This is a genomic window from Tenacibaculum profundicola (genome assembly GCF_057220795.1).
The window spans coordinates 4,394,016-4,451,686 of the sequence record NZ_CM170137.1 but is presented as its reverse complement, the minus strand read 5'-3'; the positions used below and the strand labels follow the sequence as shown (position 1 = coordinate 4,451,686).

55 protein-coding genes and 1 pseudogene (2 of these 56 cut by a window edge) are annotated in these 57,671 nt (G+C 32.1%); 25 read left to right on the top strand and 31 right to left on the bottom strand.

Annotated features, from left to right (window positions below; genetic code table 11):
• The 4 genes in view from AC2TDS_RS18250 to AC2TDS_RS18235 are tightly spaced (at most 59 nt apart) and all read left to right on the top strand, a layout consistent with a single transcriptional unit that may run on beyond the window.
• Positions 1–282, top strand: the 3' portion of a protein-coding gene (locus tag AC2TDS_RS18250; protein WP_484737008.1) for a D-alanine--D-alanine ligase. The gene continues 693 nt to the left of window position 1, outside the view; 282 of the gene's 975 nt are visible here — the last part of the coding sequence; its start codon lies off the left edge, out of view; the stop codon is at positions 280–282.
• Between the two features lie 59 nt (positions 283–341).
• Positions 342–794 carry a pantetheine-phosphate adenylyltransferase gene (gene coaD, locus AC2TDS_RS18245; RefSeq protein WP_484737007.1) on the top strand — a complete coding sequence of 151 codons (453 nt, stop codon included), beginning with the start codon at positions 342–344 and terminating at the stop codon, positions 792–794.
• A gap of 17 nt (positions 795–811) precedes the next feature.
• Entirely contained in the window at positions 812–1,789 is a 978-nt protein-coding gene (locus AC2TDS_RS18240) for a TonB family protein (protein ID WP_484737006.1), read from the top strand.
• Positions 1,789–3,534 (top strand): M14 family metallopeptidase, encoded by a 1,746-nt coding sequence (locus AC2TDS_RS18235; RefSeq protein WP_484737005.1) that lies wholly within the window; start codon positions 1,789–1,791, stop codon positions 3,532–3,534. Before AC2TDS_RS18240 ends, AC2TDS_RS18235 begins: the two co-directional genes overlap by 1 nt.
• A 53-nt stretch (positions 3,535–3,587) precedes the next feature.
• Here the strand turns inward: AC2TDS_RS18235 and AC2TDS_RS18230 are convergent, their stop codons facing one another.
• Positions 3,588–3,761 (bottom strand): hypothetical protein, encoded by a 174-nt coding sequence (locus AC2TDS_RS18230; protein ID WP_484737004.1) that lies wholly within the window; start codon positions 3,759–3,761, stop codon positions 3,588–3,590.
• A 146-nt stretch (positions 3,762–3,907) separates the two neighbouring features.
• On the opposite strand from AC2TDS_RS18230, the gene fumC reads away from it, so the two are divergent.
• Positions 3,908–5,305: a class II fumarate hydratase gene (gene fumC / locus AC2TDS_RS18225; RefSeq protein WP_484737003.1), complete on the top strand. Its 1,398-nt coding sequence runs from the start codon at positions 3,908–3,910 to the stop codon at positions 5,303–5,305.
• 69 nt (positions 5,306–5,374) lie between these two features.
• The gene (locus tag AC2TDS_RS18220; RefSeq protein WP_484737002.1) at positions 5,375–5,848 is read left to right on the top strand and encodes a nucleoside deaminase; all 474 of its coding nucleotides are present in this window, start codon (positions 5,375–5,377) and stop codon (positions 5,846–5,848) included.
• Between the two features lie 129 nt (positions 5,849–5,977).
• Here AC2TDS_RS18220 and AC2TDS_RS18215 read toward each other — a convergent pair whose 3' ends face one another.
• The 3 genes from AC2TDS_RS18215 to AC2TDS_RS18205 all read right to left on the bottom strand — a co-directional run bounded on the left by AC2TDS_RS18215 (position 5,978) and on the right by AC2TDS_RS18205 (position 11,340).
• Positions 5,978–8,818 (bottom strand): M16 family metallopeptidase, encoded by a 2,841-nt coding sequence (locus tag AC2TDS_RS18215; protein WP_484737001.1) that lies wholly within the window; start codon positions 8,816–8,818, stop codon positions 5,978–5,980.
• 424 nt (positions 8,819–9,242) lie between these two features.
• Entirely contained in the window at positions 9,243–9,425 is a 183-nt protein-coding gene (locus tag AC2TDS_RS18210) for a hypothetical protein (protein WP_484737000.1), read from the bottom strand.
• 481 nt (positions 9,426–9,906) lie between these two features.
• Complete coding sequence (locus AC2TDS_RS18205) at positions 9,907–11,340, bottom strand: hypothetical protein (protein ID WP_484736999.1); 1,434 nt, start codon at positions 11,338–11,340, stop codon at positions 9,907–9,909.
• A 239-nt stretch (positions 11,341–11,579) separates the two neighbouring features.
• Here AC2TDS_RS18205 and AC2TDS_RS18200 point away from each other — a divergent pair, with 239 nt between their 5' ends.
• On the top strand, positions 11,580–12,455 hold the full coding sequence (locus AC2TDS_RS18200; protein ID WP_484736998.1) for an aldose 1-epimerase family protein: 876 nt from the start codon (positions 11,580–11,582) through the stop codon (positions 12,453–12,455).
• An 89-nt stretch (positions 12,456–12,544) separates the two neighbouring features.
• On the opposite strand, the gene AC2TDS_RS18195 is transcribed toward AC2TDS_RS18200, so the two are convergent.
• From AC2TDS_RS18195 to AC2TDS_RS18125, 15 genes are all read right to left on the bottom strand, one after another.
• A complete protein-coding gene (locus AC2TDS_RS18195) occupies positions 12,545–13,591 on the bottom strand; it encodes an AMP-binding protein (protein ID WP_484736997.1) in 1,047 nt (348 codons plus the stop codon).
• Positions 13,592–13,602: 11 nt separating this feature from the next.
• The gene (locus tag AC2TDS_RS18190; RefSeq protein WP_484736996.1) at positions 13,603–14,547 is read right to left on the bottom strand and encodes a CPBP family intramembrane glutamic endopeptidase; all 945 of its coding nucleotides are present in this window, start codon (positions 14,545–14,547) and stop codon (positions 13,603–13,605) included.
• A gap of 3 nt (positions 14,548–14,550) precedes the next feature.
• Positions 14,551–15,588 carry an o-succinylbenzoate synthase gene (locus tag AC2TDS_RS18185; RefSeq protein ID WP_484736995.1) on the bottom strand — a complete coding sequence of 346 codons (1,038 nt, stop codon included), beginning with the start codon at positions 15,586–15,588 and terminating at the stop codon, positions 14,551–14,553.
• Positions 15,588–16,103 (bottom strand): SRPBCC family protein, encoded by a 516-nt coding sequence (locus AC2TDS_RS18180; RefSeq protein WP_484736994.1) that lies wholly within the window; start codon positions 16,101–16,103, stop codon positions 15,588–15,590. Before AC2TDS_RS18180 ends, AC2TDS_RS18185 begins: the two co-directional genes overlap by 1 nt.
• A gap of 23 nt (positions 16,104–16,126) precedes the next feature.
• Complete coding sequence (locus AC2TDS_RS18175) at positions 16,127–16,804, bottom strand: metal-dependent hydrolase (protein ID WP_484736993.1); 678 nt, start codon at positions 16,802–16,804, stop codon at positions 16,127–16,129.
• A 10-nt stretch (positions 16,805–16,814) separates the two neighbouring features.
• Positions 16,815–17,627 carry a DUF4349 domain-containing protein gene (locus tag AC2TDS_RS18170; RefSeq protein ID WP_484736992.1) on the bottom strand — a complete coding sequence of 271 codons (813 nt, stop codon included), beginning with the start codon at positions 17,625–17,627 and terminating at the stop codon, positions 16,815–16,817.
• A 22-nt stretch (positions 17,628–17,649) separates the two neighbouring features.
• On the bottom strand, positions 17,650–18,576 hold the full coding sequence (gene menA, locus AC2TDS_RS18165; RefSeq protein ID WP_484736991.1) for a 1,4-dihydroxy-2-naphthoate octaprenyltransferase: 927 nt from the start codon (positions 18,574–18,576) through the stop codon (positions 17,650–17,652).
• Between the two features lie 171 nt (positions 18,577–18,747).
• The gene (locus tag AC2TDS_RS18160) at positions 18,748–18,915 is read right to left on the bottom strand and encodes a hypothetical protein (RefSeq protein WP_484736990.1); all 168 of its coding nucleotides are present in this window, start codon (positions 18,913–18,915) and stop codon (positions 18,748–18,750) included.
• A 15-nt stretch (positions 18,916–18,930) separates the two neighbouring features.
• Positions 18,931–21,633 carry a DUF8693 domain-containing protein gene (locus tag AC2TDS_RS18155; RefSeq protein WP_484736989.1) on the bottom strand — a complete coding sequence of 901 codons (2,703 nt, stop codon included), beginning with the start codon at positions 21,631–21,633 and terminating at the stop codon, positions 18,931–18,933.
• A gap of 547 nt (positions 21,634–22,180) precedes the next feature.
• Positions 22,181–22,585 carry a hypothetical protein gene (locus AC2TDS_RS18150; protein ID WP_484736988.1) on the bottom strand — a complete coding sequence of 135 codons (405 nt, stop codon included), beginning with the start codon at positions 22,583–22,585 and terminating at the stop codon, positions 22,181–22,183.
• A gap of 112 nt (positions 22,586–22,697) precedes the next feature.
• Positions 22,698–23,477 carry a (Fe-S)-binding protein gene (locus AC2TDS_RS18145; protein ID WP_484736987.1) on the bottom strand — a complete coding sequence of 260 codons (780 nt, stop codon included), beginning with the start codon at positions 23,475–23,477 and terminating at the stop codon, positions 22,698–22,700.
• Positions 23,478–23,539: 62 nt separating this feature from the next.
• Positions 23,540–24,856, bottom strand: a complete 1,317-nt coding sequence (locus tag AC2TDS_RS18140) for a 4Fe-4S dicluster domain-containing protein (protein WP_484736986.1) — start codon at positions 24,854–24,856, stop codon at positions 23,540–23,542.
• Positions 24,857–24,872: 16 nt separating this feature from the next.
• The gene (locus AC2TDS_RS18135; protein WP_484736985.1) at positions 24,873–25,475 is read right to left on the bottom strand and encodes a carboxymuconolactone decarboxylase family protein; all 603 of its coding nucleotides are present in this window, start codon (positions 25,473–25,475) and stop codon (positions 24,873–24,875) included.
• 7 nt (positions 25,476–25,482) lie between these two features.
• The gene (locus AC2TDS_RS18130) at positions 25,483–26,430 is read right to left on the bottom strand and encodes an MlaD family protein (RefSeq protein WP_484736984.1); all 948 of its coding nucleotides are present in this window, start codon (positions 26,428–26,430) and stop codon (positions 25,483–25,485) included.
• A 69-nt stretch (positions 26,431–26,499) separates the two neighbouring features.
• Positions 26,500–27,723: an N-acetylmuramoyl-L-alanine amidase family protein gene (locus tag AC2TDS_RS18125; RefSeq protein ID WP_484736983.1), complete on the bottom strand. Its 1,224-nt coding sequence runs from the start codon at positions 27,721–27,723 to the stop codon at positions 26,500–26,502.
• Between the two features lie 118 nt (positions 27,724–27,841).
• Here AC2TDS_RS18125 and AC2TDS_RS18120 point away from each other — a divergent pair, with 118 nt between their 5' ends.
• Together AC2TDS_RS18120 and AC2TDS_RS18115 are read left to right on the top strand one after the other, a co-directional pair.
• Positions 27,842–30,511, top strand: a complete 2,670-nt coding sequence (locus AC2TDS_RS18120) for a putative LPS assembly protein LptD (protein ID WP_484736982.1) — start codon at positions 27,842–27,844, stop codon at positions 30,509–30,511.
• Positions 30,512–30,533: 22 nt separating this feature from the next.
• Positions 30,534–30,914 carry a Rid family detoxifying hydrolase gene (locus AC2TDS_RS18115; RefSeq protein WP_484736981.1) on the top strand — a complete coding sequence of 127 codons (381 nt, stop codon included), beginning with the start codon at positions 30,534–30,536 and terminating at the stop codon, positions 30,912–30,914.
• Positions 30,915–30,959: 45 nt separating this feature from the next.
• Here the strand turns inward: AC2TDS_RS18115 and AC2TDS_RS18110 are convergent, their stop codons facing one another.
• The 5 genes from AC2TDS_RS18110 to AC2TDS_RS18090 all read right to left on the bottom strand — a co-directional run bounded on the left by AC2TDS_RS18110 (position 30,960) and on the right by AC2TDS_RS18090 (position 36,678).
• Positions 30,960–31,322: a methylglyoxal synthase gene (locus tag AC2TDS_RS18110; protein WP_484736980.1), complete on the bottom strand. Its 363-nt coding sequence runs from the start codon at positions 31,320–31,322 to the stop codon at positions 30,960–30,962.
• A 63-nt stretch (positions 31,323–31,385) separates the two neighbouring features.
• A complete protein-coding gene (gene gap, locus AC2TDS_RS18105) occupies positions 31,386–32,378 on the bottom strand; it encodes a type I glyceraldehyde-3-phosphate dehydrogenase (RefSeq protein WP_484738976.1) in 993 nt (330 codons plus the stop codon).
• Between the two features lie 147 nt (positions 32,379–32,525).
• Positions 32,526–33,521: a type I glyceraldehyde-3-phosphate dehydrogenase gene (gene gap / locus AC2TDS_RS18100; RefSeq protein WP_484736979.1), complete on the bottom strand. Its 996-nt coding sequence runs from the start codon at positions 33,519–33,521 to the stop codon at positions 32,526–32,528.
• A 14-nt stretch (positions 33,522–33,535) separates the two neighbouring features.
• On the bottom strand, positions 33,536–34,522 hold the full coding sequence (pfkA, locus tag AC2TDS_RS18095; protein ID WP_484736978.1) for a 6-phosphofructokinase: 987 nt from the start codon (positions 34,520–34,522) through the stop codon (positions 33,536–33,538).
• 785 nt (positions 34,523–35,307) lie between these two features.
• Entirely contained in the window at positions 35,308–36,678 is a 1,371-nt protein-coding gene (locus AC2TDS_RS18090; protein WP_484736977.1) for a tetratricopeptide repeat protein, read from the bottom strand.
• A gap of 202 nt (positions 36,679–36,880) precedes the next feature.
• Between AC2TDS_RS18090 and AC2TDS_RS18085 the strand changes: the two genes are divergently transcribed.
• Both AC2TDS_RS18085 and AC2TDS_RS18080 read left to right on the top strand, forming a co-directional pair.
• A complete protein-coding gene (locus AC2TDS_RS18085; protein ID WP_484736976.1) occupies positions 36,881–37,222 on the top strand; it encodes a DUF2853 family protein in 342 nt (113 codons plus the stop codon).
• An 87-nt stretch (positions 37,223–37,309) separates the two neighbouring features.
• The gene (locus AC2TDS_RS18080; RefSeq protein ID WP_484736975.1) at positions 37,310–38,737 is read left to right on the top strand and encodes an L-serine ammonia-lyase; all 1,428 of its coding nucleotides are present in this window, start codon (positions 37,310–37,312) and stop codon (positions 38,735–38,737) included.
• Positions 38,738–38,816: 79 nt separating this feature from the next.
• On the opposite strand, the pseudogene AC2TDS_RS18075 reads toward AC2TDS_RS18080, so the two are convergent.
• Positions 38,817–39,512: pseudogene (locus tag AC2TDS_RS18075) on the bottom strand (bacteriorhodopsin-like).
• A gap of 368 nt (positions 39,513–39,880) precedes the next feature.
• Between AC2TDS_RS18075 and AC2TDS_RS18070 the strand changes: the two are divergent.
• Positions 39,881–40,447, top strand: a complete 567-nt coding sequence (locus tag AC2TDS_RS18070; RefSeq protein ID WP_484736974.1) for a Brp/Blh family beta-carotene 15,15'-dioxygenase — start codon at positions 39,881–39,883, stop codon at positions 40,445–40,447.
• 52 nt (positions 40,448–40,499) lie between these two features.
• On the opposite strand, the gene AC2TDS_RS18065 is transcribed toward AC2TDS_RS18070, so the two are convergent.
• The 3 genes from AC2TDS_RS18065 to AC2TDS_RS18055 form a co-directional block, all read right to left on the bottom strand.
• On the bottom strand, positions 40,500–41,063 hold the full coding sequence (locus tag AC2TDS_RS18065) for a SanA/YdcF family protein (RefSeq protein ID WP_484736973.1): 564 nt from the start codon (positions 41,061–41,063) through the stop codon (positions 40,500–40,502).
• A gap of 81 nt (positions 41,064–41,144) precedes the next feature.
• Positions 41,145–41,903 (bottom strand): peroxide stress protein YaaA, encoded by a 759-nt coding sequence (gene yaaA / locus AC2TDS_RS18060; RefSeq protein ID WP_484736972.1) that lies wholly within the window; start codon positions 41,901–41,903, stop codon positions 41,145–41,147.
• A gap of 108 nt (positions 41,904–42,011) precedes the next feature.
• Entirely contained in the window at positions 42,012–42,794 is a 783-nt protein-coding gene (locus AC2TDS_RS18055) for an MBL fold metallo-hydrolase (protein ID WP_484736971.1), read from the bottom strand.
• A gap of 81 nt (positions 42,795–42,875) precedes the next feature.
• On the opposite strand from AC2TDS_RS18055, the gene AC2TDS_RS18050 reads away from it, so the two are divergent.
• The 4 genes from AC2TDS_RS18050 to AC2TDS_RS18035 are packed head-to-tail and all read left to right on the top strand — an operon-like array spanning position 42,876 to position 45,959.
• The gene (locus AC2TDS_RS18050) at positions 42,876–44,354 is read left to right on the top strand and encodes a TonB-dependent receptor (protein ID WP_484736970.1); all 1,479 of its coding nucleotides are present in this window, start codon (positions 42,876–42,878) and stop codon (positions 44,352–44,354) included.
• Between the two features lie 23 nt (positions 44,355–44,377).
• On the top strand, positions 44,378–44,923 hold the full coding sequence (locus tag AC2TDS_RS18045; protein WP_484736969.1) for an RNA polymerase sigma factor: 546 nt from the start codon (positions 44,378–44,380) through the stop codon (positions 44,921–44,923).
• Positions 44,924–44,953: 30 nt separating this feature from the next.
• Positions 44,954–45,505 (top strand): hypothetical protein, encoded by a 552-nt coding sequence (locus AC2TDS_RS18040; RefSeq protein WP_484736968.1) that lies wholly within the window; start codon positions 44,954–44,956, stop codon positions 45,503–45,505.
• 1 nt (position 45,506) lies between these two features.
• Positions 45,507–45,959: a hypothetical protein gene (locus AC2TDS_RS18035; RefSeq protein ID WP_484736967.1), complete on the top strand. Its 453-nt coding sequence runs from the start codon at positions 45,507–45,509 to the stop codon at positions 45,957–45,959.
• Here the strand turns inward: AC2TDS_RS18035 and AC2TDS_RS18030 are convergent.
• From AC2TDS_RS18030 to idi, 3 genes are read right to left on the bottom strand one after another with little or no spacing between them, the layout of a single operon-like run.
• Positions 45,956–46,948, bottom strand: a complete 993-nt coding sequence (locus tag AC2TDS_RS18030) for a type I phosphomannose isomerase catalytic subunit (protein ID WP_484736966.1) — start codon at positions 46,946–46,948, stop codon at positions 45,956–45,958. The genes AC2TDS_RS18035 and AC2TDS_RS18030 overlap by 4 nt on opposite strands.
• A 37-nt stretch (positions 46,949–46,985) precedes the next feature.
• Positions 46,986–47,399 carry a 6-pyruvoyl trahydropterin synthase family protein gene (locus tag AC2TDS_RS18025; RefSeq protein ID WP_484736965.1) on the bottom strand — a complete coding sequence of 138 codons (414 nt, stop codon included), beginning with the start codon at positions 47,397–47,399 and terminating at the stop codon, positions 46,986–46,988.
• Position 47,400: 1 nt separating this feature from the next.
• Entirely contained in the window at positions 47,401–47,922 is a 522-nt protein-coding gene (gene idi, locus AC2TDS_RS18020; RefSeq protein WP_484736964.1) for an isopentenyl-diphosphate Delta-isomerase, read from the bottom strand.
• Positions 47,923–48,401: 479 nt separating this feature from the next.
• On the opposite strand from idi, the gene AC2TDS_RS18015 reads away from it, so the two are divergent.
• The 9 genes from AC2TDS_RS18015 to AC2TDS_RS17975 all read left to right on the top strand — a co-directional run.
• Positions 48,402–49,991 carry a peptide chain release factor 3 gene (locus AC2TDS_RS18015; RefSeq protein WP_484736963.1) on the top strand — a complete coding sequence of 530 codons (1,590 nt, stop codon included), beginning with the start codon at positions 48,402–48,404 and terminating at the stop codon, positions 49,989–49,991.
• A gap of 27 nt (positions 49,992–50,018) precedes the next feature.
• Positions 50,019–51,647, top strand: a complete 1,629-nt coding sequence (locus AC2TDS_RS18010) for a hypothetical protein (RefSeq protein WP_484736962.1) — start codon at positions 50,019–50,021, stop codon at positions 51,645–51,647.
• Between the two features lie 26 nt (positions 51,648–51,673).
• Positions 51,674–52,603 carry a peptidylprolyl isomerase gene (locus tag AC2TDS_RS18005; protein WP_484736961.1) on the top strand — a complete coding sequence of 310 codons (930 nt, stop codon included), beginning with the start codon at positions 51,674–51,676 and terminating at the stop codon, positions 52,601–52,603.
• Positions 52,604–52,783: 180 nt separating this feature from the next.
• Positions 52,784–53,461 carry an energy transducer TonB gene (locus AC2TDS_RS18000; RefSeq protein ID WP_484736960.1) on the top strand — a complete coding sequence of 226 codons (678 nt, stop codon included), beginning with the start codon at positions 52,784–52,786 and terminating at the stop codon, positions 53,459–53,461.
• Positions 53,462–54,201: 740 nt separating this feature from the next.
• The gene (locus tag AC2TDS_RS17995) at positions 54,202–55,362 is read left to right on the top strand and encodes an energy transducer TonB (protein WP_484736959.1); all 1,161 of its coding nucleotides are present in this window, start codon (positions 54,202–54,204) and stop codon (positions 55,360–55,362) included.
• A 160-nt stretch (positions 55,363–55,522) separates the two neighbouring features.
• On the top strand, positions 55,523–56,254 hold the full coding sequence (gene kdsB / locus AC2TDS_RS17990; protein WP_484736958.1) for a 3-deoxy-manno-octulosonate cytidylyltransferase: 732 nt from the start codon (positions 55,523–55,525) through the stop codon (positions 56,252–56,254).
• A gap of 2 nt (positions 56,255–56,256) precedes the next feature.
• Positions 56,257–56,949: an HAD family hydrolase gene (locus AC2TDS_RS17985; RefSeq protein WP_484736957.1), complete on the top strand. Its 693-nt coding sequence runs from the start codon at positions 56,257–56,259 to the stop codon at positions 56,947–56,949.
• 48 nt (positions 56,950–56,997) lie between these two features.
• Complete coding sequence (locus AC2TDS_RS17980; RefSeq protein ID WP_484736956.1) at positions 56,998–57,264, top strand: hypothetical protein; 267 nt, start codon at positions 56,998–57,000, stop codon at positions 57,262–57,264.
• Positions 57,265–57,555: 291 nt separating this feature from the next.
• Positions 57,556–57,671: the beginning of a hypothetical protein gene (locus AC2TDS_RS17975; protein WP_484736955.1), read on the top strand. 457 nt of this gene lie beyond the right edge of the window; 116 of the gene's 573 nt are visible here — the first part of the coding sequence; its start codon is at positions 57,556–57,558; its stop codon lies beyond the right edge, outside the window.

Genomic DNA, 57,671 nt, shown 5'->3' with positions numbered 1-57,671 from the left:
GCTAAATATTTAGGAAAATCTCAAGAAGTCACACCCGCCAGATTGACCAAAAAGCAAGAGAAAAAGGTGCAAGAAATTGCCCTGAAAGTATATGAAATTCTAAATATGACCGGTTTTTCACGTTCCGAGTATATTTTAGTGAATGATGAACCTCACTTTTTAGAAATGAACACTGTACCTGGCTTAACTGAAGCTAGTATTTTACCGAAACAGGCAACCGAATATGGTATTTCACTCGCTGAATTATTCGAAAATGCTATTGAAGAAGCTATAAAATCTTAATTACCAATAGCGGATTGAATTAAGAGTATAAAAGTCATGAATTAACAAAATTAAACCGTATGAAAAAAGCTATTTTCCCTGGATCTTTTGATCCAATTACCTTAGGTCATGTCGACATCATTGAGCGTGGGGTTACATTATTTGACGAACTCATAATAGCCATTGGGATAAACTCCGACAAAAAATACATGTTCTCTCTAGAAGAACGTAAACATTTTATTGAAAAAACCTTTGCCTACGAACCAAAAATAAAAGTAGTTACTTACAGTGGATTAACTGTTAATTTTTGTAGAGAACAAAATGCTGAATTTATTTTGAGGGGTCTTAGAAACCCTGCCGATTTTGAGTTTGAAAAAGCCATAGCACATACAAATCGAAAACTTTCAGAAATTGAAACTGTGTTTTTATTAACCTCATCTGGAAAAAGCTATATCTCTTCTTCTATCGTTCGTGATGTTATTAGAAATAATGGGGATTTTACAGGACTGGTTCCTAGCGCTGTTACCATTTAAGATACATTGTTCAATACATGACAAAGTTTTACACATCTTTGGTAACCTTGCTTATTACCAGTTCTTGTGTTGCTCAAAATTTTGCGGTAGGCGATACTATTCATTATGAAAAAGGAGTTATTACCAAGCATAAAAATAAGGCTTCATCTTATTCAATCATTACTGATAAAAAAGTTACCAACGGTATCAACTTCTTCAAGGTAAATCATTATAAATGCTCAAAAAAATCTCAAAATTTCCATTTATCCTCTTCTTACGAAACAAGTGCTATAGAAACATTGGGAGGTTCCAACGGGAAGTTTACTACCTTTCATAAAAATGGCAAAAAAGCTTCAAATGGCGTTACTGAAAAAGGAAGAAAAATAGGTATTTGGAAATACTGTTACAAAAATGGTAAAACAAGAGAGGAAAGAATTTACTCCAAAAACGCCTCTCTTTCAAAAAAAACTATAAACTATAAAATAATCAACTTTTGGGATACTAATGGCAAACAAACAATAGTTAACGGGAATGGTGCCTTTATTTTAGTCTTAGATAGTATTTTAAATAAAGGGTTTTACAAAGATGGGGTAAGACATGGAAAATTCGTTGGTTTTATCCATACTTCAAAATACTATGAAGAATATTATAAACATGGAAAACTAATCGCTGGAACAAGTTGGAATGATAAAGGTGAAAAATTCAATTATAAACAAGTTCATCATTACCCAAGATATAAAAGAGGACAAGAAGGTATAAAAAAGCACTTACAAAAGTACTACAATACTCCAAAATATGCCTATGAAAACAATATAAACGGCAGAATTTTAGTAAATTTCCTAATCGACAAAAAAGGAAAAGTTCGCGATGTAAAAATTGCTCGAGGGGTATGCGCTCCCTGTGATGACGAGGCAATAAGAGTTGTCAAACTAATGAAACATTGGAAACCCGGTCAAGATCGAGGTCAGAAGGTTAATTATAAATACACGTTACCAATACGTCTTAATACAAACTAATGAAAAAATGTACACTACTCCTATTGCTAGTATTTACATCTTGTATGCAAATGCAAAATAATGAACAACATGATTTTACTACATTGTTTGAAAAATCAAAAGGAACAGAAACCCCAGAATATAAAGATGTTATTACTTTTTATAGTGATTTAGCCAAACGTTACAACGAAATATCTTTGTTTGAAATTGGTGAAACCGACGCCGGCAAACCGCTGCATTTAACTGTGTTTAATGCTAATGGCAAGATCGACTTGGACGCATTAAAAAAAAGTACTAAAACCAGAGTTCTTATCAATAACGGAATTCACCCTGGTGAATCAGATGGTATTGATGCTTCCATGCTGCTTATAAGAAATATCGTGCAAAATGACTCGATAAAACAACTTTATAAAAATTCACTAATTTGTATCATTCCTGTTTACAATATCGGCGGAGCTTTACATAGAAATTCACATACAAGGGCCAACCAAAATGGTCCAAAAGAATATGGTTTTAGAGGTAATACTAGAAATTACGACCTAAACAGAGACTTTATAAAACAAGACACTAAAAATGCAGCAACCTTTACAACCATATTTCATTTGGTAGACCCTGATATATTTATTGACAATCATGTTAGTAATGGAGCCGACTACCAGTATGCAATCACACATTTATTTACACAACACAATAAACTTGGAGGAAAGTTAGGGTTCTTTCTAGAAACAGAAATGCGCCCATATATTGAGCTGTCTTTATCTAAAAAAAACATCCCTATAACTCCTTATGTAAACGTTTGGGGAACTACTCCAGAAAAAGGTTGGTCTCAATTTTTTGACTCTCCAAGATACTCTACCGGGTATACTACATTGTTCAACACTTTAGGTTTTATGATTGAAACTCATATGCTAAAACCCTATAAACTAAGGGTTGAACAAACATATGAACTTATGTTTTCTACATTGGATTTTGCTTCTGTAAATAGCGAAAAAATAAAAGAAATAAGGAATTCTTCTTTTAATTATTGGATGAATAGACAATTGTATCCTATCCATTTTAAAGTTGACAAAACCGCTCCCTCTAGTTTAGAGTTTAAAGGGTATGAGGCTAGCTACATTGACAGTGAAGTTACCTCTGGTAAACGTTTATTTTACGATAGGTCTAAACCTTACACCAAACAAATTAAGTATTACAACAACTTCTCTACCTCCAAGGAAGTAACAATTCCTAGCGCTTATATCTTACAAAAAGGTTGGCACAAAATTATTGAAAGACTAGAAAATAATCAAATAGCGTTTACCCGTTTTGAAAATGATACTACTTTACTGGTAGAAAATCAGCGCATAAAAAATTTCGAAACAAGAAAAACGCCTTATGAAGGGCATTATTTACATTATAATACCACCGTATATAAAACGATGGAAAATGTTGATTTTAAAAAAGGAGACATTCTAATTCCAACCCGGCAAAAAGGAATTCGATATTTACTAGAAACTTTAGAGGCCGAAGCCACAGATTCTTTTTTTAATTGGAATTTTTTCGATACTATATTGCAACAAAAAGAAGGTTTTTCAGCCTATGTGTTTGAAGACATTGCTTCTCAATTTTTGAAGGACCATCCAGACGTAAAAAAAGCATTTGAAGAAAAATTAACAACCAATGAAGCTTTTGCTAAAAACACCTACGATCAGCTGTACTTTGTATATCAACAAACACCACATTACGAATCAGCACATTTAAGATTACCAGTTTTCAAAAAATACTAACAAAAAAAGCTCGTTCAAAATGAACGAGCTTTTCATATATTTTAGAAAATCACCTACTTCCCTTCGGCAATTTTTTTAGCTTCTCTCTTTAATTTTATGTTTTCCCAGATAGTTCCACCAATCCAATAAGGAACCACAAATGTTAACAAGAAAATTAACAACCAAAATCCAGCTGTAAATATAAACATGAATAAAACTAAACCTGAGAATTCTGAAAAATCTAACATTTGTATTTTATTAATAATTGTTACGGGAACAAAATTATAACTATTTTTTGTTTCATCCAATAAAATCTAATAAAAATCAATGAGTAAAACTATTAGAATTTGTAATTTTGGTCATCATAAATTTATAGTATTTTAAATCATTAGAAATGAAATATAGAATCGAGAAAGATACCATGGGACAGGTAGAGGTACCTGCTGACAAATATTGGGGAGCACAAACAGAACGCTCTCGAAACAATTTTAAAATTGGCCCTACCGCTTCAATGCCCTTAGAGATAGTCTACGGATTTGCATATTTAAAAAAAGCAGCAGCTTACACCAATTGTGAATTAGGTGTTTTAGCTCAAGAAAAACGTGATTTAATAGGCCGAGTATGTGATGAGATATTAGAAGGTAAACATGATGATCAATTTCCATTGGTTATATGGCAAACAGGTTCTGGTACACAATCTAATATGAATGTAAATGAAGTAATTGCCAATAGAGCACATGAAATTGCTGGAAACACCATCGGTGAAGGTGATAAAACTATCCAACCAAATGACGATGTAAATAAATCGCAATCTTCGAATGACACCTTCCCTACCGGAATGCATATCGCTGCCTATAAAAAAATTATAGAAGTAACGATCCCTGGCGTTGAACAGTTACGCGACACCTTACAAGCAAAATCAGAAGCTTTTAAAGATGTTGTAAAAATAGGTCGTACACATTTAATGGATGCAACCCCATTAACCTTAGGTCAAGAATTTTCAGGCTATGTTGCTCAATTAAACTTCGGATTAAAATCTTTAAAAAATTCACTAGCTCATTTAGCTCAGTTAGCCCTGGGCGGAACTGCTGTAGGAACTGGGTTAAATACACCACAAGGGTATGATGTTTTGGTAGCAAAATACATTGCCGAATTTACTGGTCTTCCATTTGTAACAGCTGAAAATAAATTTGAAGCTTTAGCTGCTCATGATGCTTTAGTAGAAACTCACGGAGCTTTAAAACAACTTGCTGTTTCAATCAATAAAATAGCGAACGATATTCGTTTAATGGCTTCAGGACCTCGCTCTGGAATTGGTGAAATTATTATTCCTGCAAATGAGCCTGGCTCATCAATTATGCCAGGAAAAGTAAATCCTACTCAAGCAGAAGCCATAACTATGGTTTGTGCACAAGTAATGGGGAATGATGTTGCCGTTACTATTGGAGGTACGCAAGGTCATTATGAGTTGAATGTATTTAAACCTATGATGGCTGCTAATGTATTAGAATCTGCACAATTGATTGGAGATGCCTGTGTATCATTTGATATAAACTGTGCTGCAGGAATAGTACCAAATCAAACAAGGATCAACGAGCTTTTAAATAATTCATTAATGCTTGTAACCGCTTTAAATACTAAAATAGGGTATTATAAAGCAGCTGAAATTGCCAATACAGCCCATGCTAATGGAACTACTTTAAAAGAAGAGGCTATTAGGCTTGGTTACGTAACTGCCGAGCAGTATGACCAATGGGTTAAACCAGAAGAGATGACAGGAAGTTTGAAATAATTTTGCAATAAAAACAAAACATAAAACTGCAATTAATTTGCAGTTTTTTTTATCTTTAAATGAAAACGAATGAACAAACACAAACAATACATGACAGAGGCTGTTAAAGCAGCTTTAAAAGGAATGAACAACAATGAAGGTGGTCCCTTCGGTTGTATTATTGTTAAAGATGGAGAAATAATTGGTAGAGGTAATAATAAAGTTACTTCTACCAATGACCCTACTGCGCATGCAGAGGTAACCGCAATTAGAGATGCCTGCAGCAGACTGGGGTCATTCCAGTTAGACGGCTGCATTATGTATACTTCTTGCGAGCCTTGCCCTATGTGTTTAGGTGCAATCTATTGGGCTCGACCTGATAAAGTGTACTATGGAAGTACGAAAGTCGATGCTGCCAATATTGGTTTTGACGATGAATTTATTTATAAAGAAATTTCTTTACCATATAATAAAAGAAGTATTCCTTTTGAGCAAATAGGAAGAAATATTGCTTTAGAACCTTTTCAAAAATGGGAAATTAAGAACGATAAAACAAGATATTAAATACCATACATAGACTGTTTAACTTTTAACAAATTGAATAGGCTTTTTTAACATCATAGTAGTGTTCAAATACAGTTTCAGCTATTTACAAAAATTGTGAGAGGTGACTGTTTTTTTAAAAATAGCATATTATTTCTCTGGTTTTAAAACACCTACAATAGGACCATTAGTTAGATACTTTTTAGCTATATTTTGAATATCATGGGTAGTCAATGCATTTACTCTATCTTCAAAAGTAAAAGAGTTAGTTGCATTATTTTTTAGATAATCAATGTTTTTTAGTGTATTTAGCCAATAACGATTTTTTTTTAGGTTTTCTTTATGATCAGCGATCATTGCTTTTTTAACTTTCATCAAATCCTTATCTGTAGGTCCCTTTTTTACCATTAATGCAACTTGATCAATAGAGATCTTTTTTAGCTTTTCAACATTGTCTGGATCACATGGAAAGGAGATGGTAAGGTTAAACCACCCGTAAGGCATTTTTGCTATAGAACCACGTGTTCTTAATGAATATACCCCTCCTTCTTGTTCACGTAATTTTTCTATTAATTTAATACTAACAATATCGCCTAAAGTAGAAAAAGCCAACGCTTCTTTTTGGTTATAGTTAGCTTTTCCTTGATATATAATGCCAACATTACTTTTAGGATCTTTACCTTTAGATACTGTTTTATCAAAGGCACCAGATAACGGTCTAAAATCAAATGTTTTGCATGATTTTTTCGAGTTTTCACTTGGTAAACTCCCGATGTATAATTTCGCAAATTCAGCTAGTTTATTTTCATCAATATTTCCAACAAAATAAAAATTAAAACCTCCAGCATCGGCAAAACGCTCTTGATACTTTTTATATGCTAAATTATAATCGGATTTGTCATATGCTTCAGGAGTAGGAAAACCAATGTAACGTGGGTTTCCTTCATTTAAAAAGTCTTCCATTTCTTTTTGGAAAAAGAAATTCGGGCTGGCTAAAAGGTTTGCTAGAAAACTTTTCTGTTTGCTTATAAACGAATTATAAGCTTTGTCATCTTTATTTAAAGAGGTAAAATACAAATGTACCATTTGAAATAAATCCTCAAGGTATTTTGGAGAAGCAGTACCTGTAAAACCTTCACTAAAACTATCGATAAAAGGAGTAACTTTTGCAATTTTACCAGACATCATTTTAAATAAATCTGTTTTAGAATACCCATTAATTCCAGCTTCAACCAAACCCTCATTGATAAAAGCTGTAGCATTTAAATCTCTATCTGAATATAATGAGGTACCTCCAAAACTGAAAGCATTAAATAAAATTTCATCATTTTTAAAATCAGTTTTTTTATACGTAACTGTAGCTCCATTACTAAGTGTTAGAGTGGTGATGGCTAGTTCATTATTATTGGTGGTATTGATAATTGTACCTGGTACTGGCTTCTTAATCATTAAAGAAGTAGCCACTACTTTATCTTCATATGGTTTTAAATCTTTTGTTTTAACATCTTTTAATGCATCAATTACCTGTTCTTTCGTTACTGTTTTTTTAGGACCAGTAAGTACCACAACTCGGTTATCATCATGCAAATAGTTATTGATAAGTTTGTTTACATCGTTAAGTTTAATCGTTGGTAATAACCTTGCGTGCATCTTATATTTCCAATCAATACTTGGTATAGGATCTTGTTTTAAATAATGTTTTATATAGTCTCCAATAATCGCTCTAGACTCTCTTTTATCTTTATCCTTAAAGACCTTTTCAATGTTGGCAATAATATGATTTTTGGTTCTTTCTAACTCTCCTGGCTTAAACCCATAACGCTTTACTCTTTCATTTTCATCTAATAGAACTTTTAATCCTGTCAATTGCCCTTCAGTACTTGTCACTGCAATCGATTGGTAGGCATTTTTTCCACGAGCCCAAGTACCACCATGATAACTATATCCATATATAAAAGGAGGTATTTCGTTGTTTTGTAGCTCATCAAATCTATTATTAATCATTTCCGTAAATAGTGAATTTACTAGTGACACTCTATAGTCACCTACGGAAACATTAGGTATAGCCTCATTGTGATCTTTGTATATTAATTGTACTCTTGAAAAAGGAGCTTCTTTATCAGCTTCAATAGCTATAAATGTTTCTTGATGATTTTGTAATGGAGAAACACTTCTTATTTTAGGTTTTTTGAAGGGTGTTATTTTTTTAAAATGAGCTTTTATTTTTTCTTCAAGTATAGAAACGTCAACATCACCTACCGCTATTACTGCCATTAAATCAGGACGATACCAATCTTTATAAAAACGACGCAAGCTTTCATATTTAAAGCTTTTTAAACTATTTTCTGTACCAATAGGCAGTCGATCTGCATATTTTGACCCATACATTACAATGGGGAGGTATTTTTCAAGCATTCGGCTGTCGGCATTTCTTAGAGACCTGTATTCTTCTAAAACAACATCACGTTCTTCATCAATATCTTTATCAGTAAGCAATGCACCATTGGCCCAGTCTTCAATGATTTGGAACCCTTTTTCTAACTTCTCTTCATCATCACTTGGTATGGGTAAAATATAAATAGTTTCATCAAATCCAGTATAGGCGTTTAAATGTGTACCAAACTTTACTCCAATAGATTGAAGATAATCAACTATTTCATTTTTTTTAAAGTTCTTAGTTCCATTAAAGTTCATGTGTTCCATAAAGTGGGCTAATCCTAATTGGTCATCATCTTCTAAAATAGAACCAGCATTAACAACTAGACGTAATTCAAGTTTATTGGTTGGTTTAGGGTTTTGTTTAATATAATAAGTGATCCCATTTGAGAATGTACCTATTTTAACAGAAGGATCTACAGGGATTTTCATTGACATCAATCCCTGTTTTTTCTTTGATTCCACTTCTAATTTAAGAATACTCAATAGATTTTCCAGTATATTAATCACAACCATCGATTTATGTTGTTTTTTTATATTAAGTTGTTTAGCCATTTCTGTTATATTTTAATACATATTCCCATATTTCTAAATAACTTCACTGCCATTCTATTTTTCATCTATTCCCATACCTTTTCTACTGAATTCAGTTCAGGTAAATATGGAGATATTCATATGATTTTGATATTATTATAGAATGACGATATGTTGACAAGCTTGGAGCCCTGAATGATCGATAATGATTATTTTAAGTTTCGAGAATTTGTTTACTGATATCTTTAAGATAGACTTGAGAAGGAGTTTACCAATAAAAACTCTCACCAGTAATTGGAGAAAAACATCATTAGTCATTTATAACGACATTGATATGATACTACTGCATAGCGCATTTTTTTACTAACTCTAGCTTTTGTTAGGTGATGAACCAAAAGGAGGATCATCCCGAAAACAAAGATTGGCTAAAATCAAAGGCTTTAGACTATCTATAATGGTACTTAAAAGATTGGATAGTATTTTTAACAGTTCCTATTGCCTTATACCATTTACCGTTTGAATTTACCGCAATAAAACGTCCTTTTTCCCTTTCTATTTCAATATAAAAAGAAATCATAGCTACTACTATTATTGATTTTTCTATCTTACCTAAAGAAAAAAAACTCATTTTCTTTTACAGTAAATTCAAACGGTAAATGGTATAACAAAGCATCTTAAAACCTTGATTTCTATTTATCTTACACTCACCGTTCATTTTGCTTTTCTTAGCAAAGCCCGATAAACAGCAATCTTTACTCGAAAAGGTGTTGAATTAAAGGCTTAACCTGCCTAGTTTTAAATCAAATCTCACTATTTCTAAGTCTTCTTTGGAAGTAAAAATAATACCGAAGTCAGGTTATAAAGTTTAGGGCTTTTTGTTGGGTTTTAAAATAGCTCTAATTTTTTAACAACCTAACGCAAAACAAGACAAAAATAAAATTGCGTGCTCTATTGGCTATTTTACTTTCTATGATACGTATTCTTGAGTGAAGTTACACCTTCATTTTCTTTTTCTCTTACTTGAGCATTACCTGTTAATAGGTATTTATTTTAGCAATTCTTCCCATCAAATTAACATCAGAAATAGTATTATAGATTTCACTCAATATCTACCTTAACATGTTTGTCATAAATTCTTCTACTTCTTGTTTCGTTTTTAAAGCCTCAACCTCATCAAAAGTTTTGCCCTCTGCTCTACTGACGTAAGCATTGAATATATGGCTCAGATATAAGGGCGATTTTTCTTTAGTTCCAAAATTAATCGCATTATGACAACTAAAACAATTAGCTAAATTATCAACGTTTATCTCAGAAACACTACTTTTAAATGTTTGTGTATACGTTTCCATAGTTGTATTAGCACAATTCAATGACCCTCTTGCCAACGAACTAGGTATTGCACTACCAATGTGTTTACCTATTTTATTAATTTCATTGGCTTTATCTTTAAGAGTTAATCCATCCGTATCAATCCAAATGGAACCATTATAAAAATAGTTTTTCCAAACATCCATTAAGCAAGCTTTCACACAACTATTAATTTTCGTTATATTGTTAAAATTCTCGGGCTCCTCCTGACTTGTTTTCATAAATCCATTTGTAGTATCTCTTGGTACTCCATATTGAAAAAGGTCAAAAATCTTGTATTTTTCTTCAGCTTCTTTACCGTTCCATGTTATGCCATCAATATCTGTGCTTGTACCTGTTGCAAACAAAAGTTTATCTGTTGATGAACTAACTTTGTTTTCCTTCCAGTTGTAGTTTGGTGCTATCTGATCATGTTCAAAAGTTGCCCAAATAAATTCTGGATGATTTTCTACAACAGCAACTACGTGCATGCCAAGAAGCGCAACCTCCTGCTTTGTAAATACTTTTCCATCTGTACTCATGGAAGCTATGGTAGTGTAATATTTTTTTAATTCATCTTCTCTAATAGCGCTAGTTACCACCCACGATGCTTTTAACTCCAAAGCTCCAACAGGAAATGTTGCTAAATTATTTCTATCTAATTCACCCTTCACCAAAGAATCTTTATACTTTAATGCCGCTTTTTTCATTATTGAATCTATATGAATGGAATAAAAAACTGGTTTAGAGATATCGTTTTTATTAAATGCTGGATTTGTTTTTAAAATTCCACCGAGTCCAGCCTGAAGAGTATCTATTAATACAACAGTTGCTCCTTCTTCCACCGAAACATCCTCCATATGCGATGTTACTTGAAACATCGCATTTGGGTTTAAAAAAAGCGGTATACTGTCTTTTTCTACAATCGTTGGTTTGGTTAACCATAAAAACTTTTGCCATGACCATTGGTGGAAAACCATGTTAGGTGTATTTTGCGAATCAAACGGACTCCCTTTTCCTTCAGCTGGTGCCGGTGTTTTCGAATGTGGAAACCAGTTACTCATGCAAACAGTACTCTCCTCTTCTATACTCATAGACTTCTCGTATGTTTCATTTTCTTTCTTTCTACAAGAACTTATAAGAATAGCACTCAATAGAAGTGTAATGCTTAGCGCTGATTTAAAGGATAATTTCATGATTGTTTTGTTTTATTTATCCTTCAAAAATGCTGAATTATACAATCCTAATTTTAAAATATGTCATAAGGAGTCATATGTATGTCATAAACTATGTTAATCATGTTATTATGATAATATTTGGTTTTTCACAAACAATTCTTAATTACTACGCTCAAATAACACATGGGTTTTTCTATATTTAAAGTCTGTAAGTATATACTTATAAAAGTAACCATATAAAATTAATTACCTTATAAATGACGGTCCATTTAGAAAATGATTATTTACAAATTAGCATAAAAACCCTAGGTGCTGAGCTATCTAAGGTTTATTCAAAAAAAACGAAGTTAAACTACTTATGGAAAGGAGATGCTGCTTTTTGGAAACGTCATGCTCCTGTTCTATTTCCTATTGTGGGTAAATTAAAAAATGACCGTTATTTGTTGCACAACACATATTATAGGTTGTCCCAACATGGCTTTGCTAGAGACATGGAGTTTTCTATTCTTTCACAAAATAATACACAAGTTATCTTAGCACTTAACTACTCGGCAAAAACACTGGTTCATTATCCTTACAAATTCACTTTACAGATTAGCTATGAGCTCAATAAAAGCAAGATAATCACTCGCTATAAAGTGAGTAATACAGATCATAAAACAATCTTCTTTTCAATTGGTGCTCATCCTGCATTTAACTGCCCTTTAACTCCAGAAACGGTGTTTAGCGATTATTATATAGAGTTTGAAAAAGATGAATCTCCTACTCAACTATTTTTAAATCCAACCACCGGTTTTCGCGATAATACGGTTAAAGAAATGACAATCAAAAGTAACATTCAATTATCCTACGACTTGTTTGCAAATGATGCAATTATTTTTGAAAACATCAAGTCTAAAAGAGTTTCGCTGAAATCAACTAAACATTCACACGGTGTTCATCTAGAAATGCAAAACTGGGAGTATTTGGCTTTTTGGACAAAGAAAAATCAGGCACCATTCATTTGTTTTGAACCTTGGATGGGAATCACTGATTCAGAAAATAGTAATCAAATTTTTACGTCGAAAAAAGGTATTCAAAAGCTCCCTGTGAATAGTGCATATGAGAACAATTACACCATAGAGTTTTTCTAATCTTGTCCTTATAATCATGTTTGTGTTTTACCTATAGACCAGCACTGACCATACCCAATTATGGTCGGTAAATTAGCATCCGAATGGTATTAACTGCGCAGCAAAAGATCGAGTGTTTTTTTACGCTGTATTTTTTTTGTTTCTGTTTCTATAAAATTCTTAAGAAAGAAAACTTCTTTTGGTACTTCGTATTTAGAAAGATCATCTACTTGTTTAAAATCAATGTTTTCATTACCTCCTTCAACAACTAAAATTAATTTTTCTCCCAGTTTATCATCATTAATTCCAGCTACAAAAAACCGTTTATCTAGTATTTGCGATATTTTTTTTTCAATGTGTTCAGGGTATAATTTTATTCCTCCTGAGTTAATTACATTGTCATAGCGCCCCAACCATTCGAACTCAGTATCTGAAATTATTGTTACCACATCATTGGTAACAACTTCTTGATCGCATACTAGTGGCGCTTTTATTACCAAACAATTTCGTGCATCTTGTTTGATAACAACATTCGGAAGGGTTTTATAAACAGCCTTTATTTCCTTATTTATTTCCGAGTTGACAAAATCATTGAGTTTTTTCACAGCGATATGCGTAATGGTCTCTGTCATTCCATAGGTAGCAAAAACCTCGGTGGAAACACTTTGAATTTTGGTTATTAGGTTAGGAGAAACTACTCCACCTCCTACTATCAATTTCTTCACTTTATGCAGGTCTCTCAAAGATGCTTGTAGTTGCATGGGTACCATTGCCGAGAAATCATATATGTCCTGCACTCCTTCTAGGGGATTTACTATGGGATCTAAAACATCAATATGCCAACCTAAGGTTAAAGCTCTCACTAACATCATTTTTCCTGCAATGTATTTCGGTGACAAACACAATAACGCATTTGTGTTTTCTTTTATATTAAAAAACGTTCCTGTTGCTTTTGCCGAATTCACCATATACGTTTTTTTTAACCGTAAAGGTTTCGGGCTACCCGTTGACCCAGAGGTTTGAACAGTTACGTATTCTTTGTTATCAAACCATTCATTTAAAAACGTATATACTTCTTTTGATACCTTTTTAGCATGGTATAGCAAATCATCTGTTGTCTCAGATGATTTCCCATTTAACTTAAAATTAGGATGCATTATTACAAAACTTATTCATTAGTGAACCCTGTTATTTCCTCTAATCCGGAATTTTCATAAGGCTTTTCTATTTTTCCTAGTAATTTCTCACTCCAATTTTTCCAACCATATTTTTTAGAAAACACATATAGAATTAGCGGAAAAATCACTAAAACAGGAATTAATATATCAGTCATCGCGTTAGGTTCGGATGAATCTATAAATATTGAATTCGTTTGAAAAGCTGTCCAATCTGCCGTGACTAGTAATGCCGTTATAAGGTTGTTTGCTGCATGAAAGCCTAAGGCTAATTCCAAACCTTCATCCATTAAAGTAATTATTCCTAAAAACAAACCTGTACCTATATAGTAAATCATGACAATGTTTCCTAGCTTTTGTACTTCAGGATTTGATAAGTGCATTAATCCAAAAATAACAGATGTAACAACCAAAGGGAGCGCTCTATTTTTAAATTTAGCTCCAATTCCTTGCAATAAATAACCTCTAAAAAAATACTCTTCGAAACTTGTTTGTATTGGAATCAATATTATTCCTATAATTAATAAGCCTAAAAACTTATTCGATGTAAAATTTAATTGCATGTAATTAGGATTCACAAAATATTGAATCAGTACAAATAATATGGTAATTCCTCCCCATAAAGAAAAAGAAAACCAACATCTCTTCCAATCTATTTTATTTCGGGAAGTGGTTAATGAGGTTATTGTTTGTTTATGTACATATTTAACCCACAGAAATAAAGAGCCTAAAAAAAAGCAAAAAGGAATTAGCATCTCTATAAGTAGTAAATTTTTTCCCTTTTCCAGAATTTGTTTTCTAATTAGAGCCCCTTGATCAATATTCAGTAATTCTATAGCTATAAAATTCAAAGCCATAAATCCCATAAAACCAAATGAGTAAATAAGATACTTCCAAAAACCTAATTTCCCTTTATATGCTTGCTGTATAAAATTCATATCTTATATATTTATGTTCCAATTCTTCTCTATATTATATTGTAAACTACCGTTGATAACCTCTAAGGGACTTTTAAAGTTATTGGTAAATAAACTCCCTGTCCCTAAGCCTTGTGGCAGTGAGTTCTTTAACGTATAGGTCCATTGCGCAATAGCATTTAAACCTATATTACTTTCTAATGCACTAGTAATCCAGTTTCCAGCATGATGTTTATGAGCTGTATCAATCCACTCCGTACTTCCTTTAAAACCTCCCACTAAACTTGGTTTTAAAATAATATATTGAGGTTTTATAGTTTCAATACATTTTTCTTTCTGCTCTTTCGTGAAAATTCCAATTAGTTCTTCATCTAATGCAATGGGTAACGGTGTTTTTTCACATAAACCAGCCATTTCTTGCCATTGACCTTTTTTAATGGGTTGCTCTATTGAATGTAATTCTAGCTTCGATAAGCGATCTAACTTCTCAAAAGCTTCTTCGGGTGAAAAAGCACCATTTGCATCAACTCGAAGTTCGATTTCTTCAACGGAAAATTCCTTTCTAATAGATTGTAATAGGGCTATTTCGGTATCAAAATCTATAGATCCAATTTTCATTTTTATGGTTGTAAACCCTTGTTGCAACTTCTCTTTTATTTGTTGTTGCATAAACGCTTTATCTCCCATCCAAATTAATCCGTTTATCGCTATTGATTTTTTTCCCTTTGTAAATTCTGAAGGGTATAATTCAAACATATCATTGGCTTCTAAAGAACGAAATGCTTGCTCTAACCCAAACTGAATAGATGGATATTCGATAAGCGATTCATACAATAGATTTAAACCGAGCTCTATATGTTCACAAACCCATTTAAGTTTTTCTTCGTAATCTAATTTGTCATCAGTGCTTAAGCCTCTAAACAACCCACATTCTCCAACACCTTGTTTTCCTTCTTTATCTATAATCAAAAACCAAGTTTCTTTTGTTTTTAAAACACCTCTAGAGGTTCCACTGGCTTGTTTAAATTCTAAAATAAATTGTTTATACCTAGCTTTTACCATTATTGATTTTCTACAAACTGTTTAAAATTATCAAGATATTGTTGATCTTGCTTTACTAGTTTTCCTTTTACATAAGGTAAGATACATCCTAAAATAAAGCTACTACTTTTGCAATTCGCGTGCAGTGTTACTATTGTTTTATCTGCTTCTTTTTCAAAGATGTAATCATCGGTTTTTAGCATCCCTCCACCATTAAAATATAATTTGATGTTCCTATTAGGTTCAAAGGCTACTATTTTTTCTTTTAAAATAATTTCTTGTCCTTGATTTTCAATAGTTACTTGGTAGGTGCTTCCAACAATTTCTTTGGTTTGATTTACCGCTTTAATAGACTTCAATTCGGGAATCCATTGTAATAGATTTTCGTCGTTATTAAATAACTCAAACACCTCTTCCAAAGGTCTATCGACACTTACTTTTACCGTATAGTTTAATTCATTAACAACAATACCTGTGGCAAAAAATATCACTGATAATCCAATGACAATTCCTAAACTTATTTTTACTGTTTTCATATAACTAATTTCAATGGATTCTTTTATAAAGTAATAGAATCACCAATTTCTAATAATATAAGTTCTTTACTAGCTTTTGAAAATTTCCCGATAGCTTCCTCAGTATTTATTTCAATGGGCGGAAAGGTATTGTAATGGCAACCTATAACTTTAGTACATTCTACTAAATTACTTGCAATAATCGCATCTTCTACTCCCATAGTAAAATTATCTCCTATTGGTAAAATAGAAGCTGTTAAGGTGGTAACCATTGGAATTAGTTTCATGTCCATAGTTACTGCAGTGTCACCAGCAATATATAATGATTTCTCTCCTGCAGTGATAACAAAACCTCCAGGTTGCCCCCCATACGTTCCGTCAGCGAACGAAGAAGTATGAATAGCATTTACATATTTTGCAGAAAAGGTATCTGTTTTAAAGGTCCCACCGTGGTTTACTGGATGGGTATTTAATTTTTTTGCGCCATAATACATCACTATTTCATAATTAGAAATGATTATGGCTCCCGTTTTTTCAGCAATTAATTCAACATCCAACACATGATCTTGATGCGCATGTGTTATTAAAATATAATCTGCTTTTATACCATCTATGTTAACATGCGATGCTTTTTGATTGCCTGTTATAAACGGGTCTACCAAAATATGAGTTCCTTCTATATCGATACCAAAGCAAGCGTGACCGTAAAATGTAATATTCATATTTTTATATTTATTTTTTATCGTAATTATAGCTGTTTTTTTCATTCTTTCTCCATTTCTTAGCAAGATAAACCAACAGAACTATTAGAATTATAAATGGCCAAATATTCATTAAAAAAACAGCAAATGCCTTTATATTGTCCACTCCATTTTTAATGCCTTTGAAAAGGTCTTTTCCGAAGTTGTTCTTACTAGATATTTTTTTGTAAAAATTAATATCTATCGTTGAAAATGCTACTTGATTCTGTAGGTATTTAAGCTTCCCTTCAGTTGCTTCAATATCTTCTCTTAGCTGACCTAACTCTTTCTCTACAGCCAGTATTTCTTTTACATTTTTTGCTTTTTTTAAAATCGCTAGGTATCTATTCTCTAATGCTTTTTTATTTGTAAGTCTGCTTTCAATATCGAAAAAGCGTTCGGTAACATCTTGTATCGTTATGTTCTTTTGATCAAAACTTTCTACACCTTCAGAAATTTCCTTAAAAAAAACATCAAAATGACTCGCCGGAAGTCTTACTGAAAAGGCATTGCTTTTTCGAAAAGAGGTGGTAAATTCATTATCCGATGAAATATATCCGCTATACTTTTTTACAGTATTAAGAATTTGGTCTCTAGTTACTTTTAAATCATTTGTTTCAAATTCTATTCTTCCATTTTTTATAAGTTTTCGATACTGTGAAGTAAACTCAGTCTTATTTTGCTCAGAGTTGCCACTTTCTTGCTCCGAATAATTTGAGCCATATTCTTCAAGCCTCATTGACTCGCCTTCTTTACAGCTTATAACGATGAGAAATAAAAAACATGTAATTAATAGATTTTTCATTTTCTTGTGATTTTTTTGAAAGTTACAAAACTTGTCCCAGTCCAAAAAGAATAGCAAATAAAAACGTGCTTAGAGCTACTTTTTTTAATTCTCCATCTAACAATGATTCTTCTTTGTTTTTCATTACAAAAAATATGTGTTTTACTAATGGAATATATGCAATGACAAATAAAAATTGAAATGGTGATTGAAAACGCACCGCTGTATACAACAGCGCAAATAGAAATGAGGCTCCAATTAGATAGTAATGATAATATTTGGCAAATTCTGTTCCTATCTTAACCACAATCGTATTTTTTCCAAATTTTTGATCGTTATCCTTATCTCGCATATTGTTCAAGTTAAGTACCGCCATACTTAATAGTCCAACAGTAAATCCTGGTAAAAATATGGTGAAATTTAATTCTTTAGTGTATAAAAAATAGGTCCCGACTACCGCCAGTAAGCCAAAGAAAATAAACACAAAAAAATCTCCAAAACCACTATAGCCATAGGCTGACTTTCCAACGGTATATTTTATTGCAGCAACAATAGAGGCTATTCCTAAAACAAAAAATAATATAGAATACCCAAAATTCTGTTTTCCAAAAGCAATATAAATAAGCGACACTGCAACTATTAAAGTCAAAGTCGCAGTCACTACCATAGCTCGTTTCATTTGAGCCGCACTTATGGCTCCTGAAGACACCATTCTGGCTTCTCCTTTTCTGTTATCATCTGTTCCTTTGATTCCATCTCCATAATCATTGGCAAAGTTAGATAACACCTGAAAGCCAATCGTGGTAAGAATTGCTAGCCAGAAAATTGAAGTTGTTATTGAAGGTGTATACATACGGAGTCCACCTAAAGACAGAAAGTAATCATAATTCCCTAAAGAGGCTCCTACTATAATACCTGATACAGATAAAGGTAATGTACGTAAACGTGCTGCTTTTATATAATTTTTCATATTAAAATATAATGTTCAAAGATAAATATTTACCATAAAAAAAAGGAAGCATCGTTATACAATCCTTCCTTAGTTAATATTTGTACGTAGTATTAGGCTATCGTACTGATATTAAAAAAGTAAACCCACTAAAAAGAAACATTTTTTAGTGGATTTACTTTTTAAAAACTACTAAAATCCATCACCTGGGTCTTCCGGGCTTTGAGCTTGTGCTTTTTTAGGAGCTAATAACAGGTAGGTACCTATAGCTGTTAAAGCAGTATATTTACCATAATTACCTATTTTTTTTAAAGCCTCTTTACGAGATATCTCTGTATTATTTTTTGTCTGCTTTTTCATGATAATATCATTAAGTTATTCAATAATAATTTTCTTACTAATCCTTCCTTGCTCAAAAGTCAAATCAACAATATAAACTCCACTTTTAATATCAGGCAGGGCTACTACAATTGCATTTGTTTTAGATTTAATGTTTTTTTGCATTACTTTCTTTCCAAGAATTGAATATACAGTGATGTCTGCCGCTCTAGACTGTAACCCATTGATAATTAGCTTATTTTTATCAGAAACGTACATGTTTGGATTTTGTAAAAAATGATTATCTTCATTACTAAGACTTATAGAACTCGTGTGTAAGTAAAATCGACCTATTCCAGTATTATTAGATGCTACACTAGTTTTATAACTTTCTTTAGACAGGTTTACAAAAACGTTATTCACTTTATCTTCCAAATATACTTCTATATCATTCGGCAAGTTTAAACATTCAACTGAAAATTGAATATCTTCATCACTTGAAACCTTTATCCCTAATGGAACAACAATACTTTCCATATCGTTTTTAGGTAAAGACTGAATAGCAAAGTTATCTCCTTGATTTTCATCTACTAATTGAGAGAATAAAGAATATTCACTTAAAACACCTGAAAAAACCCGACCATCAAATCCGTTATCAAAGCCTCTCGTTGTACCATCTATGTAGTATACTTTGGTACTTTTTGAGATACCGCTTTGAGTAGCTATTAATTTTATTTCTGTATTTGGATTTCTTCGAAAGGTATCAGCTTGATGACTTTGATTAAATGTTTCAAAAATGATGTCAGAATTAGAATTAGCACTTACAAAAAACCCTTGACCAGGAGCTACTTGAAAATCTCCATCAATTCCAGACATTTTCATATCATAACTATCGGTCGCTTGATTCCATAACCAAATTGTATCCTCGGATAATACCGAAGAGTTTTTTGTAAAGAAAGCTCCAAGGTTAATATAAGATGTAAAAGGGTTTCCTACTAAATTAAAACTATTTGAATCCTGACTTATAGCACGTGTTATATTCGTTGTATTTATAGCTCCTGTCAAACTTAAATCTCCAGAGGTATTCAACTTTACAGAAAAACCTTGACCAGAAAAAACGCTTCCTGTACTAGCTAATGTTAGATAATTCCAGGCTGTACCATCGTTATCATAAAGTCCTATACCAATATTACTCCCTGCCCCAGAGGCAAAAGTATGATTAGCAATCAAATTATTAATAGTTTCACCTGAAACAGGAGAAGAAATCAGATACCAGTTGTCTGTTTCTAAATTTCTTTTATACGTGATATTATTTCCTGTTGCTGATTCTTCTATAATCAATGAGCCCCCAGAATTAATGGTAACATTACCATTATTGTCTATTTTTTTTGATGTTAGAGATTTATCTTCATCTACCATAAATTCCCCTCCGGCGTCTACAGTAAGTTCATTTATTATTACATCAGCAAGATCTAAAGTAACTATTGATCCGTTTGGTATAGATACATTATCCGTAGTATTAGGTATTCTAGCCAAACTCCAATTACTCGCCTCAGACCACTCTCCATTTGCACTAACAAAAGTATTATCATTATATGCTAACACTTTTAGGTTATCGACCTTATAATCTTCAATATTCGAATTACTTTTTGCTTCAATTTTTATTTTAAACTGAGTAGCGTTTAAACCTTCAATCGTTTCAGAAAAATTAAACACTCCTTCCGAAATATTATTTGTTCCCGAATATGTATGCCCCTCTCCATTATCTTGCACTAAGGTATAAGTTCCTCCGTTATCTATAGAATAATAGATATCAAAATAATCGCTAACTTCATAAGTTGCATTGGTAAATCCAAGATCCATTTCAAAGCCGATTTTAGACTTTCCTGCAATATCTATTGTTTGTGTTTCAAAAACCGTAGTATTATTCACATCATTAAATAAAAGATACCCATCTACCACGGATACAAAGTCATATCTATTTAACAACTGTTCAGAGTCAATCAAAGATAGTGACCATTTTGTAACAGTATCATAATCTCCTTTATATTCAGATACCGTAGAACCTGTACCTATTAAACCTGTGTCCTCAGCATACACATCAAAATCTTCCTTAAATAGTGAAACAGAATTTCTTATTATTTCAATTTCATCAAATTCGATTCGCTGGTTAGGACCCTTAGTATTTAATTTAAACATTAGCCTAATACTGGTTGCACTGCCTATATCAGCCTGAGATATGGGAATTTCAATATCATTAAAATTTCTATCTCCCACTACTGTTGGCGCATTATGATAAAAGGTATGATTTTCATTTCCTTCAGAATTAAAACTCGGAACTTTTGTGTATGTCGCTCCTCCATTCAAAGAATACTCAACATCTACATATCCTTCACCTGACCAAGTACTTGTGTTAACTAACATATCAAAATCTAAATCATCAATTCTAATTATCACGTCACCTGTTTCTGTAGAAATATCTACATCCTGAAATATTATTTTTGCTTCACCGTCAAGATCTCTTCCTCTTAACATAGATGATGTTACTTTTAAATAATCATTATTATTATTATCAAGTTCCGACCCTGACGTATCCAAAACCCATTTGGTAACTCCAGACGGATAGTCTCCTGAATTTGTTCCATCTATACCGAATATTCCTGTACTTTGAGTATAGCTATTAAAATTTTCTTCATACAAAACTTGAGCTTGCACATTATTTAGCATTAGTATTAATACTAAGAACAACTTATTCTTCATGATTCTATTAATTTAAAATTATTTTATAACTTACGGAAGACTACAAAAACTGTATTGAATTAATATAAATTTTTAAGAACTAATCTTTTCAAATTTCTTTTTCATACTTTATCTCTATAAAATCTTACCCAAAACATTATCTCCTATTAAATCAAAGGGTTATGAGATGACTATTTACTGTATAGACGCAAAAAAGTAAGCTACCCCCCAATATTTGAAAAAAATAACTTCTAAACGTATCGTTGTGAAACATTTTATTAGTAATACCATTTACCATTTGAATTTACCGTAAAAGAAAATTCAAACAATAACTGGTATAAAATTGCTGCACGTAGTTTAGCTCCAAATAAGTTTGGAGCATTCTTTTAAATTTCATGCTAATGCATTTGAGATATGACAACATCTCTCTTGTTGAAAAGTTGGTTTTCTTGAAAAACCTTACCTCGTATGATTACGAGACCATAGCGATAGACAAATCATTGAAATACATATTCATGTATAATTTATACAATATGATTCGTTACTAAAAGTATTTAGTTTTTATGATTTATTTTATTAAATCATGACTCAATGAGATTTTCTTTTGTGGATTATCAATTGAGAAAATTTCTTTTTTTATTAAATTATCATCTCTATAAAATTCAACAATAATGGTATATTCTTCGAAAGGTTCTTCACTTAAATCTTTATATTCTAAAAATAAATTTGCGGTAAAATTAACCTGATCACGGTATTTTTTTTCGAAGGGCAACTCTGAAGCTTCAAAGGTATCATTACATTTAAAATTAGACAACTCAATAAAGTGAGTTATAATTTTACCCTTTCGATTATTTGCAGAACTATTAACCTTAAAAGCAACTTGTACATCCGATCCTAAATTTAATGGAAGCCCAGCATCTTCACATGAAAAAAGTAAGAGCGACAAGCATAGTAAAATAATGGTACCTTTCATAAAAAAGTTTTTTATAAAAATACAAATTGCTTTATCATAAAATGTAAAAATTATCCTAAAAAAACTCTATTCTACACTTTAATAAATTATTAATGAATCAGTAACAGGCCTTTTACAAATTATTTGCTTCAGCAATTAACTCCGCAATATCTTTTACTTCTATTTGGTCTTCTTTTTCTTTAAACTTTACACCATCAGTCATCATAGTATTGCAATAGGGACAACCAGTTGCTATAATTTGTGGTTTTGTTTCTAAAGCATCTTCGGTTCGTAACACATTAACATCTTTATCACCCTTTTCAGGTTCTTTAAACATTTGTGCTCCTCCTGCACCACAGCACAATGCTGTAGATTTATGACGCTTCATTTCAGTCATTTTCACTCCTAAACGACGTATTAAATCTCTTGGCGTTTCGTATACATCATTAGCTCTTCCTAAGTAGCAAGGGTCGTGGTAAGTTAATCTCTTATTTTTTAATTCTCCGTCGTCTATTGACAAACGTTCTTCCTGTATCAGCTTACTAATATACTGTGTATGATGATACACTTCATATTTCCCTCCAAGTCCTGGATATTCGTTTTTAAAGGTATTGAACGAATGAGGGTCACATGTTACTATTGTTTTAACCTCATATGCATTTAATATTTCGATATTGGTCATGGCCTGCATTTGAAACAAAAATTCATTTCCTGCTCTTTTAGCGGCATCACCTGTTGAACTTTCTTCAGTACCTAATACCGCAAAATCTACATTCGCTTTATGTAATATTTTCACAAACGCTTTTGTTATTTTTTTTGCTCTATCATCGTAACTTCCTGCTGCCCCTACCCAAAACAACACTTCTGGTTGTTTTCCTTGCGCCATCATATCTGCCATTGTTGGTACGTTCATAATTCTTTATTGTTTAATTTGTTGGTACGTTCTTTATTTCTCTAGTCTCTAAACTGTATTGATTATTCATCTTTCCAGTTTAGTCTATCCATTTGACTATATTGCCATGGAGCTCCATTGTTTTCAATATTCGTCATCATCATATTTAGTTCTTGAGGAGCCGCTGATTCTTCCATTACTAAATAGCGACGCATTTCCATTATAATTGACAACGGATCAATTCCAATAGGACATTCTTGCACACAAGCATTGCAGCTCGTACATGCCCACAATTCTTCTCTAGTAATATAATCATCTAGCAACTGTTTTCCGTCAGGTTTAAACTCACCTTCATTCGCATCAATATTATTTCCTATTTCCTCAACACGATCACGAGTTTTCATCATAATAGCCCTAGGAGATAATTCTTTTCCTGTAAGATTCGCAGGACAAGAAGAGGTACAACGACCGCACTCCGTGCAGGTATAGGCATTCATTAACTGTACCCAATTCAAATCGGTGGCATCAGAGGCACCAAACTTTTCTGGCTCGGCATCATCGTCTCCTTCCTCTGGCATTGCGTAAGGATCAGCATTAGGATCCATCATCATTTGCACTTCTTTAGTCACGGACGCTACATTTGTAAATTGCCCTTTTGGATTTAAATTTGCAAAAAAAGTATTTGGAAACGCCAATAGAATATGTAAATGTTTCGAATAATATAAGTAATTTAAAAAAATTAAAATTCCAACGATGTGTAACCACCAAGCAGTTTTCTCAATTACGTGAAGTTCTCCAAGTGAAAATCCATTAAACCATGGTGCAACAAACTGAGAGATTACATTTCCTGCTCCGGCTTGCTGAAAATTAATATCCGTAGCATTCATTACAAGAAACAACGACATTAAAACCATTTCAAAATATAAAATGATATTTCCATCATTTTTAGGCCACCCTTCCATTTCTTTATTCCAAAAACGTTTTACCTTTTCAATATTTCTACGAAACCAAAAAATAATTACAGCAACTAATACTAACATTGCCAATACCTCAAATGAGCCAATTAACAATCCATATAATCCATTACCTAGAACTGGTTGAAAAACTCTATGCGTTCCAAACAAACCATCTATAACGATTTCGAGCATTTCAATATTTATAAGAACAAATCCAATATAAACAACTATATGCAGCACTCCCGAAATTGGACGTCGAACCATTTTATATTGCCCTAGTGCAATTTTAGCCATATTTTTCCATCGTTCTGGTTTTCTATCAGTTCTATCAATTGCTTTACCCAATTTAATATTCCTAATAAGTTTTCGAACATTCATTACAAAATATCCTACACCTGCTATTAAAATAATTGCAAAAAAGATGTTTGGTACGTAATTTTCCATTATTATTTGTTAGTTTTTATTGATGATTCCAATTGTCGTTGTCAGAGCTATTAGGTGATAAACCTAATAAATCTCCGTCTGTAGAAACTCCAAGCCCTAAAACAGTTCTGTTAGCATAATTGAAATAACTAACTACTTGATTTATTTCAAGTATTTCACCGTCAGTGAACCCTGTTTCTCGCATTTTCTCAATAGTATTTTTTGTCAATTCTGTAGTGTTTAGAGTTAATATTCTCGCATATTCGAGCCCTTCAATGTAGTTCGAACTTAACGCCAACTCTAATCGATTCTCTTCTAAACTTTTTCTTATAAGCTCCGATTTTTCATCATCCTTTATAAGTTTTTTTAATCCCGAAAAATGATGTTCAACACAATAATTACATTTATTGAGTAAGCTAACGTACACACCTAAAGTTTCTAGGTACCATTTAGGGAGTGTATTATTACTGTGATGTAGCACATTTTTATATAAAGCCATGTGACCAACCATGGTATGCGGTCTTAACCCATGAACCAACATAATATTATCAACATTATTATTAGGTCCAGATACTTTTTGGTATAACTTCTTTAACCTTCCTTGCGCTTCATTAAAAGATATAATCTTAATCCAACTCATCTAGTGGTTACTTATTGTTTTTTTTATTTTCCTCGTTATAAGGCTTTGCTTTTTTTCCAAATAAGGAAAAATGAACAAAACGTTTTGGATTCAACTTCATTTCTCTAAGTAACTCTTCCAATTCTTTTGAAGCATTGGTTAAGTTGAGATACATTGCTTCATCAGTCATTAACTTCCCTAGAGTACCTTTTCCACTCTTCATATCTACTAACAAATCATTCACACTTTTCAAGGTAGCTTCAAGTTTTTTCGCAGTATCTCCTAGGTTAACTTTAGCTAAGTCTTCAGAAATTTTAGAAAAATTATCTGTCATTACTTTAGTATTCTCAACCGTCGCCTCAATGTTGCCTTTACTATCATCAAGTATTGATTTTACCGATGCAAGTGTTTTTCGAACATCATCTATTGTTCCTTCTAAGCCTAAGACACTTCTATTTAAACTTTCTCTAGATTTCTGATTCAAAATTTGATTAAATCCAGAAATTAAAGAGTCAACCCCAATAATAGTATGCTCCAATTTAGGACTCAATCTATCACTTATAGAAGAAATAAGGTCTGGTTCAACCTCTCCTTTTAAAAAATCTCCAGAAGAAGCCTCTTCTCCTTTATAGCTTGGTATAATGGATAAGTTTTTACCTCCCATTAAACTAGCTGGATATATTTTCGCAACACTTTCTTTAGAGAATTTAAAATCATTCTCTATCAACATCTTCACAATCAAGCGTCCTTTTCTCTTGGGATCAGAGTTAAAACTTATTTCATCGATTTTACCAACTTTTAAACCATTGATAGTAACAATACTAGCTTCATTCAAACCACTAATATTCTCGTACTCAACAAAAAAATACCTTGTATGAGTACTGAATAAATTTTGACCTTTTAGAAAATTATACCCCCATATGAATAATGTTATTATTAATACGGCAACGATTCCTGTTTTTAACTCCTTAGACATGCAAAAAAATATTGTTACAAGCGAAAATAGTAATAATTTTTGGTAGTTAGTGTCTAGAATAGGTCTAAATTACTTTGATTTTAGGGCCTCGTTTATCGATATTTTAACACCATTTCTGAAAGGCACCACGAATGCATCCTTATGACCTGCTTTTCTTACTTTCAACAACAGCCTTTTAACCTCTTTAAAATCATCTGTTTTCCCGAAAAAATACTTATGATAACCTTCTAAGGATAAATATTCAATGTTTTTTAATCCTTTAAAATTGAAATTTTCTTTTGAAAGTTTTCTTTTTGACGCCGCTATTTGCACTCTGAAAACAACGGAAGATGTTTTTTTGTTTTCTACCTTTACTATATCCGTTCCTTTAGCTTTAGCTTTGGCTTTAATTTTAACTACTTTTTGAATAGTTTTTTTCTTAACGACCGCACCTTTTTTGTCTGCCGGTTTTTCAGGTTGACTTTTATTTTCTTTTTGCACCGCTGCTATCGGCTCACCAACAGTATTCATCTTCAACTTGTTAATATACTTCTTGATAGCTTCAGCTATAGCTGAAGCCATTTTTATTTGCCCTCTTCTAGTATTTAAAAAGCGTCCTTCAGCAATATTAGTTAAAAAACCAAGCTCTACTAAAACACTTGGCATAATGGTTTCTCGCAACACTAAAAAATTATCTTGTTTCACTTTCCTATCAAATCTTTTCAATTCGGAGAAATTTGTTTGTATCAATCCTGCAATAAGCAAACTATTATCTAGATTTTCTTCTTGTAATAACGATAGACCAATAAGGGATTCAGGAGAATTTGGATCGTAGTCATAATTCTGCTCGTAGTTATCCTCGTATAAAATGGAGGCATTTTCTCTTTTCGCTATTTCTAAGTTCCCATTATTTCCCTTCAACCCTAAAACAAAAGTTCCTGCACCATGTGCCCGAGATTTAGTATAGGAGTCACAATGTATAGAAACAAACAAGTCTGCCTTTTTCTCATTTGCTATTTTAGCTCTGTTATGCAACTCTACAAAAACATCTCTTTTTCGCGTATAAACTACCTCTACATCTTTGGCTGTTAATAATTCTTTACCAACATCTAATGCCACATTGAGCGCTATCTTCTTTTCTTGATAACCATTTCCAAGGTTCCCTGGATCCTTCCCTCCATGTCCGGCATCAATAACGACAACATATTTTCTTTGAGCGTGAACTGTTGCTACACTGGACACTAAAGTGATTCCTATAAAAAACACAAAAGTTAGTGTTTTGAAATTATATTTGCTGAATTTTAAGATTTTCATCAATAAATTTTGAGTAATTTTGACTTTTAAAATTTGTTAACTCAAATAGTAAGCCATAAATTTAATTAACACAAAAATAGTACTTATAATATTGCGAACAAATCTAACCAACATACTTTTGACTTTAGGTCTCTTTTGTTTCCAGTTGAGCTATGCGCAAGATTTTGGCAAAAAAGAGATTCCAGAACAAAAGCTTAAAAGGAAAAAGCAATTGACTTTTTCAAAAGATAGTATTTCTAAAGTCAATATAGAGCGTCATTTAAACCAACTAAAAGACTCTATTGTTTCGGATTCCATCAAACCTAAAGAGGTCATTGATGGTATTATAACGCATGATGCCGAAGATTATACCGTTCAAGATGCCAAAAACAAAACATTAACTTTATATAACAACGCGAGTGTTACCTATACGGATATCGATTTAAAAGCCGGTATTATTATTTTGGATTATAAGAATAACACAGTCTATGCCAAAGGAATAAAAGATAGTTTAGGCTATCATCAAAGGCCTGTTTTTAAGCAGGGAGGACAAGAAAGCGAACAAGATTCTATTTTATTTAACTTCAAAACAAAAAAAGCACTTGTTTACGGTGTAAAGACTGTTCAAAGCGGTATCATTACTTATGGTGAAAAAACGAAACGTGTGAATGATTCCACCATATATATGCGTAAACTTCGTTTTACTACTTCTAAAAAAGACAATCCTGATTATTATATCGCTACTAATAAAGCCAAGCTTGTTCCTGGTAAAAAGATCATCGTAGGTACAAGCCACCTGGTTTTAGCTGATGTACCTACTCCATTGTTTTTACCATTTGCCTATTTTCCTTTAACCGATAAACGTTCTTCAGGATTTATTATTCCATCTTGGGGTGATAGTAATAGCAGAGGTTTCTTTCTACAAAATGGAGGGTATTATTTTGCTCTAAATGATTATATGGATTTAACAGCGCTTGGAGATATCTATACTAACGGAAGTTGGGGACTTCGTTTTGATTCTAACTACCGTTTCCGATATAAATCGAGTGGTTCATTCAATATTAGGTTTGAAAATATTATTGAAGGAATACGTGGATTGAGTAATTACAGTAAATCGTCTAATTTTAATATTCGATGGAGTCATAGTCAGGATGCAAAATCAAGTCCTAATTCTCGGTTTTCTGCCTCTGTAAACTTGGGAAGTAGTCAGTATTATAATCAATCTCTTAATGAGTTTAACAATTCACAGCGATTAACAAATACGCTTAGCTCTTCTGTTTCGTATTATAAAAATTTTGTTGGAACACCATTCAATATGAATGTTACGGCAACACATTCACAAAACACGAATAATAATTCGATCACCATGACACTTCCTTCTATTCAACTGAATATGGATAGGATATACCCTTTAGCTGGTAAAGGAGGCGTGAAAAAAAATCCTATTCAAAAAATGGGACTTAATTACAACATGAGTGGAGAATATAGAGTTAACACTACCGATGAAGATTTTTTTAAACCGAAAATGTTTGAAACTGCCAAATCTGGTATCCAGCATAATTTAAGTACCAGTACCAATTTAAAAGTGTTTAAATACTTTACACTGGCTCCGTCTGTTAATTATAAAGATGTTTGGTATTTTAAAAAAATCAATAAACGATATGACCCTTCAGCGGTTAATACGGATGGGAACTTTGGAACTGTTATTAATGATACTATCAATGGTTTTACCCGTTTTAATGAATATAACTTTGGAGCTTCATTATCTACTAATATTTACGGTACGTTCAATTTTAAAAAAGGACGGCTAAAAGCTATTAGACATACCATTAGACCATCTATTTCTTACGGTTATCGCCCTGACTTTTCAGAAAACTATAATTTGCAGGTACAACAAAGTGATGTTCCTAATGATTTCGTTACGTATTCGCCCTTTGAGGGAGGGATCTATGGTACTCCTGGTAGTGGTTTATCTAATTCTATCGGCATTTCTGTTAACAACGTTTTGGAAGCAAAAGTAGCCCCAAAAGATCCGGATAGCGATGAAGAAGATAAGAAAATAACACTGTTAAATAACTTAAACTTCAGTACCAGTTATAATATTGCAGCAGATAGCTTGCGTTGGAGTACTGTTAATGCCAGTGCGGGAACCCGACTTTTTAAAGATAAACTTGCTATTAATATGAATGCCTCTTTAGACCCTTATCAGATAAATAGTGAAGGGCAAAGAATTAATAAATTCAACGAAGATCTATTTAGACTAACCAATATTGGTGTTACTGCCAACTATTCTATTTCTAGTAGAGATTTTGAAAAAAAAGACGACAAAAAAGATCAAGAAAAAACAGGTAATGGAGCCCAAAATACTCCTGACGTATTTGGGCAAAACATGAACCCTACAAATAGTTTTGCTACCGGCGCCGTAGGTAACCAAGACCGCTCTAAAACAGAAGTTACCAAACTATATAATGCAAAAGTACCATGGTCTTTAAATTTAGTATATGCCATGAACTATGCAAATAATGGGCTAACAAGTGGTATAAACAATAACTCGTTAATGTTTAGTGGTAATATTGAATTATCACCTAAGTGGAAAGTAGGATTTTCTTCAGGTTATGACATAAAAAACAACGCATTTACCTACACACGTCTTAATTTTTCAAGAGATTTAGATAGTTGGCGTTTTAATTTTAACTGGACTCCTTTTGGAGTTAATTCAGCTTACTATTTCTTTATTGGAGTTAAGTCTTCTGTAATGAGTGACTTAAAATGGGATAAAAACAAGCCACCAGACAGGGTATTATTTTAGAATTACGAAAACATCACTATTTATGAAAAAAATCATCACAACGAGTAAAGCACCTCAACCTATAGGCCCTTATAATCAAGCAGTATTAAGTGGAGATACGTTATATACTTCAGGCCAAATAGCAATTAACCCCGCAACAGGAGCACTAGTATTGACATCTATTGAAGCTGAAACGAAACAAGTAATGGAAAACATGAAAGAAGTATTAACTGCGGCCGACATGACTTTTGAGAATGTTATTAAAACATCAATATTTATTTCAGACATGAATAACTTTTCGAAAATAAATGAAGTTTATGGTGAATATTTTAATGAAGATACCGCCCCTGCAAGAGAAACTGTAGAAGTGGCTAATCTTCCAAAATTTGTAAATGTAGAGATTAGCATGATCGCTATAAAATAGAATACTAAATAAGCTCCGTATTCATGAATACGGAGCTTATTTTATCTATATCGCTTTAATTAACAATTCTGCTGTCGATGGGTTTGTAGCTAAGGGTACATCATGAACATCACAAAGTCGTAATAACATTGATATATCAGGTTCATGAGGATGTTTTTCATGAGGATCTCTAAAAAACAATACCATACTACATTTACCCTCTGCTACTCTGCCTGCTATTTGAGCGTCACCTCCATATGGCCCTGATAAATATTTACCTACTTTAAACCCTGCTTCTTCGGCTTTCTTTCCCGTTGTACCCGTAGATATCAATTGGATGTTTTTTTGCTGTAAAATGGCTTTATGTTTATGTAAAAACTCTACCATTTTATCTTTTTTACCATCATGCGCTATAATCGCTATCTCCATAAATTTATATTTGGTTATACCATGTTTATTAAAAGTGACACACCATTTTTAAAATTATACGTTTTATAAGGACGCGGCATACTCAAGTAAATCAACAATTTTAGTTGCATAACCAAATTCATTGTCATACCAAGATATGACTTTAAAAAAGTTTTCATTGAGCTCTAAACTCGCATCAGCATCAACTACTGATGTTCTCGGTTCAGAAACAAAATCTTGAGAAACCACTTCATCTTCTGTATAACCAATAATCCCTTTATAATCTTCTTCTGATGCTTTTTTTAAGGTTGCCAATATTTCTTTTAAAGAAGTAGATTTTTCTGTTCTGAACGTTAAATCTATCAAAGAAACATCTGCTACCGGTACTCTCACTGCCATACCCGTTAATTTCCCTTCAAGCTCAGGGATTACTTTAGTTACAGCTTTTGCTGCTCCTGTACTAGTAGGTATTATATTATTCACTACCGTTCTTCCTCTACGCCACTTCTTATTAGGTCCGTCTACAACATTTTGCGTAGATGTTGCCGCATGCACTGTTGTCATTAAACCTTCTTTTAACCCAAAATGATCATGTATCACTTTCGTTAATGGTGCTAAACAGTTTGTAGTACAGGATGCATTTGAAAAAACAACTTCTTCTTTGGATAGTTTTTTATGATTTACACCCATTACATACATATTTGCATCTTTGGATGGAGCCGAAATAATAACTTTTTTAGCTCCTCCAATTAAATGTAGGGATGCTTTGTCTTTATCGGTAAAAAAACCTGTCGATTCTATTACATAATCAACACCTACTTCATCCCACTTAAGGTTTTTTGGATCTCTTTCAGCTGTAACACGAATTTCCTTTCCATTTACAATTAGATTACCATTTTCTACCTCAACAGTACCGTTAAACCGTCCATGAACAGAATCATATTTTAATAAATACGCCAAATAATCAACATCTAATAAATCATTTATTGCTAATACTTCAATAGTATCTCTCGATATTGCAGAACGGAATGCAATTCTTCCTATTCTTCCAAAACCGTTAATTCCAATTTTTATCATTCTTTCTTTATTTTTCTTGTTTTTCACAAAAAAAAACAAGCTTTTTATCCAACTATTTTTAGTAGTACAAATATAAAACTTATAAATGCAAAAAAACTGATAGTCTTTAAAATACTATCAGTTTTTAATGAAAGATAAAAAAACCCTCTATAATGCTGCTGAATACTCTACTAAATCAACCATTTTGCTTGAATATCCAATTTCATTGTCATACCAAGAGATCACTTTAACAAAATTATCTGAAAGAGCTATTCCAGCATTTGCGTCAAAAATAGAAGTACGTGTATCACCAATAAAATCTTGAGAAACGACCATTTCTTCTGTATAGCCTAAAACACCTTTCATTTCGTTTTCAGAGGCATTTAACATCGCCTTTTTAATGGTATCATAGCTTGCTTCCTTTTTCAATTTCACTGTTAAATCGACTACAGAAACATCCATAGTAGGCACCCTAAATGCCATTCCTGTTAACTTACCATCTAATTCAGGTATTACCTTCCCGACTGCCTTTGCTGCTCCTGTGGAAGAAGGAATAATATTATGCAACGACGCTCTACCTCCTCTCCAATCTTTTAATGATGGTCCATCTACAGTTCTTTGTGTTGACGTACTTGCATGTACTGTTGTCATTAAGCCTTCTTCAATTCCAAAATTATCATTTAATACTTTGGCTATTGGCGACAAACAATTAGTTGTACAAGAAGCGTTTGAAAAAACGATATCCGATTTTTTCAATTCTTTATTGTTTACCCCCATAACAAACATGGGAGCATCAGGTGAAGGTGCTGATATAACCACTTTTTTAGCCCCACCATTAATATGTAATTCGGCTTTCTCTTTGGATGTAAAAAAACCTGTACACTCTAATATATAATCAGCCTCAACTTCATCCCATTTTAGATCTTCAGGATTACGTTCAGCAGTTATTCTAATTTGATTACCATTCACTACTAATTTCCCATCAACAACTTCTACAGTTCCATCAAATGCCCCATGCACAGAATCATGTTTTAGCATATATGCTAAATAACTCACATCCAATAAGTCATTAATCGCTACTACTTGAACATTTGAGCGTTTTACTGCAGATCTTAATGCTAATCTACCAATTCTACCGAATCCATTAATCCCTATTTTAATCATAATTTAATTTTAATTTATGTAGTCATAATATCCGAAACCCTCAAGAGTTCCATATCTATGTTGTTTATTCCTTTAATTGCCTTTTGCAAATCTGTAGCTATGATCTGGTTATTTTGTAAGCCTACCATTAAATTGGTTTTTCCTTCAATTAATAATTCAACGGCTCTCACTCCCAATCTACTCGCTAATACTCTATCAAAACATGTAGGTGAACCTCCTCTTTGCATATGACCTAACACAGAAACTCTTACTTCGTATTCGAGTAAATTCTCTTCTACATAGTCCGCTAACTCATAAACATTTTTCCCTGATTTATCTCCTTCAGCAACAACAACAATACTTGATGATTTCCCTGATCTTTTACTCTTTTTTAACGATTCTAGCATTCTATCTAAGCCTAAATCTTCTTCTGGTATTAGAATTTCTTCTGCACCTGCCCCTACCCCTACATTTAAAGCAATAAATCCAGCATCTCTCCCCATGACCTCCACGAAGAATAATCTATTATGAGAGGATGCCGTATCACGTATTTTATCAATTGCATCCATCGCTGTATTTAAAGCTGTATCATATCCTATAGTATGTGATGTGCCATAAATATCATTATCTATCGTTCCAGGGATCCCTAACACAGGAAACCCAAACTCTTCATTAAAAACTACGCTTCCCGTAAAAGATCCATCACCTCCAATTACCACAAGGGCTTCAATGTTATTGTCTTTTAAGTTTTGATAAGCTTTTTGCCTTCCTTCCTTGGTCATAAACTCTTTTGATCTGGCCGACTTCAAAATGGTACCTCCTTTGTGTATTATATTATTTACACTACGGGCTGTCATTATTGTAAAATCTCCTTCAATCATACCTTGATATCCTCTATAGATACCTACGCATTCAATTTTATAATACGCGCATGTTCTAACTACCGATCGTATTGCTGCATTCATTCCAGGAGCGTCTCCTCCGGAAGTTATAACTGCTATTTTTTTTATATTTTCTATCATAATCTACGTGTCAAATCTACTTATTTTTTGTTTTGTTTTTTCTAAAAAAAACGAAATCGTTTTCGGTTATACTACTCTAAAACAACGCTTTTTACAAGCGTTTTACTTTGTAAAAACTTCATACCTGTTCTGCTCTTATTTATTTCTTAATACTACTCTTATTTATTGGTCACTCTCGAGTTTTTATTTTTGGGGCTAATCATTGAACTTTATATTCTTTTACACTCCTTTATATATTTATTTCATAAGCTTTATAACATCTACAATCAACCAACTAGTTCTTTTAAAACTCAAAAAACTCTCGTTAGAACAATATAAATGTTTCCTATGATGATAACCATTTATATTACATTATAACAATGATAATTATAACATAGTTCCTATAAAAATAGACGTTCCATATCATTTGATTCAATACTAAACATTGTTGATAGTTTAGGTAATTAAACCTTATATAAAAACTAATGTTTTTATATCAATTATATATACTATCTGTTTTTAAAATTGAAAGCTGTTACTATAAGAAAACCTACTATTTAATCGACTATGTCTTCTTCTAGGTTAACCGTAATATAAAGGTATATAATGCCATTTACAAATTAAAATTACCTTAATAAAACAGCCTTGTTTCTTTTAAAGTAATTTCAAATTATGATATAAAATACCCTGAAGAGAAAGACAAATCGACCTATTCTTATTAAAATTGATAAAAAAAACCTCTTTCATTTCTGAAAAAGGTTTTATGTTATCAATACCTAAGTATTCGCAACGTCTTTAGCTTAAAATCACTTAGCTACTTTTTTAAAATTATCTATGATCTCCTTTACTTTAGGTTCTCTAAACACTAATGGATATAATTCTTCTATTATAAAATGATACTCATAATCTATAGCCAACGCATCCCTAAGATGGGTCAAACCATGTTCTTCATTGTTAAGAATCATATACAATCCACACAAACGGTATTCTACTTCAGCAAAATCCTTGTATATTTTTTTTGCATCTTTTAAAATATCCAGCGCATCTTTGTAATCTCCTAAAAACAATAAGACATCTGCAATAGCAACGTATATTTCAATCTCTTTATCACCTAGATCAATACATTTGTAAAAAGCCTTTGCGGCCTCTTCAAAAAAATCTAATTTTAAGTTAATATCACCATACTTTCTCCAAAACAATGCATTTTCCTCATCTATTTGAAGTGCTTTCTTAATGTAATAAAGTGACTTTTCATAGTTTTTATTTGTATAGCATGCATTTGTTAGCAACATCCAAGCTCTATCTAAAAGCGGGTCTTCATGTACTGCTTTCTTATAAAAATGAATTGCTGTCGCTAAATTATCTAGATTTTGGTAGCATTCTCCAATTCTAACATACGCATAAGCAGTAGGGTCGTCTAATTCTAGTGTTATTAGATAATTATCTATCGCTTCTCGATAACGCTCTAATTGTTCAAGCGTCTTTGCCTTTTCAAGGTATCCGCCTATAAAAGCCTCATCTATAATAACTGCAAAATCAAATGACTGCAAGGCTTCTGCATACATTCCTATCTCAAAATACTGTCTTCCTAACTGATGCCAAGCAACCTCACTATATGGATTTTTATCTAAATAATTATTCAAAAACCTTATCGCATCCTTATTATTTTGCTCCATATCAAAGCAATAGACGATGTTGTATAGCGATGAATAATCTTCGTAATCTACCTCGATACATTTTGCAAAATTTAAACGAGCATTTTCAAAATCATCTAAATAGAGATATTCCATACCGATCATAGACCAAATATCTTCTGGTTCTTCCACAAACTCAATAGCCGATTTTAAAACAACGATCGCCTCTTTGTGTTTTTTCTTCTTTGATAAAATAGTTGCTTTTTGAATGAAAACCTCATCATTGTGTGGTTCTACAGCTTCAACTTCCGAAAGTAAAGCTATTGCTCTTTGCAATTCGTCTTCAAAAACCAACAACTCTACCTGCATTAGCTTTAATTGAATTGAAGTTGGGTGTTGCTCTAAACCTAACTTAACTGCTTTTTTTGCTAATGCGTGCTTCCCGATGTTTAAATAATGTTCTATAATGTACTCAAACTCTGTAGCATCAAAGAAATAAACACTGTTTGTCTTTAACATCGATTCAAATTTTGTTACAGGCATAGGCTTTGGATTTGAATTACACATAAATTTACAACAACAATCGTGCCCAGTAACATTAACAAATATTTGTTGTTAACAAAATAGTTAACAATTTTAGGCCCTTCATAATATAAATATACATTATTTGAATCCATAAATTATTTTTCTATATTTGAGAGAGTTAAAATATTTAATTAAAAAAATAATTTTTAAACAAAAAATCATGAGTAAATTTGACGAAAAAGTAGAATTATATAAAAAATTTATGGACGATAGAGATATCCGTTCAAACACTGATTTATTAAAGGCTGTGACTAAAGGGTTAGGTCCTTCTATCTATAAAAAAGATGCTGAAACTGTATCTGGAACAGATCCGAAGGAGTTAGAAACAGTAAAAAAGAATTTTTTAATTAAAAAATTAGGATTAACCGAGGGTTCTGAATTGGACGATGCAATTGAGGAGGTAATAGGACGAATTGGAAAATCTGAGAGGAATAAATACCGAGCTGTGGTTTACTATATGTTAACGAAGAAATTCAATAAAGAATCTGTATACGGAATGTAGTGCGTTTTCTTTATTAAAATTTATAGCCTGCATACACTATTTATGCAGGTTTTTTATATTTTAGCCATCAACAAACAACTAACAATTATGTCACAATTTATTAGTGTTTTTGATATGCTAAAAATTGGTGTAGGCCCATCAAGTTCTCATACATTGGGTCCATGGAGAGCTGCTCAACAATGGATTCAAAAACTAAAAACCAACAACCTGATTCAAGAAGTATCCTCTGTAAAAGTTGATCTTTATGGATCATTGTCATTAACTGGAAGAGGCCATGCAACCGATTTAGCCATATTACTTGGCTTAAGTGGCACAGATCCAGAATATATACCTATTGATCGTATAGATAGTGTTATCGCTCAAATTAAAGAAACCGAAACCTTAAATTTCAATGCTGAAAAAGTATTAAACTTTTCTATAGACCAAATAGTCTTTCATAAAAACTTCTTGCCTTTTCACGCAAATGGATTAACGTTTAAAGCTTTTTCAAAAGAAAAAGACGAAATTTCAAGCGAAACCTACTACTCAATTGGTGGTGGTTTTGTTATTCAAGAAGAATTTACCACATCCTCTTCTACAGAAATTAATAAAAATAATTTTCCTTTTCCCATAAATAGAGCGGCTGAACTGGAAAAATATTGTATCTCTCAAGAAAAAAACATTTCTGATATTGTGCTACAAAATGAGTTGGTTTTAAAAAGTGAAGCCGAGATTGACAAAGAGCTACTTCGTATTTGGAATACCATGTTGGAATGTATGTATATTGGTTGCCATACCGGAGGTATTTTACCTGGCGGTTTAAATGTTAAAAGGAGAGCCTTTAATACCCATAAAAAACTAATCAAACAATCGACTTATACCAACAAGCAAGAATGGCTTCATTGCATTAGGAATACGGAAGTAAAATTTAGAGAAATTTTAAAATGGGTAAGTTGTTTTGCTTTAGCGGTGAACGAGGTAAATGCATCATTAGGAAGGGTTGTTACGGCTCCTACCAATGGAAGCGCTGGTGTTATCCCATCAGTTCTTATGTACTACCTAGTTATAGAGAATCATGAAGCTGATTTCACACACATCAAGAAGTTTTTACTTGTCGCTGGTGAAATCGGAAGCATTTTTAAGAAAAATGCTACAATTTCTGCTGCAATGGGTGGCTGTCAAGCTGAAATCGGTGTTTCATCTGCCATGGCTGCAGGCGCCTTAACAGAACTTTTAGGAGGCACACCTTCTCAATGTTTAGTTGCTGCTGAAATTGCCATGGAACATCACCTTGGCTTAACTTGTGACCCTATTGGCGGACTTGTTCAAGTTCCATGTATTGAACGAAATACAATGGGTGCCATTAAAGCGATTAACGCCGCAGAACTAGCTTTAGAAACAGATCCAGAAAAATCTTTAGTTCCACTGGATAAAGTTATAGACACAATGTGGGAAACCGCTAAAGATATGAACAAAAATTATAAAGAGACCTCAGAGGGTGGTTTGGCCATTACGGTTGGATTAGCAGATTGCTAGCTACCAATGTAAATACTAAAAGTGTAAGTATCTTACAAGATACTTACACTTACTTTTTAATCCTGACTTTGGTTAACCGCTAATTATAAATAACAAGACCAAATCCTACATTGTTTATAGCATATCCGATATTATAAATAACATCCATACTTAATCCATTAAGCGCATCGTACCAACCTGGAGTACCTGCCATATATCCTAGAGGATAAATTGACCACCCAACAAGCACAAACCAACATAAGGTTTTGTGAGCAACTAAAATAGAACCTCCTGCTTTGACCACTAACTTTTTGGCTTTTCCAAACCAAATTTCATAGGCAATAATAAAATAAGCAATACCAGAAACTAGCCCCCAAATTTGGGCATTATTTCGATCAACAGCCTCTCCAACATAGCCTGTAATCAACATTTTAAAGAAAGAAATATAAGTTTCCACATTAGAGCCTTTTTAGCTCCTGCTACCTTTAAAATTAGATAGAACTCAACACACATTAACGGAACGGTTAAAATCCAATCAACATACCTAAAAAACGTAGGAGACTTTTGATGTGCCACCCAGTAATCACGCATGTACCAATAATGAACTGCCACAATGAAAGTTATTAATCCTGATACCAAAATAGAGACTCTCCATTTCTTATTAAAACCATTCATGGAAAAGAAAAAAACACACCGAAGCTGACATCATAGCCATACAACCAACAAAAAATGTAAAACCAACGTAATCATTCGTTGCCATTTTACTTACTGTAAGAAAATTTAAATTTAAAAACATAGATATAAGGTTTAGTTTTGTTTAATAAAAACACAAAACAACTAAACGACTATATTAAACACCTAAACAACAACACTCTATAATATTTATCAGTATGTTCATCTTCTGGTTTTTTTCAACAACCACAAGCACTACCAATTATCTTTTATCCTATTCTTTACCTTAACTTTAGGTATGATTCACGGAACAAATGATATTGAAATTCTCTTAAAAATAACCAAAAGACGTTTAAAACCGCAACAAATATTGGCTTCTCATTTATCATAGCGATAGCTAGTATGATCTTTTTTCTATCTCCCCAAACAGCTTTATTTTTATTCATTTCTTTTAGCGCTTACCATTTCTGAGAACAAAATTTTCATCATAAAATGAAACCCAACAACAAACAACGACATGGAATTTATATTTTTTATGGGCTCTTCCTCTTTTCAATGTTATTTTTAACTAACTTAGAAGAAACAAACCTTATTTTAGATGACCTCTTTCAAGTTCAACTTACCCTACTCACTTGCTTGACCTTAACAGCAACTTCCTTTATCTCGTTTATTTTTCGTCTCATAAAACATTGTATAACATGCAATAACTTCAGTATAATGTTCGAAGAATTATTTTACTTAGGAGTTCTGTATTTATTGTTTAACGTCTCTTCTTTAATCGTTGGTTTTAGTATCTATTTTATAGTTTGGCATAGTATCCCTTCTATTTTAGATCAATTAAATTTTCTTTATGGCAACACTTCTTCAATAAATTTTTACAAGTACCTAAGAAAGTCCGTCCTATTTTGGTTAATCGGGTTACTAATTATGATTCTTATTTATGTATATTTTCGAGATACCATATACATGCACAGCATAATTTTTGCTGTTCTTTTTATTATTTCCACCCCACATATATTTACAATTTCACTTATGAATACAGCAGATATGAAGACATAAATTTCTCTCTATTAGAAACTTACTGTTTTTTTTTTACTTTTCACAGTATTCACTATACAACTTTTATCTTTTTGCCTAAAAATTTAGGCTCTGTCCCAATGAATAAATCTATAAATAATTTAACTCTCGCTAAATACTCCCTTAATTCAACTTTTAAAGCATATTTACCCGTAATACCTTTAGCATTAAAACCAACAGCTTCTATTTTAAAATGTTCTGCTAAATAAATAGCTCTTTCATTATGAAACTCTTGAGATATGACGGTTATAGAGTTTTGACCGAATATTTCTTTGACTCTTACAATGGAATCCAATGTTCTGAACCCAGCATAATCTAAAAAAATATGTTTTTCTGGAATACCTTTCGCTATCAAATCATTTTTAAAATCAGTAGGTTCATCATACCCTCTAGAACCATTATCTCCACTCACTATTATATAGCGTATTTTACCTATTTTATACAACCTAACGGCCGCATCGATTCTATACGTATAATATAAGTTTATTCGCCCATTTGACAAGTATTTGGAAGTACCTAAAACCAGCCCTACCTTATTTGCTTTTATTGTATTTGGATTCGAAAATGTTTTATCAGTAGCATTCTTGTTCACTAACATATTACAAGCAACTATGAACAAAAAGATCAGTAATAAAAAAAAAGCTAAATACTTAAAAAGAGTTCTTATTCTCCTTTTCATTTACCTAGTAAAAACTAATTCATTTGTAGATGACATTTCGTCCGAAAACCCGTAACCATCAACATTAAAAGATTTCAAATCGTCCATTGTTTCAATTTGGTTGTCAATGATGTATCGAACCATCAATCCTCTTGCTCTTTTTGCATAAGTCATCACGGTTTTATATTGACCATTTTTAAAGTCTTTAAAAACCGGCGTTATCATACTTACTTTTAGCGCCTTTTTCGGAACTGCCCTAAAATATTCTGAACTCGCTAAATTGACTAATAATTCGTTATCATCCAACTCACTATTCAATGACTCTGCCAATTTAGTACCCCAAAACTTATACAAATTTTCTGTTACCCCAACCTTTAGTTTGGTCCCCATTTCTAACCTATAGGGCTGAATTAAATCTAAAGGTTTTAACACCCCATATAAACCTGATAATATCCGTAGTTTGTCTTGTAGAACAACTATCTTATCTTCTGGCAACGAAGTAACATCCAACCCTCTAAAAACTTCGCCTGTAAAAGCATACACAGCTTGCTTTGCGTTTTCAGGACTAAAAGGCACCTCCCACAACTGATTTCTTTCATAATTTAAAACTGATAAATCTTCAGATATCTTCATAAGCTCAGCCAACTTATTTTTAGACATCGTCTTTAGTTTTTTATTAATTTTAACAGATTCTTCTATGAACCTTGGTTGCGTATGCATCTCTGTTGTCGCCTTATTTTCAAAATCTAATGACTTGGCTGGTGATATTATTATTTTCATTAATTTATGATTATTATATTTTGGTACTTAAAAGTATAAATCTTATCTAAATAAATAGACAAATTCTATTCATTTTATCCTATTTCCCTATCATCAAAATCTATATCACTACGAATAAAAACTCAATCCGTCATACGCTAAAAACACATTAGATGGCAACTCATTTTCTACCTCTGCATGAAACCCCAGCAGTTCACTAATATGGGTTAAATACGTCTTATTCGGCTTTATTTCATCAACAAAACTCAACGCTTCATCAATATTAAAATGGGTAGCATGTGGTTCTTTGCGTAATCCAGTGATTATCAACACATCTAAATTAGCAAGCTTTTGCTTTTCTTTCTCTGAAATGGTTTTGATATCAGTCATATAAGCCACATTTTCAAACCTATATCCTAAAATAGGAAGTTCCCCATGAAAAACTTCTATGGGAACTACTTCCAAGCCATCAAGTGTAATCGTATTATTTTCAGAAATTATATTTGGTTCTACATTAGGCGCACTCGGATACTTATTAATGGTTTCAAAAACATATTCATATCTTTTCTCTAATGCTCTTAGTACCCGCTGAGTTAAATAAATGGGTACTTTCCCCATTTGAAAGCTATAAGGTCTTATATCATCAAAACCAGCAATATGATCAGAATGTTCATGCGTGAACAATATACCATTAATCGACTCAACATTTTCTCTTATCATTTGTTGACGAAAATCAGGTCCGCAATCAATAACATAATTCACATTTCCCCAAGAAATCATAATGGAAGATCTCAACCTCTTATCTTTTAAATCATTTGAAAAGGACACCGGATGCTTACTCCCAATCATTGGTACTCCTGTAGATGTACCAGTGCCAAGGAAGGTTATTTTTAGTTGATTTTTTTTTCTCATGCTTATCACAAAAATACGATAAAAATTGACTCATAGTTTCTATTTTCAGTACATTTGTATTACGTAACAAAAAACGAGAAAATGGCAATTACGTTAAAAGGAGATCAAAAAATTGACTCAGTACCCACAATTAAATCTAAAGCGTTAAAAGTAAATTTGAACGCAAACATTTACGGTACCTTTGCTGAAATAGGAGCTGGTCAAGAAACGGTTCGTAATTTTTTTAGAGCTGGTGGTGCTTCTGGAACAATTGCTAAAGCAATGAGTGCTTATGACAAAGATTTTTCTGATGCCATTTATGGTGTAGAGAATGATAGTAGGTACGTTACAGAGCTTCGCTTAAAAAAAATGCTAAAGCATGAAATGGATTTAATTGAGGAGCGCCTTGATCGTCAAAAGCATCCAGATAAACTTTTCTTTAGCTACGCTAATACTGTTGCTACTATAAATTTTACAAAAAAATTTAAAGGTCATGGATGGGTTGGAATACGTTTTCAGCTAGACCCATTAGAAGATTATAATGAAATAGTACTTCATTTACGTTTTAAAGAAACCGACGCTAGACAACAGCAAGAAACTTTAGGTATTTTAGGTGTAAACTTAGTTTATGGTGCATTTTACCTGAATGACAATCCTAAGGAATTATTGAAATCTTTTTACGATAATATTGATAAAGATCGTTTAGAAATTGATATGATTAACTTTTCGGGACCAAGATTTATGTATGTTGACAACCGTTTAATGAGCTTACAGCTAGTCAAAAACGACATGACAAACGCGGTAATGTTCGATGCTGACGGTAACAACCTTTTACCAGCGCAAGTACTTTATAAACGTAATATTTTAGCTTTAAGAGGTAGTTTTAGGCCTGTTACCAAGGTTAACATGGATATGTTTGAAAAGTCTAAAGAACTGTTTATGGCAGAAAAGAAAGTTAACCCCGAAAGAACACAAATTATTTTTGAAATAACTTTGAGTAATCTTAAAGCTGAAGGAAAAATAAATGAACGTGACTTTTTAGATAGAGCTGAATTATTATGTTCCTTAGGCCAAAATGTAATGATCACTAATTACCAAGAGTACTTTAAATTAGTAGAGTACTTTAGTGAGTTTACCAAAGAACGCATGGCTTTGGCTATGGGTGTTAATAATTTAATACAAATTTTTGATGAAAAATACTATCGAGATTTAAGTGGAGGAATACTTGAAGCCTTTGGTAAACTTTTTTATCGTGATTTAAAGGTGTACATGTACCCTTATAAAGAAGAGGAGTCTGGAGAATATATCACAAGTCAAAACCTAAAAGTCCATCCTCGTGTTAAAGAATTATATAAGTTCTTTAAATTAAATGGTAAACTTGTTGACATAAAAGGATTCAATCCTGAAATTTTACATATTTTCTCACGTAAAGTACTGAAAATGATCAAAGATGACGAAAATGGTTGGGGAGAGATGTTACCCAAAGGAGTCTCTAAAATCATTAAGGATAAGCGTCTATTTGGTTTTTCACGTAAAAAAACTATGTTTCTTTTAGTGTTAAACCTTTTTATAAATTTATAGTCTAAAAGCCAAATTTAAATTAGTTGACAGAAGATAATGCATTAATTACTCAACTACAAAACCCCAGCACAAGAGAGGTTGCGTTTAAAAAGCTTATAGCTGAATATAAAGAAAGGCTATATTGGCATATTAGAAAGATTGTGCTTTTACATGATGACACTAATGATGTACTACAAAATACATTCATAAAAGTATTTAAAAACATAAGTTCATTTAAAGGTGATAGTAAAATATATTCTTGGATGTATCGAATAGCCACAAACGAAGCCATAACCTATATAAATAAAAAAGCAAAAGAAAAAAGTGTTGATATTTCCGATTACCAACAGCAGCTTACTTCCAATTTGGAGAGTGATTATTGGTTTAATGGTGATGAGATCCACTTAATACTCCAAAAAGCAATAGCGACACTTCCACAACAGCAACAGTTAATTTTTAACATGAAGTATTTTGACAATATGAAATACAGTGAAATTTCTGAGATACTTGAAGTTACAGTGGGCGGCCTTAAAGCATCTTATCACCATGCAGTAAAGAAAATACAATTATTCATAAAACATTACAATTAAACCTTTTGACATATAATTAGTCATACTATTATGAATACCGAAATAAAAAATAGCATTGATTACATTACCCAGAAAACTGGTAAAAAACATGGTTTTACGGTACCTAGTGATTATTTTGAAGAGTTGGAAGATAATTTTATAATTGTCAATGAAGCCGTTACAGATAACCGTACCCCTTTTAAAACACCAAATGACTATTTTGATTCTTTTGAAGAAAACCTCTTAGGTAAAATCAAGACTGACAATATCTCCGACACAAAAGTTATTTCTTTATATCAAAAAATATTACAATTGGCACCCACAATCGCTGCCGCATGTATTCTTCTATTTTTGGGTTATTACACTTATATAAACAGTAATAACGAAACCTTAGACTTTAGTACGATAACCTTAGCAGATATAGAGAATTGGTATGAAGATGGATATATAGATGTCGACAATGAAGAGTTTTCATTGGCTATTTACGATGCTGACATTAATTTTGAAGATGACGTGCTAACATCGGTTATTCTAAGCAATGATAATTTAGAAGAGTATTTAAACACTATAGAAGATACTTCCATTATAAACGAAATTCAATAATATGAAAAAGCATACATTACTTATAACCTTCGTCTTCCTGCTTACAAGTTCTTTTTTAGGAGCTCAAGAAAATGATAAAAAAGACAAAATACGAGCATATAAAGTGGCTTATATCTCAGAAAAAATGAGTTTATCTGAAAATGAAGCCCAAAAATTTTGGCCTGTTTACAATGATTATAGTAAAAACATAAAACAACTTCATAGAGAAATGCATTCAAACGTAAGAAAACGTATTTCCCAAAAAGGAGGGACAGAAGAATTAACAGAGGATGAAGCAAAAGAGATACTTGTACAAATTAAACATATCACTCAGAAAAAGATCGAATTAAAAAATGTTTTTTTTGATAAAGTTTCTACATTTTTATCCTACAAACAAACACTGGCTTTTGAACTAGCCGAACACGATTTCAACAGGAAAATATTAAGAAAACTACGAAATAAAAAGAAGAACTAGTCTTTGTTTTCTGGAACAGAAACTTCTAGTAATTTAGATTCTGTGAATGAATTGATACTAAATTCTTTAAAATTTGCAGGTACTAAGAGCGTTTGTCCTTGTTCTAGGCTTTCTCTATAGTCTTTATAGGTGAAATTTACTTTTCCTTCTACACACATATAAATCACAAAACAATCCACTTCACGGCGATTTACACGGACATCACCATGTATTCGTAAAACATTGGTTGTAAAATAAGGGCACGATACTATTTCTGATGTTTCATTTAGTTTAGTGTTGTAATTCACCTGATAATTTTCCCGTGCTTCATAATCAATGGCCTCAATCGCTTCTTCTGTGTGTAACTCTCTATAATTCCCCTCTTCATCTTGTCTATCCCAATCATAAACCCTGTAAGTTACATCAGACGTTTGTTGAATTTCTGCCAATAAAACACCAGCTCCTATGGCATGAATTCTTCCCGTTGGAATAAAATACACATCTCCTTTTTTTACTTGGTCGATATTCAAAATTTCGGTAAGTGTTTTATTATTGAGGTGATGTAAATATTCTTTTTTATTAGTATTTTCTTTAAATCCAACAATTAAACTTGCCTCATCATCAGCTTCCATAACATACCACATTTCTGTTTTACCAAATGAGTTATGCCTTTTTCTAGCTAAATCATCATGGGGGTGCAATTGAATACTCAACGCTTCTTTCGCATCAATAAATTTAATTAATAATGGAAACTTGTTATTAAATTGTTCATAGATCTTTTTTCCGACCAAATTTTCTTTATAGGTCAGAATCAACTCCTTTAAGTCTATGCCCTTCAAGTAACCATTCGAAACTATAGACGTATCCCCTTCCACATCAGAAATCTCCCAACTTTCACCGATATTCGTTTTAATCGATTCTTTATTTAATATATTCATTAATTTTTCACCTCCCCATATTTTTTGCTTTAATATTGGCGTAAATTTCAAAAAAGGTTGATTGATGATCATTAATGTTTTTATTTAGTGTTTGTAATGGTTAAAAAAATTAACTTACAGGATATGTAACAAAATTCCTAGGTGTTTCGTATAAGGTAATTTGAATCTCGTATTCTTCCTCAATTACACTTCTGAGTCTATTATAAATAGCAATGGCTATATTTTCTACGGAAGGGTTTAACGTTTTAAATTCTTCAACTTCAAGATTTAAGTTTTTATGATCAAAAACATCCTCTATCTCAGTTTTTATCAATTCTTTTAACTTCCCTAAGTCGTATACATACCCGGTTTCTATATCTACCTCACCTGTTAAAGAAACAATTAATTCATAATTATGGCCATGATAATTGGGGTTACTACACTTACCAAAAATCTCGAAATTTTTTTCATCTGTCCAGCTTGAATTGAACAATCTATGAGCAGCATTAAAATGAGCTTTTCTATGTACTGTTACTCTCGGCATCTTATATAAATTTTGAAATCTCCTGGTAAGACTCTTTAAATATTATCTTAAACCATTCTGTATACATAGCAGGTTGATTTTCTATGTCATTTTTCACGGCTACCAATGGCATCCATCTATAAGCCTCAACTTCTTCTAGATTTATTCGAGGATCATCTTCATATCTACCTACCATAACATGATCTAGCTCATGTTCAGTAAGGCCATTATCAAATGGAGCTTTATAAATAAAATTAAAAACCTCCTCTAGCTCACATACAAACCCCATTTCTTCTTGAAGCCTGCGTTTACCCGCTTCTAAATTTGTTTCCCCTTCACGCTGATGTGAACAACAAGTATTAGTCCATAATAAAGGCGAATGATATTTATGTTTTGCTCTTTGTTGCAACAAAAGCTCACCTTTCTTATTAAAAACAAATACTGAAAAAGCTCTATGCAACAAAGCTTTTTCATGTGCTTCCATTTTTTCCATTAACCCAATAGGATTGTCCTGCTCATCAACTAAAATAACGTATTCTTTCATGGATCAGTTTTACGGAAACAAACTTACAAAATAGAATTTACAGTTAATATCTTTACGAGCTAATTAATAATCTTTTAATAGTTTCAAATTCTGACAAATAGGAAAAAACACTTCTGTTTAAATATCAGAACGCTATAAAAAAACTCCAAATACAGCACTTTAGCAATGCTAAGAGAAGAATCTTACCCCAAAACCACTGCTGTTATTTCAATTTCACCAAAACATAATTCTGATTGAAAAATCAATGAACTATTTGTGGACAAATGCATATGTGAAATTTTTCTTTGCAAGTAAGTTATTCTTGTAAAATGATTTTAAGTATTTCTCTAAAGCAACAAACAGGAATAAACGATAAGGCAGGTTAAAATTTTCTAAAAAACACTTTACTTTACAAGTATAAAACACGAATCATAGAAAATAAGTTTCAGTATTGTTCATACTCTTTTAAAAGACTAACTTTGCATCCTTAAATTTTATAGATGAGTTTTTTAGAAGAAATTGGAAAAAGACGTACGTTTGGGATTATATCGCATCCAGATGCTGGAAAAACAACGTTAACTGAAAAATTATTGTTATTTGGAGGGGCTATTCAAGAAGCAGGAGCCGTTAAAAATAATAAAATAAAAAAAGGTGCTACTTCTGATTTTATGGAAATTGAACGTCAAAGAGGTATTTCTGTTGCTACTTCTGTATTAGCGTTCATTTATAAAGACCGAAAAATAAATATTCTAGATACTCCAGGGCATAAGGATTTTGCAGAAGACACCTTTAGAACTCTCACTGCTGTAGATAGCGTGATTGTTGTTATTGACGTGGCAAAAGGAGTTGAGGAACAAACAGAAAAATTAGTTAAGGTTTGTAGAATGCGTAAAATACCCATGATCGTTTTTATTAATAAGCTCGATCGTGAAGGTAAAGATGCATTTGACCTACTCGATGAGGTAGAACAAAAGCTTGGTTTAAAGGTTACTCCTTTGAGTTTTCCTATTGGAATGGGATATGATTTCAAGGGAATATACAATGTCTGGGAGAAAAAATTAAATATCTTTTCTGGAGATAATAAACAGACTATTTCAGAAGGTATTGAATTCGACGATATTAGTAACCCAGAACTAGATGAAATTGTTGGTGAGAATGCTGCTAACACCTTGCGTGAAGAATTAGAATTGGTATATGAAGTATATCCTGATTTTGATCAAGACGCTTATATTGCTGGCGATCAACAACCTGTGTTTTTTGGTTCTGCTTTGAATAATTTCGGTGTGAAAGAGTTACTTGATTGTTTTATTGATATCGCTCCTAATCCACAACCGAAAATGTCAGATACACGATTAGTAGACTCAAAAGAAAACAAATTATCCGGATTTGTATTTAAGATTCATGCTAATATGGATCCAAAACATAGAGATCGTTTAGCCTTTGTAAAGATTGTATCAGGGTCGTTTAAAAGAAATACGCCTTACCTCCATGTTCGTCTTGGGAAAAAAATAAAATTTTCTAGTCCTAATGCTTTTTTCGCAGAAAAAAAACAGATTGTTGAAGAATCATTCCCTGGTGATATTGTTGGTTTACACGATACTGGTAATTTTAAAATAGGTGATACGTTAACTGAAGGAGAACAAATGAATTTTAAAGGAGTTCCAAGTTTTTCTCCAGAACATTTCCGATATGTAAATAACGCCGATCCTATGAAAGCCAAACAATTATATAAAGGGCTTGATCAATTAATGGACGAAGGTGTTGCGCAATTATTTGTTCTTGAAATGAACGGGCGTAGAATTATTGGTACTGTTGGAGCACTTCAATATGAAGTAATTCAATATCGTTTAGAACATGAATACGGGGCTAAATGTACCTATGAAAACATTGCTGTTCATAAAGCTTGTTGGGTGCAGCCAGAAGATGAAAAAAATGAAGAATTCAAAGAGTTTAAGCGTGTCAAACAACGTTATTTAGCTAAAGACAAACAGGATCGTCTAGTATTCTTGGCTGACTCTGAATTTACCATTCAAATGACACAGAATAAATACCCTACGGTTAAATTACATTTTACTAGTGAATTTGAATAACGTATAAACATCCTTTATTTTTCTGTAATGAAAAACAAAAGTAATAACATATTTAAAACCAATATAACAGTCTTTTCATGTCTGAAAAAACTACTTTATGGTACAGGGCATTATTTCTTTTTGATTTACTTTTTGACCTTTATTTCTATATCTTTTTCACAAGAAAACCTTACTACTTTAGAAGGTAGAGAGTTAAAAAATAGCGTTCGATTGAATTTTATTCCTGTTGAAATGCCCTATAAAAAGTTCACTAACTTAAAACCAACTATGGGAATGATAGGCTTGCATTATCAAATCCCTTTAAATAACTGGTTGTATGGAGGAGCAGCTATGCATGCAGCTGTTACAGGTGATCAAGGAGGTCTTTTTACTCTCGGAATAGAACTAGGGCTTAGAAAACAAGTATATGACCATTTGTTTGTAGATGCCAACCTTCATTTTGGTGGTGGCGGCGGATACCGTTACTTGGTGAATGATGGCGGTTTTATCAACCCTAATATCGGGTTACACTATAAAAAAAACAAGTATTCTTTTGGGGTTCAATATAGTCATGTGAACTTCTATTCTGGAGAAATAAAAAGTAATTCGGTCTCATTTTTCATCGAAATCCCAAGCATTTTAAGATTTACCGATTACAAAAATGCCCATAAAGATTTTATGACTACCAACCTTCATACTGATAACTTCTGGAAACATCCAGTAACGAAAAATGCACAGCAAGTTCGTTTTGACTTTTTTATTCCTATTGGAAATTCAAAAAAAGATAACGGTTCAGCTTTGACAGAAACTTTATATGTCGTTGGATTTGAATACCAGAAATACCTGAATGAAAATATTTTTATATTTGCGCACACTGATGCTATCTATAAAGGGTTACGAGCAGGTTTTATGGATTTGTTTTTTGGGGCTGGTTTTCACCCCTATCAATCTAAATACATCAATGCTTTTACGAAATTAGGTATCGGAGCAGCCGGTGGTCGAGTTGCACCAGAAGGTGGTTTAATGATGTATCCATCTGCCGGAATTGATTTAAAAATAACCAACAATCTAACATTAAGTAGCCATGGTGGTTATTACAGAGCTTTAGCTGGTGACTTGGAGGCATATACATTTGGATTTGGAATCAAATACCTTAGCTTAAACGGAGGCACACAATCATCTTCAATAGAAAACACGGAGCTTTTTAAAAGTAAAGGCATATCATTTAGTATGGAAAATCAATCTTATTTCAGAGTCGCCAAGACTGATGACACAAAAGGAATTCTTTCCGTAGATTTACAATTATTAGCTTTACAAATTAACTATGATTTATCTCAATATATATATATAATAGGAGAAGCTGGTTTTGCCTATGACGGTAGATCAGGTGGATATGCACATGGTTTGGTTGGTGTAGGATTTAGAACTAACAATTTTTTTAAGGAAAAACTAAATTTGTTTATTGATTTAACTGGAGGTGCGGCTGGAGGTGCTGGAGTTGACACTAAGGAAGGAATTATTGTTAGACCAACTGCTGGTTTGAATTATAACATCAGTGATCATTTTGCAATTACTGCCTCAGGTGGTAAATTATATGCTCCATTCGGTAATGTAAACTCAACTAATATTAATATTGGATTTAACTTTAATTTTGCTAGTTTATCCACGTCAAAATAATATAAAATAGATTTAAAATAAAACAAATGAATAACGGAATTTACGCAAAATTCACTACTCCAAAAGGAGAGATTTTAGTGAACTTAGAATATCAAAAAACGCCTGGAACTGTTGGTAACTTTGTTGCTTTAGCTGAAGGTAATTTAGAAAACTCTGCAAAACCTCAAGGAACACCATATTACAATGGGTTAAAGTTCCATAGAGTTATAACCGACTTTATGATTCAAGGAGGGTGTCCTCTTGGAACAGGATCGGGGAATCCAGGTTATAAATTCGATGATGAAATACACCCTGAATTAAAACACGATACTCCTGGGAAATTATCGATGGCTAATGCTGGTCCAGGCACCAATGGATCACAATTCTTTATTACCCATGTAGCTACACCATGGTTAGATGGTAAACATACCGTTTTTGGAAATGTAATAGAAGGACAGGATATTGTTGATGCCGTTGAAGAAGGTGATGAAATGCAAGTAGCAATAATTCGTGTAGGAGAAGAAGCAGAAAGTTTCAATGCTGTAGAAGCTTTTAGAGTTTTTGAAGGTCAGAGAGAAAAACGTGAAGCTGAAGAAAAAAATCGTATGAAAAAAATATTAGACGAAGTTGCTGCTGGTTATGATGAAACTCCAAGTGGTTTACGCTATAAAGTGTTACAAAAAGGGAATGGTAAAAAAGCTGAAAAAGGTAACACTGTTTCAGTTCATTATAAAGGCCAATTATTAGATGGCACTGTATTTGACTCTTCGTACAAACGTAAACAACCTATAGATTTTGCTATTGGGGTTGGTCAGGTGATCCCTGGTTGGGATGAAGGTATCCAATTACTACAAACTGGAGACAAAGCGCGCTTAGTTATTCCTTCAAATCTCGCCTACGGAGAGAATGGTGCTGGCGGTGTAATACCACCAAATGCCACATTGATCTTTGATGTTGAGTTGATGAATGTCAAATAACTTAACGCTTTGAATTTATATAAAACTCCCAAATAATGGGAGTTTTTTTGTTCATAATAATACTTAATTAACGTTGTTAACATTATAAGAAACTTTAGTTAATGGATTTATGATGTTATCTTAAGAAGGTTTAGGTTAAAAAAAAAGAAATTTACAGTGTTAAGTAAGCCCTACAATATTATGAAATCAATTTTTTATTTTTCCCTACTTCTATTTTTAGTTACGAATCCATTTTTTTGTCAAGAAACATGTGATGCTCCTAATAAAGAAATAATTGATCCAAATACTATTTCAATAAGCAAATGTGAAATAGTTGAAGAAGAAGCTATCAAGAAGACGAAAAGAACCGTTATACGAAATTCACAATTTTCAAGAAAACGAATTACAAACCGTTTCAAAACAAATCCGAAACAGCTAAATACAAGTTTAAATGCCAATAGTCGAATAAATAGTACTTTGTCTAGCACAGCAAACAATTTTAACAGTAAGAATCTCAATGTTAAAACAATACTATTCGAATTAGTTGATGAAACTCCAATATTCCCCACTTGTCAACATTCTACAAAAACAGAAAACATCAAATGTTTTAAACATAAAATACAAAAGCATTTTGCAAAAAACTTTGACCCTGAAACTATTATTGAGGATGATATACGTGGTAAAGTAATTATAAAATTTGATATTACCATCAATGGAACCATTGGAACATTTGATGTAATAAGTTCTAAAAAAAGCCTTAATTTAAAAAAAGAGATTCAAAAATTATTATCAAAACTTCCTAATATTCATCCAGGTAAAGTAAATGGGTTACCTGTTAATGTCACTTACGTCTTTCCTATTAACTTAACATCTGATTAATTAACACATATAAACTAGTTAACAACCATTTAAGGTATTTATACAATTTACCATTTGAATTTACAGTAATAAAGCGTCCTATTCTCCCTTTCTATTTCAATATTAAGAAAAATACACTCATTTTCATTTACAGTAAATTTAACTATTACTGGTATTTACGTTTAATTCTTTGCGTGTGTTCTTTTGTAAAAAAATGCTTATCTGTGCTATATAACATAGTATCACAAAAACGAAATTTAGTAATTAAAAACTTAACATCTGCATACTTTCGATGGGATTGTTAAATTTACAACTAAAAGATAATAAATCAACTAAAAACAAGGGTAACAACTAAAATTTACTTTAATTAAAAATAAAACATTAAATACGAATACGCTCATTTTATGCAATATGTATACGTGTAAAAACGACTTTTGTTGAAAATGGTCAAAATATAAATAACCTTTAAATACATTGGATTTATAAGCATTTAATACTTAAAGTGATAGAAACATTATGTAAACAACAGTGACTTACAGAACTTAACTACCTTGTTTTTAATCAAATAATTGTTTTATCTATCATTTTTTTCGTACATTCGCGTCTGAATCTTTGTACAAGCACCAAACAAAGCATAAGATTAAAAGATGAATAAAAACGTTAACATAAAATTTTTATTGATTTTTTTTTTGATTTTAAAATTTGTTTTATTACGTTTACAAAGTTGATTTACATTATTAACCCCTAAATTAAGCAAGATTATGATGAGATTCCCGATTGTGATGAGATTACCCTTGTTAATTATCGCCGTATTATTCTCTTCTATAACAATAGCTCAAGAGCATTGTGAAACACCGGAGGAGGGTATAGCTGATCCAAACAGTATAACAAAATGTGCTGTAGAAGAAGTAAAAGAAGCAGATGGTTCTGTTAAGAAACAAGTTTCTATCGAGGTTACTACAAGAAGACGTGTTGTCCGTAAAAATAAATCCGCTGTTTCTACTTTGAGAAATGATTCTCATCAAATAGCAGATGTCAAAAAAACTACATTGTTAGTTGGAAAGTTAGAACTAGAAGATGCTGGTGCTACTTTGGAAAAAATTCCTTTTAATATTGTAGAAGAGATACCTCTTTTCTCAAAATGTCAAAGCCAACCTATAATTAAACAAGCTAAATGTTTTGAAGAACAAATGTCAAAACATATCATAAGAAATTTCAACTACCCTAAAGAAGCCATGGACAGTGGTATTGAGGGAAGAGTATTAGTTCAGTTTACGATTAATGAAACGGGAGATGTTGAAGGCATCCGCTTAAGAGGACCAAAAGGTGGTGAATTATTAGAAAAAGAAGCCAGAAGGTTGGTAAACAAATTACCAAAGTTTATCGCTGGAAAACATCACGGTAAAAAAGTGAAGGTAAAATATGGTATCCCTATTAACTTTAAAATACCTGGTTCGAAAAAAAATACAACAAAGAAATATGTTGCTCCAAAGAGAGTTGTTAGAAAAGTAACTCCAAAGAAAGTGATAACAAAATCTAAAGAAGAGGTTATTACTGATATTGTTAAATTTAACAAAGTTCAGTCTATCCCACAATTTAGAGCTTGCTCAAAAGCACCTGATTTCGAGAAATTAAATTGTTTTAACCAGAGAATGATTAGTCATATTCAAAGAAATTTTAATTATCCTGAATATGCCTCTAGAAATAATATTGAAGGAAAAGTATGGGTTACTTTCGTTATTAATAAAGAAGGTAAAGTACGAAATGTTAAAACAAGAGGACCTAAAAATGGAAATCTTTTAGAATTAGAAGCAAAAAGAATGGTTTCAAAATTAGCTGACTTTATACCAGGTAAGCATAATGGTAAAACTTCTAACGTACAATATACAATACCTATTAATTTCAAATTAAATAATGACTAATTCAACTTAGTAATTATTTTAACAAGTAAATTTAAAAAACCAAAGAAATTAAATTCTTTGGTTTTTTTTATACCTTTTAGTTTCATATATTAAGTAAACTAATTTTGTTCAGATATAGCTATATTTGATTTTTCATTAATAGATAATACAATTATAACATATGAAGATTATTGCAATGATTCCGGCAAGGTATAATGCTTCACGATTCCCAGGTAAGTTAATGCAGGATTTAGTTGGTAAACCTGTAATAGCCAGAACTTATGAAGCCGCCCTTAACTCAAAACTATTTGATGAAGTATATGTGGTTACGGATTCTAGAGTTATTGAACAAGCAATAGCAGCTATGAATGGTAAAGTTATAATGAGTAGAAAAAATCATTTATGTGGTTCAGATAGAATTGCTGAAGCTGTAGAACATATCGCCGCAGATATTGTTGTAAACGTTCAAGGAGATGAACCATTTATTGATACTATTTCATTACAAAAACTTATAAATGTTTTCAGTATAGACCATGATAAACTGATCGATTTAGCTTCTCTGAAAGTTGCTTTAACAGATCAAACTGAAATTGACAATCCTAATAATGTTAAGGTAATTACTGATTCCAACAACTTTGCATTGTATTTCTCAAGAAGTCCAATACCATATCAAAGAGATCAAGACCAAAAGGCAATCTACTACAAACATAAAGGAGTGTATGCTTTTAGAAAGTCTGCTCTGTTAGATTTTTATAACACTCCAATGACTCCACTAGAAAGTGCAGAAAAAATTGAATGCATTAGATATTTGGAATCAGGGAAAAAAATAAAAATGATTGAAACTACTATTGAAAGTATAGGTATTGATACTCTTGAAGATTTAGAAAAAGCAAGAATTCTTTTGAACCAATAATGATGAAAAAAAATAAAATAAAAATCATTGCTTTCGATGCAGATGACACTTTATGGGTTAATGAAACCTACTTCCGGGAAGCTGAAAATAAATTTGCTTCAATGTTGTCTTCCTATGAAACTGAAAATAAAATACATCAAGAGCTTTACAAAAAAGAAATAACAAACTTACCTTTATACGGCTACGGTGTAAAGGGCTTTATCCTATCGATGATTGAATGTGCATTGGAATTATCGAACAACAATTTACCGCAACATATCATCAATGACATTTTAAATCTAGGCAAAGATATGTTAGAAAAACCGATCATAATTTTAGATGGGGTGGTAACAGCTCTTGAGGCTCTAAAAGAAAAATATAAATTAATTATTGCAACTAAAGGAGATTTACTCGATCAAGAAAAAAAATTAGCTAAATCTGGTATTTTAAAATACTTTCATCATATAGAAGTGATGAGTGAAAAAAAAGAAACTGATTATGAAAAACTAATCAATCGCTTAGATATAACGCCAGATCAGTTTTTAATGATTGGTAATTCATTAAAATCTGATATTTTACCTTTGTTAAATATTGGTGCTCAAGCAATTCATGTGCCATTTCATACTACTTGGCAATACGAAGAAGTCAATAATCCCCACAATTCTAAGGATTATCATTCAATTACTAAAATAACAGACATACTAAATATTTTATAACATCCAATAATAAAAATAAAACAACTATTTTTGCACAAAAATATAATTATGGCAAGTATAAAAAATTTAAAAAAAGACATTAATTATACCTTAGGTGATATTATTGAGGAATGCTATGTTTGGGAGTTATTAAATCCAAAGGAAGATACCAATAAGTCTGAAGCTATTATTGATGAAGCGATATCAATATTTGATGCTTTGCTAGATAAGGTCCATGCTAAAAATGTTGAGAATAAAAGAAATCATTTTAAATCAATTAGTATTGAACTGGAATCAAAAGGTAAAGAGTTAATTGAAAAAGTAAATAATTTATAATTAAAAAACCAGTTCATTAGACCAGTCATGGTCGGAAGATTTTTCTTCCGACTTTTTTTGTTTTATAGAGCATAAAACATTGGTTTAATTATTTGACTATCAATGGATTACCTTGTTTTTGTGATGTAATTTCCGTATCTTAATATCTGATAATCAATTTATTATGTCAGTATTTAAAGATCACAAAATTTCAGTAAGTCAATTATTAGGCGTTATTCCAGAGGCACTATTATCCAAATTATCGATAACTACCAAAGTCGATTATTATGCAAAGGTTCTTCATGGAAAAAAATGTTTTATTTGCTACTCTATGGTATTTTAGAGAATGAAAAGCTAAGTCAGCGTACTTTAGAAGATACTTTTAATGATTTTCTGTTTAAAACGCTTTTTGATTTAGACAAATCCGA

Bases quoted from the DNA above. Each gene is read 5' to 3' on its own strand.
- AC2TDS_RS18180 (WP_484736994.1), bottom strand. From the start codon at position 16,103: ATGAAAACAGTAAAAATAAGTTTAGGAATTGTCATTGGATTATCAGTG.
- AC2TDS_RS18210 (WP_484737000.1), bottom strand. From the start codon at position 9,425: ATGAGTTTTTTTTCTTTAGGTAAGATAGAAAAATCAATAATAGTAGTA.
- AC2TDS_RS18195 (WP_484736997.1), bottom strand. From the start codon at position 13,591: ATGCATCCTAATTTTAAGTTAAATGGGAAATCATCTGAGACAACAGAT.
- AC2TDS_RS18220 (WP_484737002.1), top strand. From the start codon at position 5,375: ATGAACAAACACAAACAATACATGACAGAGGCTGTTAAAGCAGCTTTA.
- AC2TDS_RS18030 (WP_484736966.1), bottom strand. From the start codon at position 46,948: ATGATCATCAATCAACCTTTTTTGAAATTTACGCCAATATTAAAGCAA.
- AC2TDS_RS18050 (WP_484736970.1), top strand. From the start codon at position 42,876: ATGGCAATTACGTTAAAAGGAGATCAAAAAATTGACTCAGTACCCACA.
- AC2TDS_RS17985 (WP_484736957.1), top strand. From the start codon at position 56,257: ATGAAAAAAAATAAAATAAAAATCATTGCTTTCGATGCAGATGACACT.
- AC2TDS_RS18215 (WP_484737001.1), bottom strand. From the start codon at position 8,818: ATGGCTAAACAACTTAATATAAAAAAACAACATAAATCGATGGTTGTG.
- fumC (WP_484737003.1), top strand. From the start codon at position 3,908: ATGAAATATAGAATCGAGAAAGATACCATGGGACAGGTAGAGGTACCT.
- AC2TDS_RS18070 (WP_484736974.1), top strand. From the start codon at position 39,881: ATGAAACCCAACAACAAACAACGACATGGAATTTATATTTTTTATGGG.
- idi (WP_484736964.1), bottom strand. From the start codon at position 47,922: ATGAAAGAATACGTTATTTTAGTTGATGAGCAGGACAATCCTATTGGG.
- gap (WP_484738976.1), bottom strand. From the start codon at position 32,378: ATGATAAAAATTGGAATTAACGGTTTTGGAAGAATAGGAAGAATTGCA.
- pfkA (WP_484736978.1), bottom strand. From the start codon at position 34,522: ATGATAGAAAATATAAAAAAAATAGCAGTTATAACTTCCGGAGGAGAC.
- kdsB (WP_484736958.1), top strand. From the start codon at position 55,523: ATGAAGATTATTGCAATGATTCCGGCAAGGTATAATGCTTCACGATTC.
- AC2TDS_RS18145 (WP_484736987.1), bottom strand. From the start codon at position 23,477: ATGAACGTACCAACAATGGCAGATATGATGGCGCAAGGAAAACAACCA.
- AC2TDS_RS18035 (WP_484736967.1), top strand. From the start codon at position 45,507: ATGAAAAAGCATACATTACTTATAACCTTCGTCTTCCTGCTTACAAGT.
- AC2TDS_RS18175 (WP_484736993.1), bottom strand. From the start codon at position 16,804: ATGAATATTACATTTTACGGTCACGCTTGCTTTGGTATCGATATAGAA.
- coaD (WP_484737007.1), top strand. From the start codon at position 342: ATGAAAAAAGCTATTTTCCCTGGATCTTTTGATCCAATTACCTTAGGT.
- AC2TDS_RS18000 (WP_484736960.1), top strand. From the start codon at position 52,784: ATGAAATCAATTTTTTATTTTTCCCTACTTCTATTTTTAGTTACGAAT.
- AC2TDS_RS18130 (WP_484736984.1), bottom strand. From the start codon at position 26,430: ATGTCTAAGGAGTTAAAAACAGGAATCGTTGCCGTATTAATAATAACA.
- AC2TDS_RS18065 (WP_484736973.1), bottom strand. From the start codon at position 41,063: ATGTTAGTGAACAAGAATGCTACTGATAAAACATTTTCGAATCCAAAT.
- AC2TDS_RS18115 (WP_484736981.1), top strand. From the start codon at position 30,534: ATGAAAAAAATCATCACAACGAGTAAAGCACCTCAACCTATAGGCCCT.
- AC2TDS_RS18170 (WP_484736992.1), bottom strand. From the start codon at position 17,627: ATGAAAAATCTATTAATTACATGTTTTTTATTTCTCATCGTTATAAGC.
- AC2TDS_RS18055 (WP_484736971.1), bottom strand. From the start codon at position 42,794: ATGAGAAAAAAAAATCAACTAAAAATAACCTTCCTTGGCACTGGTACA.
- AC2TDS_RS18090 (WP_484736977.1), bottom strand. From the start codon at position 36,678: ATGCCTGTAACAAAATTTGAATCGATGTTAAAGACAAACAGTGTTTAT.
- AC2TDS_RS18150 (WP_484736988.1), bottom strand. From the start codon at position 22,585: ATGAAAGGTACCATTATTTTACTATGCTTGTCGCTCTTACTTTTTTCA.
- AC2TDS_RS18135 (WP_484736985.1), bottom strand. From the start codon at position 25,475: ATGAGTTGGATTAAGATTATATCTTTTAATGAAGCGCAAGGAAGGTTA.
- AC2TDS_RS18005 (WP_484736961.1), top strand. From the start codon at position 51,674: ATGAATAACGGAATTTACGCAAAATTCACTACTCCAAAAGGAGAGATT.
- AC2TDS_RS18205 (WP_484736999.1), bottom strand. From the start codon at position 11,340: ATGAAATTATCCTTTAAATCAGCGCTAAGCATTACACTTCTATTGAGT.
- AC2TDS_RS18160 (WP_484736990.1), bottom strand. From the start codon at position 18,915: ATGAAAAAGCAGACAAAAAATAATACAGAGATATCTCGTAAAGAGGCT.
- AC2TDS_RS18230 (WP_484737004.1), bottom strand. From the start codon at position 3,761: ATGTTAGATTTTTCAGAATTCTCAGGTTTAGTTTTATTCATGTTTATA.
- AC2TDS_RS18110 (WP_484736980.1), bottom strand. From the start codon at position 31,322: ATGGAGATAGCGATTATAGCGCATGATGGTAAAAAAGATAAAATGGTA.
- AC2TDS_RS18190 (WP_484736996.1), bottom strand. From the start codon at position 14,547: ATGAATTTTATACAGCAAGCATATAAAGGGAAATTAGGTTTTTGGAAG.
- AC2TDS_RS18140 (WP_484736986.1), bottom strand. From the start codon at position 24,856: ATGGAAAATTACGTACCAAACATCTTTTTTGCAATTATTTTAATAGCA.
- gap (WP_484736979.1), bottom strand. From the start codon at position 33,521: ATGATTAAAATAGGGATTAATGGATTCGGTAGAATTGGTAGATTAGCA.
- AC2TDS_RS18185 (WP_484736995.1), bottom strand. From the start codon at position 15,588: ATGGTAAAAGCTAGGTATAAACAATTTATTTTAGAATTTAAACAAGCC.
- AC2TDS_RS18240 (WP_484737006.1), top strand. From the start codon at position 812: ATGACAAAGTTTTACACATCTTTGGTAACCTTGCTTATTACCAGTTCT.
- AC2TDS_RS18200 (WP_484736998.1), top strand. From the start codon at position 11,580: ATGACGGTCCATTTAGAAAATGATTATTTACAAATTAGCATAAAAACC.
- AC2TDS_RS18125 (WP_484736983.1), bottom strand. From the start codon at position 27,723: ATGAAAATCTTAAAATTCAGCAAATATAATTTCAAAACACTAACTTTT.
- menA (WP_484736991.1), bottom strand. From the start codon at position 18,576: ATGAAAAATTATATAAAAGCAGCACGTTTACGTACATTACCTTTATCT.
- AC2TDS_RS18010 (WP_484736962.1), top strand. From the start codon at position 50,019: ATGAAAAACAAAAGTAATAACATATTTAAAACCAATATAACAGTCTTT.
- AC2TDS_RS18040 (WP_484736968.1), top strand. From the start codon at position 44,954: ATGAATACCGAAATAAAAAATAGCATTGATTACATTACCCAGAAAACT.
- AC2TDS_RS17995 (WP_484736959.1), top strand. From the start codon at position 54,202: ATGATGAGATTCCCGATTGTGATGAGATTACCCTTGTTAATTATCGCC.
- AC2TDS_RS18015 (WP_484736963.1), top strand. From the start codon at position 48,402: ATGAGTTTTTTAGAAGAAATTGGAAAAAGACGTACGTTTGGGATTATA.
- AC2TDS_RS18085 (WP_484736976.1), top strand. From the start codon at position 36,881: ATGAGTAAATTTGACGAAAAAGTAGAATTATATAAAAAATTTATGGAC.
- AC2TDS_RS18235 (WP_484737005.1), top strand. From the start codon at position 1,789: ATGAAAAAATGTACACTACTCCTATTGCTAGTATTTACATCTTGTATG.
- AC2TDS_RS17980 (WP_484736956.1), top strand. From the start codon at position 56,998: ATGGCAAGTATAAAAAATTTAAAAAAAGACATTAATTATACCTTAGGT.
- AC2TDS_RS18080 (WP_484736975.1), top strand. From the start codon at position 37,310: ATGTCACAATTTATTAGTGTTTTTGATATGCTAAAAATTGGTGTAGGC.
- AC2TDS_RS18155 (WP_484736989.1), bottom strand. From the start codon at position 21,633: ATGAAGAATAAGTTGTTCTTAGTATTAATACTAATGCTAAATAATGTG.
- AC2TDS_RS18025 (WP_484736965.1), bottom strand. From the start codon at position 47,399: ATGCCGAGAGTAACAGTACATAGAAAAGCTCATTTTAATGCTGCTCAT.
- yaaA (WP_484736972.1), bottom strand. From the start codon at position 41,903: ATGAAAATAATAATATCACCAGCCAAGTCATTAGATTTTGAAAATAAG.